60 protein-coding genes and 1 pseudogene are annotated in these 57,671 nt (G+C 46.2%); 15 read left to right on the plus strand and 46 right to left on the minus strand.

Annotated features, from left to right (window positions below; all coding sequences use genetic code 11):
• The 37 genes and pseudogenes from NDJ01_RS05740 to NDJ01_RS05920 form a co-directional block, all read right to left on the minus strand.
• Positions 1-129 (minus strand): annotated as a pseudogene (locus NDJ01_RS05740) (chemotaxis protein CheW); the annotation flags it as partial.
• Entirely contained in the window at positions 119-898 is a 780-nt protein-coding gene (locus tag NDJ01_RS05745) for a ParA family protein (protein WP_258586423.1), read from the minus strand. The gene NDJ01_RS05745 and the pseudogene NDJ01_RS05740, both read right to left, overlap by 11 nt.
• Before the next feature lie 8 nt (positions 899-906).
• Positions 907-2,019, minus strand: a complete 1,113-nt coding sequence (locus tag NDJ01_RS05750) for a chemotaxis response regulator protein-glutamate methylesterase (RefSeq protein WP_258586424.1) — start codon at positions 2,017-2,019, stop codon at positions 907-909.
• A gap of 29 nt (positions 2,020-2,048) precedes the next feature.
• Positions 2,049-4,283, minus strand: a complete 2,235-nt coding sequence (locus NDJ01_RS05755; protein WP_258586425.1) for a chemotaxis protein CheA — start codon at positions 4,281-4,283, stop codon at positions 2,049-2,051.
• A gap of 9 nt (positions 4,284-4,292) precedes the next feature.
• Complete coding sequence (locus tag NDJ01_RS05760) at positions 4,293-5,033, minus strand: protein phosphatase CheZ (RefSeq protein ID WP_006741709.1); 741 nt, start codon at positions 5,031-5,033, stop codon at positions 4,293-4,295.
• Positions 5,034-5,153: 120 nt separating this feature from the next.
• Entirely contained in the window at positions 5,154-5,522 is a 369-nt protein-coding gene (gene cheY / locus NDJ01_RS05765) for a chemotaxis response regulator CheY (RefSeq protein WP_017635949.1), read from the minus strand.
• 45 nt (positions 5,523-5,567) lie between these two features.
• A complete protein-coding gene (locus NDJ01_RS05770) occupies positions 5,568-6,302 on the minus strand; it encodes an RNA polymerase sigma factor FliA (RefSeq protein WP_048625854.1) in 735 nt (244 codons plus the stop codon).
• Positions 6,295-7,182, minus strand: coding sequence for a MinD/ParA family protein (locus NDJ01_RS05775; protein ID WP_005380498.1), 888 nt, complete (start codon positions 7,180-7,182; stop codon positions 6,295-6,297). The genes NDJ01_RS05770 and NDJ01_RS05775 overlap by 8 nt, the downstream gene beginning before the upstream one ends.
• A gap of 14 nt (positions 7,183-7,196) precedes the next feature.
• A complete protein-coding gene (flhF, locus tag NDJ01_RS05780) occupies positions 7,197-8,714 on the minus strand; it encodes a flagellar biosynthesis protein FlhF (protein ID WP_012841533.1) in 1,518 nt (505 codons plus the stop codon).
• A gap of 28 nt (positions 8,715-8,742) precedes the next feature.
• On the minus strand, positions 8,743-10,842 hold the full coding sequence (flhA, locus tag NDJ01_RS05785) for a flagellar biosynthesis protein FlhA (protein ID WP_053808936.1): 2,100 nt from the start codon (positions 10,840-10,842) through the stop codon (positions 8,743-8,745).
• Positions 10,843-11,052: 210 nt separating this feature from the next.
• Positions 11,053-12,183, minus strand: coding sequence for a flagellar biosynthesis protein FlhB (flhB, locus tag NDJ01_RS05790; RefSeq protein ID WP_006741705.1), 1,131 nt, complete (start codon positions 12,181-12,183; stop codon positions 11,053-11,055).
• Between the two features lie 3 nt (positions 12,184-12,186).
• A complete protein-coding gene (gene fliR, locus NDJ01_RS05795; protein WP_005384463.1) occupies positions 12,187-12,969 on the minus strand; it encodes a flagellar biosynthetic protein FliR in 783 nt (260 codons plus the stop codon).
• A gap of 8 nt (positions 12,970-12,977) precedes the next feature.
• Complete coding sequence (gene fliQ / locus NDJ01_RS05800) at positions 12,978-13,247, minus strand: flagellar biosynthesis protein FliQ (protein WP_012841532.1); 270 nt, start codon at positions 13,245-13,247, stop codon at positions 12,978-12,980.
• A gap of 24 nt (positions 13,248-13,271) precedes the next feature.
• On the minus strand, positions 13,272-14,141 hold the full coding sequence (gene fliP / locus NDJ01_RS05805; RefSeq protein ID WP_258586426.1) for a flagellar type III secretion system pore protein FliP: 870 nt from the start codon (positions 14,139-14,141) through the stop codon (positions 13,272-13,274).
• On the minus strand, positions 14,128-14,541 hold the full coding sequence (gene fliO, locus NDJ01_RS05810; protein WP_012841531.1) for a flagellar biosynthetic protein FliO: 414 nt from the start codon (positions 14,539-14,541) through the stop codon (positions 14,128-14,130). The genes fliP and fliO overlap by 14 nt, the downstream gene beginning before the upstream one ends.
• Before the next feature lies 1 nt (position 14,542).
• Complete coding sequence (gene fliN, locus NDJ01_RS05815; RefSeq protein ID WP_012841530.1) at positions 14,543-14,953, minus strand: flagellar motor switch protein FliN; 411 nt, start codon at positions 14,951-14,953, stop codon at positions 14,543-14,545.
• Between the two features lie 59 nt (positions 14,954-15,012).
• Entirely contained in the window at positions 15,013-16,059 is a 1,047-nt protein-coding gene (gene fliM / locus NDJ01_RS05820; protein ID WP_006741703.1) for a flagellar motor switch protein FliM, read from the minus strand.
• Positions 16,060-16,066: 7 nt separating this feature from the next.
• Complete coding sequence (fliL, locus tag NDJ01_RS05825; protein ID WP_012841529.1) at positions 16,067-16,570, minus strand: flagellar basal body-associated protein FliL; 504 nt, start codon at positions 16,568-16,570, stop codon at positions 16,067-16,069.
• Positions 16,571-16,655: 85 nt separating this feature from the next.
• The gene (locus NDJ01_RS05830) at positions 16,656-18,539 is read right to left on the minus strand and encodes a flagellar hook-length control protein FliK (RefSeq protein ID WP_258586427.1); all 1,884 of its coding nucleotides are present in this window, start codon (positions 18,537-18,539) and stop codon (positions 16,656-16,658) included.
• Positions 18,540-18,722: 183 nt separating this feature from the next.
• Positions 18,723-19,166, minus strand: coding sequence for a flagellar export protein FliJ (fliJ, locus tag NDJ01_RS05835; protein WP_012841527.1), 444 nt, complete (start codon positions 19,164-19,166; stop codon positions 18,723-18,725).
• Positions 19,167-19,172: 6 nt separating this feature from the next.
• A complete protein-coding gene (gene fliI / locus NDJ01_RS05840; protein ID WP_006741701.1) occupies positions 19,173-20,492 on the minus strand; it encodes a flagellar protein export ATPase FliI in 1,320 nt (439 codons plus the stop codon).
• A 3-nt stretch (positions 20,493-20,495) separates the two neighbouring features.
• Positions 20,496-21,296 (minus strand): flagellar assembly protein FliH, encoded by an 801-nt coding sequence (gene fliH, locus NDJ01_RS05845; protein WP_258586428.1) that lies wholly within the window; start codon positions 21,294-21,296, stop codon positions 20,496-20,498.
• Positions 21,297-21,367: 71 nt separating this feature from the next.
• Positions 21,368-22,423, minus strand: a complete 1,056-nt coding sequence (fliG, locus tag NDJ01_RS05850) for a flagellar motor switch protein FliG (protein WP_257888758.1) — start codon at positions 22,421-22,423, stop codon at positions 21,368-21,370.
• The gene (fliF, locus tag NDJ01_RS05855; protein WP_258586429.1) at positions 22,416-24,158 is read right to left on the minus strand and encodes a flagellar basal-body MS-ring/collar protein FliF; all 1,743 of its coding nucleotides are present in this window, start codon (positions 24,156-24,158) and stop codon (positions 22,416-22,418) included. The genes fliG and fliF overlap by 8 nt, the downstream gene beginning before the upstream one ends.
• Before the next feature lie 14 nt (positions 24,159-24,172).
• Complete coding sequence (gene fliE / locus NDJ01_RS05860; protein ID WP_012841525.1) at positions 24,173-24,484, minus strand: flagellar hook-basal body complex protein FliE; 312 nt, start codon at positions 24,482-24,484, stop codon at positions 24,173-24,175.
• Between the two features lie 122 nt (positions 24,485-24,606).
• Positions 24,607-26,016: a sigma-54 dependent transcriptional regulator gene (locus tag NDJ01_RS05865; protein ID WP_258586430.1), complete on the minus strand. Its 1,410-nt coding sequence runs from the start codon at positions 26,014-26,016 to the stop codon at positions 24,607-24,609.
• Positions 26,017-26,052: 36 nt separating this feature from the next.
• Positions 26,053-27,084 carry a PAS domain-containing sensor histidine kinase gene (locus NDJ01_RS05870; protein ID WP_046875535.1) on the minus strand — a complete coding sequence of 344 codons (1,032 nt, stop codon included), beginning with the start codon at positions 27,082-27,084 and terminating at the stop codon, positions 26,053-26,055.
• A gap of 196 nt (positions 27,085-27,280) precedes the next feature.
• Positions 27,281-28,747, minus strand: coding sequence for a sigma-54 dependent transcriptional regulator (locus NDJ01_RS05875; RefSeq protein WP_006741695.1), 1,467 nt, complete (start codon positions 28,745-28,747; stop codon positions 27,281-27,283).
• Between the two features lie 289 nt (positions 28,748-29,036).
• The gene (fliS, locus tag NDJ01_RS05880) at positions 29,037-29,447 is read right to left on the minus strand and encodes a flagellar export chaperone FliS (RefSeq protein ID WP_012841524.1); all 411 of its coding nucleotides are present in this window, start codon (positions 29,445-29,447) and stop codon (positions 29,037-29,039) included.
• Positions 29,448-29,459: 12 nt separating this feature from the next.
• Positions 29,460-29,765 (minus strand): flagellar protein FliT, encoded by a 306-nt coding sequence (locus NDJ01_RS05885; RefSeq protein WP_152811792.1) that lies wholly within the window; start codon positions 29,763-29,765, stop codon positions 29,460-29,462.
• Between the two features lie 3 nt (positions 29,766-29,768).
• Complete coding sequence (gene fliD, locus NDJ01_RS05890) at positions 29,769-31,760, minus strand: flagellar filament capping protein FliD (RefSeq protein ID WP_258586431.1); 1,992 nt, start codon at positions 31,758-31,760, stop codon at positions 29,769-29,771.
• Between the two features lie 21 nt (positions 31,761-31,781).
• Positions 31,782-32,216: a flagellar protein FlaG gene (gene flaG, locus NDJ01_RS05895; protein ID WP_054868346.1), complete on the minus strand. Its 435-nt coding sequence runs from the start codon at positions 32,214-32,216 to the stop codon at positions 31,782-31,784.
• A 92-nt stretch (positions 32,217-32,308) separates the two neighbouring features.
• Positions 32,309-33,439, minus strand: coding sequence for a flagellin (locus NDJ01_RS05900; RefSeq protein ID WP_006741693.1), 1,131 nt, complete (start codon positions 33,437-33,439; stop codon positions 32,309-32,311).
• A gap of 288 nt (positions 33,440-33,727) precedes the next feature.
• On the minus strand, positions 33,728-34,861 hold the full coding sequence (locus NDJ01_RS05905; protein ID WP_005393103.1) for a flagellin: 1,134 nt from the start codon (positions 34,859-34,861) through the stop codon (positions 33,728-33,730).
• Positions 34,862-35,124: 263 nt separating this feature from the next.
• Positions 35,125-36,258 (minus strand): flagellin, encoded by a 1,134-nt coding sequence (locus NDJ01_RS05910; RefSeq protein ID WP_046875529.1) that lies wholly within the window; start codon positions 36,256-36,258, stop codon positions 35,125-35,127.
• Positions 36,259-36,407: 149 nt separating this feature from the next.
• On the minus strand, positions 36,408-37,310 hold the full coding sequence (locus tag NDJ01_RS05915) for a Dyp-type peroxidase (protein ID WP_104970834.1): 903 nt from the start codon (positions 37,308-37,310) through the stop codon (positions 36,408-36,410).
• 45 nt (positions 37,311-37,355) lie between these two features.
• Positions 37,356-37,841: a DUF2919 domain-containing protein gene (locus NDJ01_RS05920; protein WP_012841521.1), complete on the minus strand. Its 486-nt coding sequence runs from the start codon at positions 37,839-37,841 to the stop codon at positions 37,356-37,358.
• Positions 37,842-37,984: 143 nt separating this feature from the next.
• Between NDJ01_RS05920 and NDJ01_RS05925 the strand changes: the two genes are divergently transcribed.
• Positions 37,985-38,338, plus strand: coding sequence for a DUF2956 domain-containing protein (locus NDJ01_RS05925; RefSeq protein WP_258586432.1), 354 nt, complete (start codon positions 37,985-37,987; stop codon positions 38,336-38,338).
• A gap of 3 nt (positions 38,339-38,341) precedes the next feature.
• A complete protein-coding gene (locus tag NDJ01_RS05930; protein ID WP_082244950.1) occupies positions 38,342-38,674 on the plus strand; it encodes a DUF4156 domain-containing protein in 333 nt (110 codons plus the stop codon).
• Between the two features lie 34 nt (positions 38,675-38,708).
• Here the strand turns inward: NDJ01_RS05930 and NDJ01_RS05935 are convergent, their stop codons facing one another.
• Complete coding sequence (locus NDJ01_RS05935; RefSeq protein WP_005380433.1) at positions 38,709-38,996, minus strand: helix-turn-helix domain-containing protein; 288 nt, start codon at positions 38,994-38,996, stop codon at positions 38,709-38,711.
• A gap of 291 nt (positions 38,997-39,287) precedes the next feature.
• Between NDJ01_RS05935 and NDJ01_RS05940 the strand changes: the two genes are divergently transcribed.
• Genes NDJ01_RS05940 through NDJ01_RS05955 form a run of 4 tightly spaced genes read left to right on the plus strand, consistent with a single transcriptional unit; the run spans position 39,288 to position 41,706 of the window.
• Positions 39,288-39,638: an ArsC family reductase gene (locus tag NDJ01_RS05940; protein ID WP_005380431.1), complete on the plus strand. Its 351-nt coding sequence runs from the start codon at positions 39,288-39,290 to the stop codon at positions 39,636-39,638.
• An 18-nt stretch (positions 39,639-39,656) separates the two neighbouring features.
• A complete protein-coding gene (gene dapE, locus NDJ01_RS05945) occupies positions 39,657-40,793 on the plus strand; it encodes a succinyl-diaminopimelate desuccinylase (RefSeq protein WP_193446995.1) in 1,137 nt (378 codons plus the stop codon).
• A gap of 14 nt (positions 40,794-40,807) precedes the next feature.
• A complete protein-coding gene (locus NDJ01_RS05950) occupies positions 40,808-41,506 on the plus strand; it encodes a M15 family metallopeptidase (protein WP_258586433.1) in 699 nt (232 codons plus the stop codon).
• On the plus strand, positions 41,503-41,706 hold the full coding sequence (locus tag NDJ01_RS05955; RefSeq protein WP_012841517.1) for a DUF2897 family protein: 204 nt from the start codon (positions 41,503-41,505) through the stop codon (positions 41,704-41,706). The genes NDJ01_RS05950 and NDJ01_RS05955 overlap by 4 nt, the downstream gene beginning before the upstream one ends.
• A 106-nt stretch (positions 41,707-41,812) precedes the next feature.
• Here NDJ01_RS05955 and bamC read toward each other — a convergent pair whose 3' ends face one another.
• A complete protein-coding gene (gene bamC / locus NDJ01_RS05960) occupies positions 41,813-42,832 on the minus strand; it encodes an outer membrane protein assembly factor BamC (protein ID WP_006741687.1) in 1,020 nt (339 codons plus the stop codon).
• Positions 42,833-42,912: 80 nt separating this feature from the next.
• A complete protein-coding gene (dapA, locus tag NDJ01_RS05965; protein WP_054867202.1) occupies positions 42,913-43,791 on the minus strand; it encodes a 4-hydroxy-tetrahydrodipicolinate synthase in 879 nt (292 codons plus the stop codon).
• Positions 43,792-44,269: 478 nt separating this feature from the next.
• Here dapA and NDJ01_RS05970 point away from each other — a divergent pair, with 478 nt between their 5' ends.
• On the plus strand, positions 44,270-44,812 hold the full coding sequence (locus NDJ01_RS05970) for a glycine cleavage system protein R (protein ID WP_012841515.1): 543 nt from the start codon (positions 44,270-44,272) through the stop codon (positions 44,810-44,812).
• A 16-nt stretch (positions 44,813-44,828) separates the two neighbouring features.
• A complete protein-coding gene (gene bcp / locus NDJ01_RS05975) occupies positions 44,829-45,299 on the plus strand; it encodes a thioredoxin-dependent thiol peroxidase (RefSeq protein ID WP_005380418.1) in 471 nt (156 codons plus the stop codon).
• Between the two features lie 77 nt (positions 45,300-45,376).
• On the opposite strand, the gene NDJ01_RS05980 is transcribed toward bcp, so the two are convergent.
• Together NDJ01_RS05980 and NDJ01_RS05985 are read right to left on the minus strand one after the other, a co-directional pair.
• Positions 45,377-46,450: an AI-2E family transporter gene (locus tag NDJ01_RS05980; protein ID WP_006741685.1), complete on the minus strand. Its 1,074-nt coding sequence runs from the start codon at positions 46,448-46,450 to the stop codon at positions 45,377-45,379.
• Position 46,451: 1 nt separating this feature from the next.
• Positions 46,452-46,688 carry a sulfurtransferase TusA family protein gene (locus NDJ01_RS05985; RefSeq protein ID WP_046875522.1) on the minus strand — a complete coding sequence of 79 codons (237 nt, stop codon included), beginning with the start codon at positions 46,686-46,688 and terminating at the stop codon, positions 46,452-46,454.
• Positions 46,689-46,945: 257 nt separating this feature from the next.
• Between NDJ01_RS05985 and NDJ01_RS05990 the strand changes: the two genes are divergently transcribed.
• The 4 genes from NDJ01_RS05990 to NDJ01_RS06005 are packed head-to-tail and all read left to right on the plus strand — an operon-like array spanning position 46,946 to position 49,797.
• Entirely contained in the window at positions 46,946-48,397 is a 1,452-nt protein-coding gene (locus tag NDJ01_RS05990; RefSeq protein WP_046875521.1) for a M48 family metallopeptidase, read from the plus strand.
• 16 nt (positions 48,398-48,413) lie between these two features.
• Positions 48,414-48,764: an arsenate reductase (glutaredoxin) gene (arsC, locus tag NDJ01_RS05995; RefSeq protein ID WP_005380410.1), complete on the plus strand. Its 351-nt coding sequence runs from the start codon at positions 48,414-48,416 to the stop codon at positions 48,762-48,764.
• On the plus strand, positions 48,765-49,334 hold the full coding sequence (gene wrbA / locus NDJ01_RS06000; RefSeq protein WP_012841512.1) for an NAD(P)H:quinone oxidoreductase: 570 nt from the start codon (positions 48,765-48,767) through the stop codon (positions 49,332-49,334).
• A gap of 22 nt (positions 49,335-49,356) precedes the next feature.
• A complete protein-coding gene (locus NDJ01_RS06005; RefSeq protein ID WP_012841511.1) occupies positions 49,357-49,797 on the plus strand; it encodes a DUF2069 domain-containing protein in 441 nt (146 codons plus the stop codon).
• Between the two features lie 140 nt (positions 49,798-49,937).
• Here NDJ01_RS06005 and NDJ01_RS06010 read toward each other — a convergent pair whose 3' ends face one another.
• On the minus strand, positions 49,938-51,146 hold the full coding sequence (locus tag NDJ01_RS06010) for a DUF2066 domain-containing protein (RefSeq protein ID WP_065645522.1): 1,209 nt from the start codon (positions 51,144-51,146) through the stop codon (positions 49,938-49,940).
• 365 nt (positions 51,147-51,511) lie between these two features.
• On the opposite strand from NDJ01_RS06010, the gene NDJ01_RS06015 reads away from it, so the two are divergent.
• The gene (locus tag NDJ01_RS06015) at positions 51,512-52,765 is read left to right on the plus strand and encodes a uracil-xanthine permease family protein (RefSeq protein WP_258586434.1); all 1,254 of its coding nucleotides are present in this window, start codon (positions 51,512-51,514) and stop codon (positions 52,763-52,765) included.
• Positions 52,766-52,886: 121 nt separating this feature from the next.
• On the opposite strand, the gene upp is transcribed toward NDJ01_RS06015, so the two are convergent.
• A complete protein-coding gene (gene upp / locus NDJ01_RS06020; protein ID WP_041852906.1) occupies positions 52,887-53,513 on the minus strand; it encodes a uracil phosphoribosyltransferase in 627 nt (208 codons plus the stop codon).
• A 179-nt stretch (positions 53,514-53,692) separates the two neighbouring features.
• On the opposite strand from upp, the gene purM reads away from it, so the two are divergent.
• Together purM and purN are read left to right on the plus strand one after the other, a co-directional pair.
• On the plus strand, positions 53,693-54,733 hold the full coding sequence (gene purM, locus NDJ01_RS06025) for a phosphoribosylformylglycinamidine cyclo-ligase (protein ID WP_145532721.1): 1,041 nt from the start codon (positions 53,693-53,695) through the stop codon (positions 54,731-54,733).
• Between the two features lie 151 nt (positions 54,734-54,884).
• Positions 54,885-55,547 carry a phosphoribosylglycinamide formyltransferase gene (gene purN / locus NDJ01_RS06030; RefSeq protein ID WP_145532719.1) on the plus strand — a complete coding sequence of 221 codons (663 nt, stop codon included), beginning with the start codon at positions 54,885-54,887 and terminating at the stop codon, positions 55,545-55,547.
• A 365-nt stretch (positions 55,548-55,912) separates the two neighbouring features.
• Here purN and NDJ01_RS06035 read toward each other — a convergent pair whose 3' ends face one another.
• Both NDJ01_RS06035 and lpcA read right to left on the minus strand, forming a co-directional pair.
• Positions 55,913-56,758 (minus strand): class II glutamine amidotransferase, encoded by an 846-nt coding sequence (locus NDJ01_RS06035; RefSeq protein ID WP_006741678.1) that lies wholly within the window; start codon positions 56,756-56,758, stop codon positions 55,913-55,915.
• 51 nt (positions 56,759-56,809) lie between these two features.
• Positions 56,810-57,385, minus strand: coding sequence for a D-sedoheptulose 7-phosphate isomerase (gene lpcA, locus NDJ01_RS06040; protein ID WP_005380392.1), 576 nt, complete (start codon positions 57,383-57,385; stop codon positions 56,810-56,812).
• Positions 57,386-57,671: the final 286 nt, after the last annotated feature.

Consider the following 57,671-nt stretch of genomic DNA (forward strand, 5'->3'; position numbering starts at 1 on the left):
AGATGATATTTCTTGAGCCAGCAAGTCAAGCTCATCCTCAAGAGTCGTTGCTTCAGCCTCATCACCCAGTAGCGCATTAAAGTAGTCATCAAGCGCTTGTTCACTGGAAAGCACGTCGTTACTGCTCATCGAACGCTAACCTCTCCAGGTAAATCAGTAACTGTTTATACGCAAACACACCACGACTACCAGATGCAAAATGTGATGCTGGCAAATGCTTTAAACTAGCATCACGGAACTTGGTATCAATCGGCACCGCAGAGGTCCATACTTGATTTGGGTAATCTTTCTTCAGTTGTATCAATGTCTGCAAAGACGCTTTGGTGCGCTTGTCATACATCGTTGGAACGATAGTCACTTTGAAACCACCCGGACGAGACTTTTGCATAATGGTTAACGTGCGCATCATGCGTTCCAAGCCTTTCATCGCCAAAAACTCGGTTTGAACGGGAATCAAAATTCGGTCACTGGCGGCCAGTGCGTTCACCATCATCACACCAAGAATTGGCGGGCAGTCAATCAACACATAATCATAGTCTTGTGAGACCGCTTGTAGAGCTCGTTTTAAGATCAGCCCCATCCCACTGCGATTCCCCATGACACGATCAAGCGTCGCAAGGGACATATGCGCGGGAATGATATCCATCCCTTCCAGTTTTGTCTCTAGGATTAACGGCCTCACCGTTTCACGAGAGAATGTCTTCAACTGGAATAAATCAAACAGGCTCGAAGTTACTGCGTCAGGATCATAACCAAGATAGGTAGTCAGTGATGCGTGAGGGTCAGTATCGACCATCAGTACGCGATGACCTTTTTGACTCAGCAAACCCGCTAATGTCACTGTTGAGGTGGTTTTACCCACGCCACCTTTCTGGTTAGCTACACTCCAAACAATCATGATGAATCCTACGCTAGGCCAACTTCCACCAACATGCGTTCTGCAATGCGGTCAAGCGGTAAATCTTCTGAAGAAATGCCTGCTTTAGCAACAGCTTGGGGCATACCATAAACAACACAACTTTCTTCATCTTGAGCCCAAATAGTTGAGCCTGAAGACTTCAACATACGAGCGCCTTCACGACCGTCTGCACCCATGCCAGTCAGCACTAAAGAGAGTACTTTGTCACCGTATACTTTGGCTGCAGAACCAAAAGTCACATCCACACATGGTTTGTAGTTCATGCGGTCGCCGCCATCAATGATACGAAGACGAGCAGCCCCCGCTCGACCATCCACCATCATTTGCTTACCACCTGGAGCAAGGTATGCCACACCAGGCTGTAAGACGTCGCCATCTTGTGCTTCTTTCACTTGAATCTTACACAAGGTATTCAAACGGCTGGCAAATGCAGCAGTAAAGGTTGCTGGCATATGTTGGATCAATACGATCGGATGCGGGTAGTTCATCGGTAAACGCGTCAGAATTTTTTGCAAAGCAACCGGACCACCAGTCGACGTGCCAATTGCGGTCAGTTGATACTTCTTACCGGAGGCTCGGAACTTTGCCGCAGCCGGTCGAGCTGGAGCTGGAGTCGCTGGCGAAGCCGTTCTTGAACCTAGTGGACGAGATGCCGCATTGGTACTCGCAGCAACGCGAGTGATTGGTCGACGCATAAAAGCGCGCTTCGAAGCAATCTGAATAACTCGTTGCTGAAGCAGTGACACCGCTTCTTCGCGGTTACGTGCGATGTCTTCAAACTTTTTCGGTAAGAAATCCAATGCGCCCGCATCAAGCGCATCAAGCGTGGCTTTCGCCCCGTCATGAGTCAGGGACGAAAACATTAGGATTGGCGTTGGAGCCGCTGCCATGATTTCACGTACAGCGGTAATGCCATCCATCACTGGCATTTCAATATCCATCGTGATGACGTCCGGTTTAAGAGATTTGGCTTTCTCAACCGCCTCTCTGCCATTTACCGCAACGTCAATCACTTCTAGGCGCGATTCTGAGTTGATGATTTCGCTCACGCGACGTCGAAAAAAACTCGAATCATCAACGACTAGTACTTTAATCGCCATCTTATTCCTTTTAATAACGTCAGCTTTGCTTAAAGGCGTGAAGCCGCAGCATATCGCTTAAGTAAATCAGGCACATCTAGAATTAATGCAATATGGCCATCGCTAGTGATTGTTGCACCAGCCATGCCCGGAGTGCCTTGCAATAGATTATCGAGTGGCTTAATAACCACTTCTTCTTGACCAATAAGCGTATCCACAACAAAACCAACGCGCTGGTTACCGATCTGTACAATAACCACATGACCGTGACCAGTACGCTCTTCGACGTTTTGTGATTTGGATGCTAACCAGTTCTGTAAGTAAAATAGCGGGATAGATTTTTCACGCACAATGATCGTCAACTGACCATCTACCACGTTTGTGCGACTCAGATCCAAGTGGAAAATTTCGCTCACAGATGCCAGTGGCAGCGCAAACGGATGACCGCCAACACCAACCATCAGTGTTGGTAGGATCGCAAGCGTCAGTGGTACTTTGATGGTGATCTTAGTGCCTTTCCCTAGCTCAGAATCGATATCGATTGAACCATTTAAGGTGTTGATCGCCGTCTTAACCACATCCATGCCAACGCCACGGCCAGAGATGTCAGAAATTTTATCTTTACTTGAGAAACCTGGCGCAAAGATAAGGTTGAAGCACTCTTTGTCTGTTAAACGGGCCGCCGCATCTTCGTCCATCATGCCGCGCTTAACCGCGATACCACGCAGTTTGTTCGGGTCCATACCGCCGCCATCATCTACGATGGATAGCTCAATGTGATCCCCTTCTTGTGATGCAGACAAAATCACTTTACCTGTGCGTGATTTACCTGCTTTCGCGCGATCGTCTGGCATTTCAATACCGTGGTCAACCGAGTTACGAACCAAGTGAATCAATGGATCGGCCAATGCTTCTACAAGGTTTTTATCGAGATCGGTTTCTTCACCGCGCATTTCCAACACGATGTCTTTATTTAGATTGCGCGCCAAGTCACGGACAACTCGTGGGAAACGGCCAAATACTTTCTTGATTGGCTGCATACGCGTTTTCATTACCGCGCCTTGCAGATCCGCCGTTACGACATCAAGGTTGGCGACCGCTTTGGACATTTCTTCATTGTCGCTGTTCAAACCAAGGCTTAATAGACGGTTTCGGACCAATACAAGCTCACCTACCATGTTCATGATGGTATCAAGCGTTGAGGTATCGACACGAACGGTTGCCTCTGCCTGAGGTTTTTTAACCGCTGGCGCTTTCGCCTCTTCTTTCACCGCGACAGGTTTAGATTCTGGCTTTGGTGCTGGAGCCGGAGTTGGAGCTGCTGGTGCTGGCTTAACCGCAGGCTCAGGTTTCGCAGGGCTTTCCTCTACGTTTGCTGATGCCGGCTTCGTTGCCATATCCAGTTCTTCTAGCGTAGGACCTTTGCCCGCACCATGTAGCTCATCGAGTAACTTTTCGAACTCTTCGTCCGTCATTAAGTCACTATCTTGATTTGCTGACGATGCAACTGGCGCAGCTGGTTCTGCCGCTTTAGGAGGTTCTGCTGGTGCAGATGCTGCAGCCTCTGCCGCTGATGGACTTTTGCCAACGCCGTGAAGTTCGTCAAGTAGACGTTCAAATTCATCGTCAGTGATATCGCCACTTTCAACTGATGGCGCACTTGATTGAGGGGGCTCTGATGGCGTTGTTGGTGTCGCAGGTTCTGAAGCGCCTGGAGCTGAGCCTTTACCATGAAGCTCATCCAGCAGCTTTTCGAATTCGTCTTGGGTAATTTCATCAACAGAGCCGACACTTGACGCTGGCGCGGCTGGTTCTTCAATAACAGGCTCAGGAATGACAGGTTCAGGAGTAACCACTGGTTCTCCAACCACGGTTGCAGCGACTTCATCTTCTGATTCAGGTTTACATAGACGATGAAGTTCTTCAAGAAGGGCAGGATCCGCAGCTTCCAATGGTTCACGATCTTGAACAGCTTGGAACTGGGTATTGACCGTATCCAACGCTTTTAGCATCGTATCCATTAAGTTTTGCGTGACCGTGCGTTGGCCGTTTCGTAAAACGTCGAACACGTTCTCCGCACCATGACAAGTATCGACTAGCTCTGCCAAAGACAGGAAGCCAGCACCGCCTTTTACGGTGTGAAACCCGCGGAAAATTGCATTAAGTAAGTCTTTGTCTTCTGGGTTATTTTCCAATTCAACCAACTGCTCAGAAAGCAGTTCGAGAATTTCCCCAGCCTCAATGAGAAAGTCCTGAAGAATATCTTCGTCTAAATCGTAGCTCATACGTTACCTTTAAAATCCAAGACTGGACAACAAGTCATCGACTTCGTCCTGCGATGAAACCGCATCTTCTCTCAGTTCTGGATGAAGAATCGGGCCTTCGGCTTCGCTTGTTTGTGTATTCTTTTTATCTGCCGGTTCTGACAAAACTTGAATGTGTTCTTCAGGTTTATTTCCAGAGAATACGGTTAGGATTTCCACTAAGCGGCCTTCTACTTCATTTACCAACGTAATTACGCGGCGAATAATTTGGCCAGTTAGGTCTTGGAAGTCTTGCGCCATGAGAATTTCGGTCAATTGACCACGCAACTCAGTGCTGTCACCTTCGACTTGAACTAATAGCTCGTCGATTCGGTGACAAAGTGCTTTGAATTCGCTTAATTCGATGCGCCCGTGCATGAGTTCATTCCATTGAGGACGAACTTTCTGAAGGCAATCATGCAGGTTGTCAGCGATAGGAAGGCAGCAGTCGACTGCATCCATCGTTTTGTTGGCTGCTAGCTCTGTCTTCTCGATCACATAATTAAGACGATCCCTTGCGTTAGGGATTTCGTCTTTCGCAATTTCGGTCATGCGCTGATCGAGACTGAACTGCTTGAGTGATTCGTGAAGGTCTCGAGTTAAGGCTCCAATTTCTTGCAGCATTGGATTCTCGGCACCTTCGTAGATCGAGGCAACAAGCATATTGGCTTGGTCTTGTTCCCCGTTTTCTAGCATTTGAACGAGTGACTTCGCCTGCTCTAGTGAGATCATTCTGAATAGACCCTTTTACGTTTAGTTCTTCTTATCACTTTAAAAACGCTAAACGAGTCATTTAATAGGTATTTAATAATTGGTATGAATGACTCGAATAACAAAGAGAAAAAGAGAGAGTTATAAACGCTCGAAAATTTTATCTAATTTTTCTTTTAATGTTGCAGCAGTAAATGGCTTAACAATGTAGCCGTTTACGCCTGCTTGAGCAGCTTCAATGATCTGCTCACGCTTCGCTTCAGCCGTGATCATTAGAACTGGCAAATGCTTAAGTTCTGCATCCGCGCGGATGTGTTTAAGCAAATCGATGCCTTGCATACCTGGCATGTTCCAGTCAGTTACAACAAAATCGAAGTCACCTTTTTTCAGCATTGGTAATGCGGTTAAACCATCGTCCGCTTCTTGAGTGTTATTGAAACCCAAGTCACGAAGCAGGTTTTTAACAATACGGCGCATTGTTGAGAAATCATCAACAATAAGGATCTTCATGTTTTTATTCAAAATTGCCTCCACTGAATCGTAAAATCAGTGTTTTTAGTCATTTTGTGTCCACGCACTGAGCTTGGTGCGCAAACGTTGCATCGCTTGACTCAGTATTTGACTTACGCGAGATTCGCTTACGCCTAACACATCGCCAATTTCTTTCAAATTGAGTTCTTCATCATAATAAAGCGAAAGTACCAAAGCTTCACGCTCTGGAAGCTGTTTTATTGATTCAACCAGTGCTTTTCGAAATGATTCATCGGCAACCCCTTTGAACGGGTTACTGTCATCAGTTTCATCTGCAGGTGAAATCACATCATCAGAAACGCCTAAATCTTCAATACCGACTAATTTTGAGCAGTTGATATCGGTCAGAGCACTATGATATTGATCCAGTGTCATACCGAGATGCGTGGCTACTTCAGAATCAGTAGGATCTCGATTTAATTCGCCTTCCAGTTCCGCAATCGCTTGGTTAATCTCTCGATTATTTTTATGAACAGAACGCGGTACCCAATCGCCTTTGCGCATGTCATCTAACATTGCACCGCGAATACGGATACCTGCATAAGTTTCAAAGCTCGCACCTTTAGAACCATCATAATTCTGCTGAGCTTCGATAAGACCGATCATGCCGGCCTGAATTAAATCCTCTACCTGAACACTCGGCGGTAAACGGCCTAATAGGTGGTGAGCAATGCGCTTAACCAACACTGAGTAGCGCTCTATAAACGCTTGCTGGCTATTAAACTTGCCATGTTGGTCATAGGTTATCGCTTTATTCACCAAAAGGGTCCTCTGCGAATTCGGTACGATTTAGCAACCTTTCCACAAAAAATTCCAAGTGTCCACTTGGTGTTTTCGGTAGTGGCCACGTTAACGCTTTGTTTGCTAGTGAGCTAATAGCTAAAGCGGCAGGTGAGCGAGGGAACGCATCAACGACAATTTTTTGTCTTTTTACAGCCTGTCGTACTTTATCATCTAATGGAATACATGCTACGAGTTCAAGGCTGACATTCAAGAATCGCTCTGTGACTAGCGTCAACTTTGCAAACAATTCTCGCCCTTCTCGGTAGCTTCTGACCATATTTGCTACAACTTTAAAGCGTTGGACCTGGTGTTCTTTACTTAACAGCTTAATTAACGCATATGCATCTGTGATTGAAGTTGGTTCATCACACACAACCACAACGACATCTTGAGCTGCTCGCGAAAAACTGATTACCATGTCAGAAATGCCTGCGGCGGTATCTATCAGCAGGACATCCATTTCGTCTTCAAGACTACCAAATGCTCGAATGAGTCCAGCATGTTGAGCGTGAGAAAGCTCAGTCATGCTCTGCGTGCCAGAAGTTGCAGGGATTATCTTTATACCATAAGGCCCTTCGACAATCGCATCTTTTAGCTCACATTCACCCGCTAAGACATGTCCTAGATTGCGTTTTGCACGAATTCCGAGCATCACGTCCACATTGGCCAGACCTAAATCAGCGTCGAGAACCATCACCTTCTTGCCTTGGCGAGCCATACAAATCGCCAGACCCAGTGTTACGTTTGATTTCCCCACACCACCTTTGCCGCCAGTAACAGCAATCACTTTGGTCAACGATGGTTGTGTTAAGCGACGGAGGCCGCTTGCTTGATCGTGTATCATATTCTCAGTCATAGTAGTCCGCCGCCTTAGAGTCCTTCACTGTCACTGTTCCAAAAGTGAGGTTCGTTCTCTGTCGACTTCTCTAACAGTTCATTTGCTTTCGCAAGCATATATTTTGGTTGCGCTATCACAATGTCTTCTGGCACGCGCTGACCATTAGCGATGTAAGCCACTGGCATTGCGTTTTGAATCACTACACTGATGAATTCGCCTAGACTTAATGACTCATCAAGCTTCGTCATAATACAACCCGAAAGTGGTATGCGTCGGAAGTGATCCAGCGTTTCTTGTAGAACGCGACGTTGTGCGGTAGCTGGCAAAACAAGGTAGCTGTGAATCACTTCTCCGCTCTCTTGCATTAGAGTATCGAGCTGCTCAGAAAGCCTGACATCTCGTTGCCCCATCCCTGCCGTATCGACCAAAATCAGTCTTCTGTTTCTTAGCTGATATATAACATCGGCTAACTCGTTAGAATCTTTAGCAACTCTTACGGGACAACCCATGATTCTTCCGTAAATTGAGAGCTGCTCATGTGCACCTATGCGATATGTGTCAGTTGTCACAAGGGCTACATTGTCGGCACCGTATTCCATGGCGGCACGTGCTGCGAGCTTCGCAACGGTGGTTGTTTTTCCCACCCCCGTCGGACCTAACAGTGCGACCACACCACCACGTTTTAAAATGTCCTGTTTAGGAATATTGATTTGATCCGCCACCAGCGACAACAACGCTTTCCACGCTCGCGCTGGTTTTGTATCTTCCGGGATATAGCAAGCCATTTGGTCTGCTAACTCCGGAGAAACGCCCATACGCTCTAAGCGCTTAATCAGCATTGCTCTGAGCGGCTCACGACGTTCCACTTCCTGCCACATTAGGCCAGAGACTTGATGCTCTAGAAGACGACGAATTGACGTCATCTCTTCGCGCATACTCTCCAGCTCATCGGCAGACTCTTCTCGTTCATCACTTGGACGGCGGCGATCATAGCGTGTCGGATCCAACTTCGGCGTTGGACGCTCAAATCGATTATCTTGTGCGATTAACTTCGCCAAAGGTGAATCTGGTTGATATGGCGCTGGCTTTTCTTGGTTGTAGCCGTCGCGATGCTTATTCTGGCGTTGCAATAAAGCAGAGAGCGAATCTTCATTTTCCGCTACATGATCGTCAGCATCTGCTGCACCACCACTATATTGCTTAAGCATGTTAGCGAATCGCTGCGTCATCGAGCCTGTTTTTTCGTTGTTACTGTTATTACTGTTCAGGCTAATTTTATCTTCATCTAAATGACGATCTTGATAACGATCTGCAGAAGACGATGACATTTGACGATGTTCGTTATAGCGATTCGATTGAGAAGCACCGCGATTTTGTTGTGATGCAGCGCTTGCTTGAGACGGGTTAGATTCACTATCTATCGCCGCAACAATCGCCACCCCACCAGCCACTTTCTTGTTTGACATGATCACCGCTTCCGCGCCTAACTCCTCTTTCACTTGGAGCAGCGCCGTTCTCATGTCTTTGGCAAAAAATCGCTTTATTTTCAAACTATGAATCCATTAATGATGCGTGAGATCAGTTACCCACGGCTTGCACAATTCTGATCTGTTTTTCATCCGGGATTTCTTGGTAAGACAGTACCCGGAGATTAGGTATTGTGTTCTTCACAAATTTCGCCAACGTCGAGCGTAATACACCGGAAGTAAGCAGAACGGCTGGCTCGCCTTTCAATTCTTGTTCCTGTGTCGCTTGGCTTAGTGAAGACTGCAATCGTTCAGCGAGCCCCGGTTCAATCCCCGCAGATTCGCCTCCTGATGCTTGCATAGTTTGATGCAATATTTGTTCCAGTTCAGGTATCAAAGTAATCACTGGCAGCTCAGGCTCTATACCATTGATTTCTTGAACAATTAGACGTTTCAGACTAATTCGAACTGCTGCCGTCAATATGTCAGCTTCTTGACTCTTACTTGAGTACTCAGCCAAAGTTTGAACAATCGTGCGAATATCGCGGATTGGAATGGCCTCGTTTAACAAGTTTTGTAGGACTTTCACCACCACACCTAATGGTAATTGGTCAGGAACAAAGTTCTCAACCAACTTAGGCGCGCTGCGTCCTAACATTTCTAATAAATTCTCTACTTCTTCATGACCAATCAACTGCGATGCGTTATTGGTCAGTAACTGGCTCAGGTGCGTCGCTAATACTGTCGATGAGTCAACAACCGTATAACCTAACGCCTGAGCATGCTCACGCTGATCTTCGCGAATCCATACGGCTTCCAGTCCAAATGCAGGGTCAATGGTTGGCTCGCCATCAATCATGCCATACACCTGACCTGGGTTAATCGCTAGCTCTTGATCCGGACGAATCTCAGCTTCGCCCACCGCAACCCCCATTAACGTAATTCGGTAACTGTTTGGGGTCAGCTCAAGATTGTCACGAATATGAACCGCTGGGATTAGGAACCCAAAATCTTGCGATAACTTTTTACGCACACCTTTTACGCGCTCTAACAGTTCTCCACCTTGGTCTCGGTCCACTAACGGAATCAAGCGGTAACCCACTTCTAGGCCAATAATATCGACTGGCTGGACGTCGTCCCAAGACAGTTCGCGTTGTGATGAAGGCTCTGCACCTTCGTCGGCTTTCGCTGGTAAAGCCGGTTCTTTCGCTTTCTGCTTTTGGCGTTTATCGATGAAATACGCCGCCGCGCCAGCCGCGACCGCCAGACTCAAAAACGCAAAGTGTGGCATGCCCGGTACGATGCCCATCACACCGAGAATAGCAGCGGTAATCATCAGTGCTTTTGGGTTGTCGAACATCTGGAAGACCAGCTGTTCACCCATGTCTTCATCAGTGTTTTGACGTGTCACCATCATCGCCGCTGCAATCGACAGCAATAGCGATGGAATCTGTGCAACTAGGCCGTCACCAATCGTCAGCAAAGTATAGATTTCAATTGCCTCACCGAAACCCAATCCATACTGCGCCATACCGATCGACAGACCGCCGACGATGTTGATAAACAGAATCAAAATACCGGCAATCGCGTCACCTTTTACGAACTTCGAGGCACCATCCATTGAACCATAGAAATCCGCTTCTTTTGTCACTTCAAAACGACGAACTCTTGCTTGTTCTTGGTCTATCAATCCGGCATTTAAGTCCGCATCAATCGCCATCTGCTTACCTGGCAACGCATCAAGGGTGAAGCGAGCACTTACCTCAGAGATACGACCCGCACCTTTGGTCACCACCATAAAGTTGATGATCATTAAGATGAGGAAAACCACTAAGCCGACCGCGTAGTTACCACCAATAACGACATTACCAAACGCTTCAATTACGTTACCTGCCGCGTTGCCGCCTTCATGACCATGCAGTAAGACGACACGTGTCGAGGCAACGTTCAGCGCCAAACGCAACAAGGTCGCGATCAGCAGTACCGTCGGAAAAGCGGCGAAGTCCAACGGACGACGTGTGTAAACGGTCACTAACAACACCACCATCGACAACGCGATGTTAAAGGTGAAGAACATATCCAGCAAAAAGGCTGGAATAGGCAGCACCACCATCGCTAAGGTGGCCAAAACCATCACCGGCGCGCCAATAGCTGGCATTTCACGCTGAGGGATTCGTGGCAATTTATCTGCAAATGGCAGGCTTAACTTCATACTACGAGAGATCTCAATCGATTGAAGCGTCACGTTAGCTCTTACTATTAATACGCGACCGCTTTGGCCTAAAAGTTTAGGTATGGTTGATAATTAAGGCGTTTTAAGCAAGCTATGTACCATAATTAACGCCAAAATAATGACTAAACACTCAAGTAGAGCTTAATATCTGATTAAATTAGCCTTTTTAGAATTAGGCTTCTTTTAGTATTAGTGCCGGTGTTCTGGCGGGATTGGCAAATCGTAATCCTGAATTTTGGGGCGCTGTCCACCTCGTTTTCGGTATTGCTTCAACTGGAATACAAATGCCAAAACCTGAGCCACCGCAGTAAATAATCCATCGGGGATCTCTTGTTCTAGCTCGGTAGTATGGTACAGCGCACGAGCAAGTGGCGGAGCAGGTACAATTGTGATGTCATGCTCTCGGGCAACTTCTCGAATCTTCATTGCCATGTGATCGGTGCCTTTAGCGATCACTACCGGCGCACGGTCTGTCTTCTGTTTATAACGAAGCGCAACCGAAAAGTGCTCTGGGTTGGTAACAATAACATCAGCCTGAGGAACATCTGCCATCATACGGCGTTGAGCCGCTTCTCTTTGCAGCATACGAATGCGTCCTTTGACCTCTGGCTTACCCTCGGTTTCTTTATATTCGTCTTTGACTTCTTGCTTGGTCATTTTTAACTGATCAGCGTGCTGCCAGATTTGAAATGGAATATCGATGGCAACCACGATCAACAGCGAACAGCTGATCAACAAGATAAAGTTCAGCAGAATATCTAAAGCATGGAAGATGTTTTGCGGATACACATCCATACTTAATTGAATCAGATCCGCCTGCGATGCTTGGATCAAATAGATCGCGACACCAGTAACCAAAACCACTTTAAGAATTGATTTGATCAACTCTACCCAGCTTTGCATTCCGACCATCCGCTTTAAACCGCTAAGCGGATTCATTTTTGACAGCTTTGGCATAGCCGCTTGAGCAGAAAAACTGATTCCTCCCACACCCGCAGCACCAATCATGGCGGCAGTAAACAACGTAGCTAGCACCAAAAATAGAGGGAACAACAAATCGGTCATCGCCCCTAAAGCAATGTCAAATAGCTTTGCCGTATCGAAAATCTCTTCTCGTTGAAGATCAAATAAACGGCTCATGATGGAAAACAGTGAGCGTGCTAACGCCTCGCCAAACCACATTAGTGAAATGGCGCCAACGATCAGTACAGATGCTGATGCAAGTTCTTTAGACCGAGCAACCTGCCCCTTTTCTCTGGCTTGTTGTAACCGCCGGGGCGTGGCTTCTTCGGTGCGTTCCTGACCGTCTGATTCTGCCAATTCTTAGCACTCCAAGCGAATGAGTCGACAAATCTGCGCCTCACCCACCGTCCAGAACATTTCATAATGACTGTAAAGGCCAGCCAGTATGTACCAACACAGTAATAGACCCACCATCAACGCAAACGCAAAACCAAGCGAAAAGATATTCAGCTGTGGTGCAGCACGGGTCATTACACCAAACGACAAGTTAATGGTAAGTAGCGCAATAATGCCAGATAGCGACATACTCAGTGCCGTTTGGAACATAATACCAAGCCAGCCTGCCATTTCACGGAAATCAACCGCGTTGAGCGAGCCGGAACCAATCGGCAAGGTTTTAAAGCTGAACACGACCAGTTGCAGCATTTTCAAGTGCCCATCGGTGGCAAGGAAAAACATTGTCGTCAAAAACATGAATAGCTGACCAAGCAATGGCGTGTTCTGACCATTTGCGGGATCAACCATAGAAGCGAAACCCAAACTTGATTGCATACCCAATATTTGCCCCAACAAGACAAAGGTTTGAATCATAAATTGAGTGACCATCCCCATCGCAATACCGATGATCATTTGCTCGGCAATGGTCATAAAACCCCGAAACGAGAGCAACTCAATGTCTTGAGGCACTGCAGGGATCGCAGGCATGACGGCAAAAGTGATGGCTAACCCGAGGTAAAGGCGGATTCGTGGTGAGACAAATCGAGCCCCAGTTACCGTCATCACCATCAGCATGGAAGAGATACGAACGTAGGGCCAGAAATAGTTTGCGATCCAATCTAAGACAACGCTAGTGGGGTACTCCATAGGCGCCTCTAATAAAGCACCTGAGGTAAGCGCTCAATCAAGCCATAGAAATATTCCATCAACATTTGCGTCATCCAGTGACCAAATAGCATTAGAGCCAAAAGAGTGACTATCAAACGCGGCAAGAAGCTCAATGTTTGCTCGTTGATGGAAGTCGCAGCTTGGAAAATCGCAACAATAAGGCCGATAAGCAAACTTGGGATGATAATGGCGCAGACCATGATAAGCACCATCCAAAGTGCTTCACGGAAAAGCTCGACAAACATTTCTGGTGTCATGTCTTATCCTCTATCTGCGCTTATCTAAAGGGCAAAACTGCCCGCGAGTGTCGAAAGTATCAAGTTCCAGCCATCGACCAATACAAACAGCATCAACTTGAACGGCAACGAAACAATCATTGGTGACAACATCATCATACCCATTGCCATCAGTACCGACGCTACCACGAGGTCAATAATCAAAAACGGCAAGAAGAGCATAAAGCCAATCTGGAATGCAGTTTTTAGCTCCGAGGTGATGAAAGCCGGAATCAATACCGCCATCGACACATCTTCTGGATTATCGACTTGCTCTCCTGACATGGTTACAAACGTCTCCAAATCTTTGATTCGGGTCTGTTTAAGCATGAACGCTTTCATTGGTGCTTGTGCAGCATCAAACGCTTCTCTCGCAGTGGCTTGCTCGTTCAAATAAGGCTGAACGGCTTTATCGTTGATTTCGTTCAGGACGGGAGACATAACAAAGAAGGTCAAAAACAGCGCTATACCAATGATGACCTGATTAGACGGCGTTTGTTGCAAACCCATTGCCTGACGCAATATCGACATCACCACAACAATTCGAGTAAACGACGTCATTAGAATGACCATGGCAGGCAAGAAGCCAAGCATGGTCATTAACGCTAGGATTTGTAGCGTAACCGAGTAATCTTCACTGCCATCTGGGTTTGTGGTCATGGTAAACGCAGGGATGCCACCACCACTAGAAACGGACATAGCACGACTGGCGCCAGTATCACTTTGCATCGCCTGAACAGTGACGCTACTTCCATCAGCCAAGTTGTCAGGCAGAGCAGACTCCTCTGCCTCAGCAAACGAAAATGAAGAAAACAGCACGCCGACGAAAAGCAACAACGTGCTCAGGAGCAAACGAATCGGGTTACCCTTTATCATGTTTTTTGATCAGTTGGCTAAATTGAGTCGCAAAAGCATTGGTCGCCAACTCTTCCTCTTTCAGTGGCTTATCTAACTTGGCTAACGTTTGGATTGATTGGCTGGTAATTCCAACCAAAAACTGCTCTTCACCCACTTGAACTACGGCGATTCTTTCTTTGGTGCCCACTGGCAACTGACTCACAATACGCAAGCCTTTTTGTTGTCCCATCGCCGGCACTTGCATACGTTTAAGTAGCCAAGCCAACAAAAGAATCACGCCGATCACAAGCACAAGCGAGCCCAGTGTCGTCGCAAGATCCAGGTTATTTGGTGCGGCAGCAAATGCATAAGGAGCACTCAGCATTAAGCTCAGTGCTCCGGTGATTTGCTTCAATCGCGTTTTGATTGAGCGGCTCATCTTAACGTAGCTTCTTAATTCGTTCAGTTTGGCTGATCACATCCGTCAAACGGATACCAAACTTATCGTTCACGACCACGACTTCGCCATGCGCAATCAGTGTACCGTTGACTAATACGTCCAATGACTCGCCCGCTAGACGATCCAACTCAACAACCGAACCTTGGTTCAACTGCAATAAGTTCCGAATGCTGATTTGTGAACGACCGACTTCCATCGAAATCGTCACCGGAATATCCATGATGGTGTCGAGTTTACGACGCTCATCTTCGGTAATTGGGCTTGAAGTGTCTTTTAGCTCTTCCAGTGGCGCGGCCAATACTTCATCTACGTCAACAGAAGGTGCAGACGGGTCTTCGCCAAGAGCGGCTGCCCATTCATCTGCTAGCTTTTGATCGTCACTTGGTTCCATTTTTCTATCCTGTGTTAAGCCTTATTTAATGCCAAAGCATGTCTGTTCAATAAGGTATCTTAATCGTCTATATCGTCTTCATTCTCAAGCTCAGACATGATGTCTTTGCCCAAGAAAGCTAAATCTGTTTTGACTACATGTGGGCGCTCAATTTCCTCAGAAATTTGCACCGCTAATTTGTCTTCCGAACGGCCCATTTTTACGCGATAGGTCGGCAGGTCTTCCACAAACATTGTCGCATGTTCTGGCATTTCAATCGGGATGATGTCACCCGGTTGCAATTCCATGAGGTCACGCAAAGAGATGTCTTTTTCAAGCAAGTTAACGCGGAAGTTAACCGGACAATCCATAATCTCTTCACGTAATGCTGAGCTCCAACGGACGTCTGTCTCCATCTTGTCGGACTGAACACCTGCATCCAACAGTTCACGAATCGGCTCAACCATGGAGTAAGGCATAACGACATGAAAATCACCGCCGCCACCATCGACCTCAATGTGGAAAGAACTCACGACAATCACTTCTGTCGGGCTGACAATGTTAGCCATACTTGGGTTTACTTCAGAGTCGAGATATTCGAACTCCACCCCCATCACTGGCGACCACGCTTCTTTGTAGTCTTCAAATACAATCTTCAGCAGCAGCTGAATGATGCGGCGTTCCGTTGGGGTAAATTCGCGCCCTTCGATTTTGGCATGGAATCGACCATCCCCACCAAAGAAGTTTTCTACCAGAATAAAGACTAAGCGAGCCTCCATGGTGATCAATGCTGTACCTTTTAACGGACGAAAACGCACCATGTTCAAACTGGTTGGCACGTACAATGTGTTTTGGTATTCGCCAAACTTCATCATCTGCACGCCATTGATCGACACTTCTGCCGTTTTACGCAGCATATTAAACAGACTAATACGCATGTGTCGTGCAAAGCGCTCGTTGATAAGTTCGAGCGTCGGCATTCGACCACGTACAATCCTGTCTTGCGACGAGAAATCAAAATTGACGGCACCTTCGTTGTCGTTTTCTATCGGTTCATCGACGTCATCAACATCGTCAACTCCGTGTAATAGCGCATCAATTTCGTCTTGGCTTAATAGATCGGTCACGTTTTACCTATTGAATAACAAAATCTGTAAACAGTACTTTTTCAATCACTGGCTTACCGACCGCAGCGTTTAGCGCTGCTTTGATATCTTCGGAAGCACGATCGCGCAATTCCACTCGTCCCGTTGGAGAACGCAACTGATCAACCGTCGCCGAAGCAAACGTTGATAACAAAGAGCTCTCAATCAGTGGCGAATGGTACCGCGCCAACTCTTCATTCTCTGCGCCGCGAACCATTAACTGCGCTTTAATTTGTACCAGTCTGTCGCGACGGTCCCCAGTAACGTTAAATACAAATGCCTGAGGAAGATTCACGTAGGCAATGGGCGAGGCATCAGATGCCTTCGCTTGAACCTGTTGAGACGCTTCAGCCTGAGCTGGTTCATCAGAGCCCATGAGAAAGAATGCTGCTGCACCACCGCCAAGTAGCAATACCACAACAGCGATTATGATGATAAGTAACTTACCTTTTCCTTTCGGCGCATCGGCCCCTTGTAACTGTTCTTCTGCCATTGTTGTCTCTTATTGTTCTTTTAGGTTACCGAGATGCTTAAGGAAGTCGTTTGGTAACCTTGTATTATTGCCTTTAAACGGCCTGTTAAGCGTAAAAGCTAATTCCATCACGCTTTGAAGCCACATTCAAATCCAGATTGACGTCAGCATCAAAGCTCTCTTCTGATTGTCCAGAAAAACCGCTGCCTTGAGCGCTTTGACCATGTTGCTCAGCAGTATACCTACCTTGCTGCTGCCCGCTGTTTTGTTGCTGAACAGAAGAATCAGCCAATTGCATGCCCTGCTGCGCCAACATCTCTCTCAAGCGAGGAAGCGTCTGTTCAATGATGTCACGCGCTTGCGTGTTGTTCACCGTAAAATGCACATTAGCTACATCGTTGTTCATCGTCATACGAATTTGCATACGACCTAATTCTGGTGGATCAAGACGAATATCGAGGTTTTTTAGGTTCTTCGACATCATCATTTGCACTTTTTCCGCCACTTGCTCATTGGCTAGCTCTTTGGTCAGTTGCAACGGAAGCTGAGCTTGCTGCGCGGCATCAATACGCGCTTGTTGCTGCACGTTTGTTCCTTGTTGACCCGCCATCGCCTGAAGCTGCCCTGCTAAACCATGTTGAAGTTCTGGTTTATCTTGCTTATCCGCATTCGCTTTAAGTGCACCAGCAGCCAATGCGGCGTTCACAACTTTCTGGTTAATCTCTCCATCCTTCACGCCTTGAAGCGCAGTCGGCAAATGAGCTGCGGCCAACACATCTGGCATCGGAGATAATGCGACTTTATCTGTACTCTGAACAGCTTGTGGCTGAGCTGATTGAGGCGCAAAACTAAGGGCTTGCTGAGACATCCCCATAGGTGTAGCCTGGCGAGCCAAATGATGTTGTACTTGCTGCTCGGCGAGAACCTGTTTAACGTCAGTAGGAAGCGCAACAAACTGGGCAAGATCTTGCTCTGGAATATCGGCAATGACCGTCCCTTTTTTCAACCCTTCTATGATCTCTGTTTCTTGCTGAGTCAGTGGTTTTCCCTGCGCCAGTTTGGTATCTATGAGTTCGAGTTCATCCAAAGAAACACGCTGAAGCCCATCAATTTTAGAGCCATCCAAACCCATCTCCAGTGGCGATAGTTCATTGGCAACGTCACCACTGACCATGCCCTTCTCGGTTGGGTGACTGACTTGTTTAACCAGACCTTGCCAAGTAGCAAACTCAGACGAGAGCTTATCGACATCGATAGGTTGACCATGCTTATCTAAAATTGGCTCTAAGCCTTGACCGGCCATTGCCTGCACTTGTTCAAGCGATTGAGCTGATGGCATGTCATTCAAAGCAAGTTCATCAATGTCTGTTGTTTGCCCGTTGAACAAGTGTTCTAAACCCGCTCGTTGAGGCAAAACTTTGCCACTATCGATGGATGCATTATTCGCTTTCAAGGTTTGATTCGCTTGTTCAATACGGCCAAGCAGCTGTTGTCCTTCACCCATCGCGCTTTTTGCGCCATTAGCAGCTGGAGGTATGTTAGAGAGTGAACCTACTTTCTCAGTGACATCAGCATCATTTTGCGAGTACGCGCCTTGTTTGGCTTCCAGTAGGCTTGCTTCATCACTTTGAATGGTGTTCGCATGCTCTGTCAGAGTGTCGCCAGAGCGGCTTTGCTCTTGAATAGCAGTGTCTTGGCTTTCTTGCGCCAGCAACTCTTCGGTATCGTTACTGCTCGCTTGAGCCACATCTGTGACCGCTTCTTGGCTATCAGCTTCGCCAGACGAAAGCTTGTTAACCTCGGCACTGTTTTGTTCTTCACCGTTTAGTGATTTCGTTGCTACTTTTTCTGACTTTTGTGAACCTGAAAACGCATCCGTCAAGGTTTCTAAAAATCCCTTGTTCTCCGCGTTTTCTGTAGGTGCTTGTGCGGCAGAGTCAGACACTGACGTCTTGCTCGTCGCAGAAACATTGGACAAATTCACATTCATATAGAAATTCTCATTATCAGCAGCTTCGAGCGCTAGGCCGCTGCTAAATTGCACACGGTGGCAAATTTAGGTTATTGGGGTGATCATCTACAAAGATATCTGCAAAAATTACGCCAATAACAAGCTCATTGCTGCAGTGACAAAACGAGTGTCATAAGTGGAAGCAACATCAACTTTTAAACATTAAAAAGGCTTCGCTCGACGGCTGTAAAGCAACGTTGAAAACTCGTCCATTTGCTTTTGTTCTCGTTTGGCTTCAGCAAGCTGTTTCTCTTTCTCACGCTTTTCGATCATCCACTCATAGGATTTGCGTTCTTTGCGTACTGTTAACCAGTATTCTTGACAGTTTTCTACCTGTTCTTTGAAATGACTTTCTGCTTGTTTCTGCTTAGATAACGTTTCGTCTAGCTGAGTGAGAAAGCGATTTAAATGCCCATATTCGCTTGCCGTTAAGCCAGCCTGCCCACGGTCGATAAGCTGTTGGCAATAATCAAGGCGATACTTTTCGATTTGCTCAACCTGACGGTAATAATCTTCAAGTTCAGAGCGCGCTTTGTTCAGCGCAAGTACGGCTTGATCTTCACGCTCTTTAGTCTGCTCAAGTAGGAACTCCATCGCATTGTTCATGCGCTATCACCCGCCTAAAATGTTTCTAAGCATGTTGACGCACATATCGTATGGCACCGATTCTTTCATGCTCTGCTGTAAGTATTCGTCTAACTTCGGCTTCAATGTAAACGCACCATCGATAGCAGGATCGGTGCCCGGCTTGTACGCCCCAATCGAGACCAAATCTTGGTTCTTGCGGCAAATCGACAAGACCTGACGTACGGCTTTCGACATCAGAACATGTTCTTCAGTGGTGATTTGCGGCATAACACGGCTCACCGACTTTTCGACGTCAATCGCAGGATAATGACCTGCATCCGCCATTTCACGGGACAGCACAATGTGACCATCAAGAATTGCCCGCGATGCATCCGCAATCGGGTCTTGTAAATCATCGCCCTCGGTCAACACGGTAAAGAACGCCGTAATTGAGCCTTGTTCGGCGCTTCCGTTACCCGCACGCTCAACCAAAGCAGGTAGCTTGGCGAACACAGATGGCGGATAGCCTTTTGTCGCTGGCGGCTCACCAACAGAAAGGGCGATTTCACGCTGTGCTTGCGCAAAACGCGTCAAGGAATCCATCAATAACAGAACGTCCAAACCTTGATCGCGAAAGTACTCGGCAATGGTTAAGGCGGTTTGACAGCCTTTCAAACGCATCAATGGTGAAGCATCGGCAGGCGCAGCCACCACGACCGAGCGACGTCGTCCATCCTCACCTAAAATCTCTTCGATAAACTCTTTAACTTCGCGTCCACGCTCACCTATCAGACCAACCACAACAACTTGTGCGGTTGTACCTCGCGTCATCATGCCAAGCGTGACCGATTTACCCACACCAGAGCCGGCAAACAGGCCGATACGCTGACCTTTACCTACCGTCAATAATCCGTTAATCGCTTTCAAGCCCACATCAAGTGGCTCTGAAATTGGCTTTCGAGCCAGCGGGTTGATTGGCTCAGCATTAAAAGAGGCGCGATGATCGGTATACAACGGGCCAAGTCCATCAAGCGGATTACCAACCCCGTCAATCACGCGACCAAGCAACTCCATGCCAACAGGCAAGCCAGCGTCACTGGTTAATGGCGTCACTCTAGCGCCAGGCAAAATGCCCGTAATTTGCTCGCTTGGCATCAAAAATAGGTTATCACCTGAAAAACCGACGACCTCGGCTTCCATCTGACCGGACATGGTTTCCACTAAGCATAAACTGCCAATTGGCGCGCGACAGCCTGTCGCTTCCAACGTTAACCCAACCACTCGAACCAGTTTGCCAGAGGCAACTGGGCGCGTCGTTAAGCCTTCAACTTTGTAGTTTCTTAAACGGTCAGCCAATGCTTGCATGGATTATTCACCCTCTTGATGACGGTTTGCACCACAAAAACTGTGCAACACGCTTTTGACGCGCTCTTCCATACGGTAGTTAATGCTTGATTCACCCGCTTCAATTTGGACGTCGCCTCGATTGAGTGATGGCTCAGCAACCAACGTCCAGTTGCGGCAATCAAGGTCTTCTTCGCCGTAAGCTGAGCGAATAATCGCAACGTCTTCTGGATTCAGGTGCAAGGTAATGGGATGACCTGATATTGGCAGCGCTTCAACCGACTGCTTAACCGTGTCCAAAATAATCTGAGGGTTGGTTTGTACTTCGACATGCACGACTTCTTTAACTAAACAGAGCACCATGTCCACCAGTTGCTTTTCAACCTGAGCATTCATTAGCTCTAACGGCTGAGCAAACTGATTCGCTAAGTTCATAAAGGTTTCGACTTGCTGCTGAATATATTCTTGACCCTCGGTCACGCCTTCGGCTTTTCCAAGCTCCAGCCCTTCAGCATGGCCCGCTTGCAGGCCTTCTTCTTTGCCTTTGTCGTAACCTTGCTTAAAGCCTGCTTCTTGACCTTGATACAAACCTTCCTGATAAGCGCCTTGCTTGAGCAGCTCTATCTGCTCTTCGGTTAGCTCAAGTGCTTGCTCTTCTTCTGGCTCTTCAAGATTCGGTACCCAACCCGGGTCATAGTTAAACGCGGTTTGTTTTGCTTGCTTGGCTTTGGGCTCGCCGTAATCAGGCAACCCCCAACGTTGTGGTTCGATCATCGAATCATCTTCATCAGGACGGATAAATCCACGTTTTCTTTCGCCAGCCATGGGTTACCTATTATGTATTCGATTAAGAAGTGAGGGCGCTCCGCAATAGGATAATCGCGGAGCAATAGAGATTATAAGAATTCGTCCGCACCGCCAGACAACATGAGTTCGCCTGCATCGGCCATGCGACGAGCGATCGCCAGGATTTCTTTCTGTGCCGCTTCGACATCCGCCACGCGAACTGGTGGCATCGCTTCGATGTCATCACGCATCATCTCAGCCGCTCGTTTCGACATGTTCTTAAATACTTTTTCACGCAGAGAATCGTCGGCACCTTTAAGTGCTTTTTGCAACACGTCTTGTGGTACATCACGCAGCAATTTCTGAATACCTTGATCGTCCACTTCGACTAAGTTTTCGAAGACAAACATCAAGTCTTGAATTTGCGTCGCCATGTCTTCGTCTTGATCGCGAATCTGTTCCATCAACAAACCTTCGACGTTGTTGTCTAGATAGTTCATGATCTCCGCTGCCGCTTTCAGGCCGCCAATCTTGGCTGCTTGAGCGCCAGCTTGACCCGCGAACTGTTTCTCCATGATTTCGTTCAGCTCTGCCAGTGCCGATGGCTGAACTTCTTCAAGGTTGGCAATACGCATCATCAGGTCCAAACGCACGCGCTCAGGGAACTGAGACAAAATCTCCGCGGATTGGTCTGCTTCTAAATAAGACAATACGATGGTTTGGATCTGCGGGTGTTCGTTGATAATGATGCTCGCCACTTGTCGTGGGTCCATCCATTTCAGGGAATCCAAGCCTTTTGAACCCGTACCAAGCAGGATCTGGTCAACCAAGTTGTTGGCTTTGTCTTCACCAAGAGCCGCTACCAGTGCATTACGCATGAAGTCTTCGCTGCCCATGCCGATGTTGGTGTATTTCTGGATGTCCTCCAAAAACGCACGGTGAACGGCTGACACCTTGTCTTGGCTGAGATCTTTCGCCTTAGCCATCGCACTACCGACACGCTGGACCTGTTTTGGCTCTAGGTGACGAATAATGCCAGCGGCATCTTGTTCATTGAGGCTCAGTAGCAAAATTGCTGCTTTTTCTTCGCCAGTAATGGTTGAGACATCCAGCTCAACTGGCATTCCCGCGGCGTTGTCATCTTGAGGTACGATATCGTTAGCCATTGTCATTCATCCAGTTTTTCACTACTTGAGCAGCCAGTTCAGGTTCATTCGCGACCAGAGCGCGAACCGCTTTCAATACATCTTCATCTTTATGAAGGTTTGGCAAATCAATACTTGAACCAAACTCAAACAGTTCGCTGCTTTCAATGTCGCTGCCAATCAGGCTAGTTTCACCATCCGCGCCAATCGGCAAGCCGTCTGGTCCGTACATTTCGTCTTCGTCATCACTGGCAGGGTTAAGCAATTTCTTCATTGCTGGGCGAACCAGAACCAACACAACAACGATGATCACTAATGCACTTGCGAACCAACGAACCCAGTCACTGAAGTTAGGGTGCTCCCAAATTGGTGGTTCTTCCAGCTGTTCAGCCTCAGGCTCTGCAAACTTCACACTCAGTACATTCAACAAATCACCACGGCCTTGGTCAAAACCGACCGTACCAATTAAGACTTGGCGAATAGCATTAATTTCCGATTCGGACATAGGGGTATAGGTCACTTCTCCCGTATCTGGGTTGACCTGACGACGGTCCTTAATCGCAACAGAAACTGTCTGACGAGCAACCGTCCCCGTCTGCTTACGCTCATGGCTGATGGTGGTATCAAGCTCAAAGTTACGCGTGGATTCTTTACGCACCGAACCCTGCCCCATGACAGAACCGTCTTTCATCTGAGCCACATCTTGCGGAATAGAGGCATCCGCTGGAGGCTGATTACTTAACGCCCCCGGAATACCCGCTACCATATTGCCGTTATTGTAATCTTCTAATGCGTACTCACTGCGGGTTGCAGGGGTATTGGGATCAAAGCGTTTGCGAGTTTGTTCAACCGCGCTGAAATCCATTTGGATATCGACCTGCGCCGTGTAGTTGCCATAACCTAAAATAGGTAATAGCACTGAATCAATTTTTTCACGCAGCGCTTGTTCCTGGCTACGCTCTAATTCTTGCTCTTTGCGTCGCGCAGCAGAAGCAGGGTCTTGAGAGCCTGAACTAAGCAAACGACCATGCTGATCTGTGACGGTAATGCGGGAAGTTTTCATTCCCGGAACGGCACTCGCCACCATGTCTACGATAGAATCAACTTCTTGCTGTTTGAGGTTCGTACCAGTCGACAGTGTCAAAAATACGGACGCTGATGCTTCTTGGTTATGACGCACAAAAACACTGTGCTTTGGTAGCGCCAATAAGACTCGCGCTTTACGAACTTGCTTCATTTCCTCAATCGCTTGAGCCAATTGACGTTCTCGACTGAGTTTAAGGCGCTCTTGCTCTAAACGTTGTGATACGCCAAAGCCCATATCTTGCAGCAAAATATCATCGCCCGCCTCTGTGGCTTGGTTTACGCCCGAGCGAACCATGCCAAGTTTGATCGAGTTGTATTCGCTCGATTCAACAGAAACAGTATTGCCATCAAGCTTATAATTGATTTTCTGCTGGTCCAGGTAATCCAGAACGGGGATCAATTCTTCGGTCTCATACGCACCAAGTGGGCGCATCTCCGGTTCTTTGACCCAAAAGAACAGCATCACGATCAATGCAACACAGATGGAGATTGACAGCACAAGTACAACTTGACGAAGTAAATCAAGGTCACCCACTGCCATATCAAATTTTGACGCACTGCGCTCCTCTAGATCTGGATTTTGACTCTCCACATCTACGTCGGAACTTGCTACCAGTGCACCATCTGAGCCGCCTTCAGTGACGGTTAAATCTGTAGACTTGTCTGCCACACTTATTACCTAAATTACACTGGCATGTTCATGAGGTCTTTATACGCCTCAACGAGTTTATTGCGAATTTGAACCGTCGCATCAAAAGCGACACTAGACTTGTTACGAGCAATCATAACGTCAGAAAGGGAAACATCGGCATCACCACGATCAAAACGGGTTTGTAAATCACCGGATGCTTTTTGAAGTGTGTTCACGTTATTGATGGCTTTAGTTAGGAGATCATTAAAATCTGCTCCAACTTTCGCCCCACTTGCAGTAGGAGCAGTATTGGTTGCTTCTACCATCATGGCGCGCATTTCTGCCTGAATACCATCAACTTTCATTAGCACCTCTGAGCCAAAAGATTGACTATTAACAAAACTGATTATTAACACAGCAATTAACGTGCCATAAGACATTAGTTAGCGGTTTGCTTACACTTTTTGTCTTATGGCGATTGCACATGTTAATTTGGGATATCTATACCAGCATCACGCATTTTGGCAAGTTTGTAGCGCAAGGTTCGTGGGCTTATGCCCAGTTTCTCCGCCATTTCTTTGCGTCGGCCGTTACACTCCACCAAGGTTTCCAAAATAATGGCGTATTCTTGGTCACGCAGCTCGCTGCCCAAGCCCTCCCCGCCAGATACCGGACGGTTCACACTCTCAGGTTGAGCGACTGGCTTAACATTAGGTACCACCATCTCTGCATTTTGCACCACATGCTGCAAGCTGTTGGCATCTTGCCAATCCACCCCTTCTAGTAAGATGTGCTCAGCGTCGATATCACCATTCTCACTTAAGATAAGAGCTCGTTGCACCACGTTATCCAGCTCACGAACGTTACCTGGCCAAGGGTATTGCAGCAGTTTTTCTACCGCAACGGCTGAAAATTGAGGCACTGGCATCCCCATCTTGCTGCAATGACGCTCAGCAAGATGCTTGGCAAGTGGCGCAATATCGCCTTTGCGTTCGTTCAGTGCTGGCCACGCAATTGGGAACACATTCAGGCGGTAGTATAAATCTTCACGGAAGTTGCCTTCTGAGACGTACTGCTTGAGATCACGGTTACTGGTCGCGAGCACGCGTACATCCAGCTTGATGCTCTTACGACTGCCAAGGCGCTCCACTTCACGCTCTTGCAAAACACGTAATAGTTTCGCTTGCAGGTTTAAGTCCATTTCGCTGATTTCATCCAGCAAGATTGTGCCGCCTTGCGCTTGTTCAAACTTACCCGGACACGCTTGAACAGCGCCAGTGAACGCGCCTTTCTCATAACCAAATAGTGTCGCTTCCAGCATGTTGTCTGGAATCGCCGCACAGTTGATCGCAACGAATGGACCATCTTTACGGTTTGATGCGTTGTGAATATAACGCGACATCACTTCTTTACCTGAGCCACTCGGACCTAGCACCATAACATTCGCATCTGTACGTGCCACTTTATCGGCCAATGCAAGTAGGCGCAGACTTTTTTCATCTGCCACGACCGCGTCACCATTGTCATCGCTTTTGATCGGTGCATATCGACTGACCATGTTCAGCAATACTTCTGGTGCAAATGGTTTCGCCATGTAGTCAATCGCGCCGTCTTTCATTGCCGAAACGGCATCCTCAATGTTGGCGTACGCCGTCATTAACAGTACTGGTAAGTTAGGCCAATTCTGCTTGATGTTTTTGAGCAGAGCCAATCCGCCCATACCTGCCATTTGCACGTCAGAAACGACGATATCGACAATATTCGATTTGAGTTTTAGTAGTGCGTCTTCCGCACAATCAGCTTCTAACCACTCATACCCTGCCAGAGCCAGAGTATCCACTAGGGCTTCACGAAGACCTTCATCGTCTTCTACGATCAGCACTTTGCTTTGCGCCATTCTGATTCTCCAGTAATTGTTATTACCAGAAGCTGCTTACTGCGCTTCTGGTTGCACTCGCTCTAGCGGAATGCACATGGTAAAGCAGGCTCCATCACCCTGCTCTGAAATAAGTTCCAATCGACCGTCATGGGCACGGCAAACCATTTGAACGACAGCCAGCCCTAACCCGGTTCCTTGAGAACGCGTGGTAAAAAATGGCTCCATAATTTTGGCTTGTAGTTCTTCAGGTACACCCGGTCCGCTGTCTTGCACTGAAATGCGCAACTCGCCATTTACCGGGCGGAAAAAAATATCGACTTGCGACTCTTTACCAGACATCTGAATCGCATTCATGACAAGGTTACTCAACGCGGATGCAATCGCATTCGCATTGCCTAGCAACTCAGTTTGTTCTTCTTCCACTTCTAGGCAGTAATCAATACCATTATTTTTTAGCGCGGTTTCGACCATCGGCTGATATTCCGCCACCAACTGAGCAATCGTAAATGGCTTAATGACTTTATTATCACCACCTTTAGCAAAAAGCAGCATATCATTAACCTGCTTTTCCAAATCGTGCAGTCGATCCATTAATTTGGTTTGAAAGCGATCCCTTGTCGCTGGTGGAAGGTTTGGCGCTCCCAAATTGGATGCATATAGCATGGCGCTCGATAGCGGCGTTCTTACTTGATGAGCAAGCGACGCTACCATACGCCCTAACGACGACAAGCGTTGTAAATCACTCACACGAGCTTGAAGTAAGCGAGTTTCGGTTAAATCGGTAATCAGGATCAATTGACCTGTCGTAGAAGCCGAAATGGCTAATCGAACTTTACGACCATTCCTCAGGGAAACTTCGTGACCATCATCCTCACGAGGATCAAACACCGCCTGAATAATGTTGAACCATTTTTCATTAACCAGTGGAATCTCAAGAATTCGGTGCGCCTCTGGGTTTGCTTCACGCACTATGCCGTACGTGTCGAGCAGAATCACTCCGGCAGGCATCACATCAAGCACCTGCTTATAGCGCTCAACCTGATTTTCTACGGAATCTAAATGGGATTGGTTGGTGTTGTTATCCATTACTGCCTGTCGAAATATCGCCGCTAAAACTAAAATAGCTTGGTAAGCAATTAGCGTACCAAGCTATTTTTTATATTTATCATGACGTTAAGTCATCGACAATAAGTTGACACCCTCAGATAACGGTTTTTGGTGTCAGAAAAACGATGCTAAATAGCCCAAATGATTTAGATATCGTCTTAAATCTCAACGTTGCCTAGCGTTGTAAGTTGTACTTACGCATTTTTTCCACCAACGTTGTGCGTCTCATACCCAGCATATCAGCGGCTCGTGCCACGACCCCACCTTGTGCTTCTAACGCTTGGCTGATCATATTAACTTCTAAATCAGCCAACAGCTCTTTCAGATTTACACCTTCAGGCGGCAGCGCTTGCGGAGCGTTCATGCTGTGGTCAAGATCGTCTTGATCATCAAAGCTAAAGTCTTCTGAGAAGATGTCTTGGAACACATCACGCTCTTGTTCTTCAACCGAAATAAACGGATTACTTTCTGGTTGGAACTCCGGGATATCACTGTAGCGATATTTGGTTGGTAAGTGGTTTACATCGACCAAGCTATTTGGGTACAGAATGATCATTCGCTCAACAAGGTTCGCTAACTCACGCACGTTACCCGGCCAGTTGTGCTCCATCAATGAATTGATCGCACGAGGGGTAAAACAGATAGGCTGGCCACCCTCCGCTTCCAGACGCGTCATCAACTCTTGCAGCAGCAATGGAATATCTTGTTTGCGCTCTTTCAGCGCAGGCATCTCGATTGGAAACACGTTCAAACGATAGAACAAGTCTTCTCGGAACGTGCCTTCTTCAATCATACTTTCTAGATTACGGTGTGTTGCCGCGACAACTCGAACATTGACCTTGATGGTGCTATTGCCACCCACACGTTCGAAACAGCGCTCTTGCAATACGCGAAGCAACTTTACTTGCATCGACATCGGCATATCGCCAATCTCATCAAGAAAGATCGTGCCACCGTCTGCGAGCTCAAATCGACCTTTACGTGCCGTTAACGCACCAGTAAACGCGCCTTTTTCGTGGCCAAACAATTCACTTTCTAGAAGCTCCGGTGGAATGGCACCACAGTTAATGGGCACAAAGGCACCACTGCTGTACGACGAATGATAGTGAATGTTACGCGCAACGACTTCTTTACCGGTACCAGATTCACCCAAGATCAACACGTTTGCCTCAGTGTCTGAGACTTGCTCGATCAGGTGACGAACTTCTTGAATACCTCTGCTTTGACCAACTAAGCTGCGAAAAAGCGTGTTTTTTCGTGCACTGGCAACGACATTGACCCCTTTTCGACCCAGAAAATCTTTGCAGTGGCGTAATGCCTCACTAAGCTGTGGGTAATTAAGAGGTAGTTCTAGCTCACCTACAAAATTTGGAAGATCATCCACGGGCAACGGAAATCGGCCCATGACTAAAAGTGGGATGTGGTAGGCGCTGTTTAAATGAGAGATAACCGTATTCGCCGCTTGACCTGCTGGAATGTTACCAACAATACAGCACGACCATACGCTAGACCAATCAACATCGCTGAGCTGATCAGAACTGACCGCTTCGCAATTTTCTCCAACAAATTCCAATATATTGCTTAAATTTAAACGACTTGATGCGTCATCATCAATTACAAGCAGCTTTGCCAAACCTTGCATAAGTAAGAATGATTGCCTTTATTTTAGGTGCGTTGCGGCCAAACCTTGATTTGCGCAATTGGGTGCTAAAAGAAGGCAGAACCACCACACTCAATTTACGATAGACAAAATAGGAAAATCAGCAACAAAAAAAGCCATTAGGGCTACTAATGGCTTCTATTTTATTTGAATATAAAAATAAGGCAACCAAGCAATAAAGAGGTGTGAGCTTGATAGAAACTTTGCTACACAACTCGTTGCGCAATTGACAAATATATTCCTCTAATATCTTAACGCGTTGTTTTGGTTATTAAATACCGACTTCAGCTGCTGTAAGATTATGAAACTCTGTAGGGATTTGGTCCCAAGCGGATTTGATCTCACGGATAATGTCGATAACGTCGTCGATCAGTTGAGGATCATTTTGATGGTTAGCAGCTGAAATTTGCGTGATCATAAACTCATAGAGTGAATCTAAGTTTGAAGCAATATCACCACCGTCATCCATCGATAGACAGCTACGTAGCGCAATGATGATGTCTAGCGCTTTACCTAAACGCTCACCTTTTGCTGGAATATTGCCTGCTTGCATGGCCGCTTTACCTTGAATAAGGCGCTCAATCGCACCAGCCATAAGCATTTGAATGACTTTGTGCGGAGAAGCCGCGCTTAGCTGGCTGTCGACTGATACCTTTTTGTATGCTTGCAAAGAACCGCGCATAGTAATCCTCTTTTAAATAAATTTTTTGTACTGCTGAAGCGAACGCTGGCCATAACGAAACTTATGAAGTTCTTTTCCGACCTTTGACGTTTCCGATTGCATCAGCTCGACAATTCTTTTGGTACGAGTAAGCAACGCTTGCCACTCTGCATCCTGCTTAACCAAAGGATTTTGATGAATAATTGGTAACAGGTTTTGCAATAACCGTTCCCTGATATCGACCAAGCGAAGAATTTCTTCAGTATTAAAGTCGACTTTTTCCAATTCTTGCGTAATTAGTTGATCTATATCACTAATATCTATGAGTTCTTTTTGCATTTATTAACCCAGCGCACTCATTAAGGCACCTAACTGACCTTGCATTTTGCCAGTCGCATCTTGCATGGCGGTAAACTTCGCGTGAGTGCGCTTTTCTAGGCTTTCCATGCGGCGATCTAATGCCGCTTGATCATCACTCAAACGATAATTTTGTTCTGTGAGACTTTTTTCTCGAGTACGAATGCTGCCTGTAATGCCTGTAATACCATGAATCGCGTCTTCGACTCGTTTAGCAAAACCTGTGTTGCCACCGAAGAACTTTTCTAGCTCGTTGAAGTTGTTGTTCAACTGACGATCCAACATGTCATAGTTGATTTCTAGGGTGCCTTGACGCGTGGTAGTAATGCCAAATTCAGTTAATGACTTTAGGTTTTCAGGCGCTTTATCAATTTGAGTGGAAAATACCGATTTTAATCGTGAGTCTGCGCTGCGTACGGTACTGTCACCCGACAACGGGCCTTTTTGACCAGTAACCGGATCCACACTCGCCAACGCTTGAGACGTTTGATAAAACGAGTTGTACGCCGCAACAAAGTTTTCGATGTCGTTACGCACACTCTGACGGTCGTATTCGACGCCAATTTCAGCAGGTGGCTTGTTCGGTTCTGATTTGCCTTTAAGTGTTAAATCAACACCTTCTATGGCATCTTCAATCACATTGTTGTGACTAGAAAGCTTTGCTACTCCATCAAGCAGAACTTCTGAATCTTGCCCTGCTTGTACCTCTGTCATACCAAGGTATTCTTCAAAAGCAGATTGCGCTTTTGCGATTTTCGCTTCTGCTTCATCAATTTTTTCTAAACGTTCGCGTTCTTGAGGATCCAGCTTAGCGCGATGAATTTGTTTCGCTTGCTCTTCGGTCAATTCACCACGTTCAACTTTTGCGTCTAGCGCTTGTTTTTCACTCGCAATTTTTTGCTCAATTTCAGCTTTTTCTTGCTCAAGAAGCTGCTTGGCCTCTTTCGTCGTAACGTAAGAGTCGGTTAATGTGCCTGATGCCGCATTGCTCCAACCCGGAACATCTGGTGCCTTCTCTATTGCTTTCTCGTCGAGTTCTAGCTCTGGCTCTTCATAAGAATCCAGCAAAGTGCCTGACGCAGTTTCTGTCCACCCTGGAATTCGGTCTTCAGGGCGCAAACTTGCGCGTCGGTTGGCTTCATCAATCGCTTCCTGCCCAGCTTTAGCGGCTTCTGCACCCGCAGCAGAGATTGGCTCTTGGGAGCCATCACCTTGTCCATTTTCTGCCGCTTTTTGCTCTTCTGGAGGTAGAGGATTGCCGTTTGCATCCAGTTCTACTGGTTGCTCTGGGAATTGAAGAGGACCTAACACTTCTTCCGCCGCTGAACGAGCTTCTTCAAGCGCGTTAACACGGTCTTCAAGTGTTTGATATTCGAAATACTTTAGAGGGTTGCCTTTGTCGGCCTCCACACTGACTCTGATTTGATGATCCTTACCAGAGAGATTTGAGGCAAGGATAAGGCGTGGTCCTTCAACGTCGTTAATGAGAGATGCTCGAACACCGGGGTTGTCTTTTGAGCCATTGATGCCGCGTACGACATCTGCGAGCTTGGAGCTCGAACGAACGTTCACGTTGAAGGTGTCATCACCAAGCGAAATCTGCAGCTTACCAGGGCCAAACTTTGCGTCTTCTGGCAGTACGTCAGAAGCGACTTTGTGGCTCTGGGCAAGCTGCAACACATCGATAGCATATTTGCCAGCGATAGCATCTGTAGTTGCAGTAGCAGATACGATATTGTCGTCTGTCGTTTCAACAGTACGAACGGCAAACGCTTTCTCTTGACGAAAGTTCGCCATGAGATTTTTCATCGTATCCAGTGATTCTCTGAGTCGCCCGTAGGCACTGATACTGGCATTAATTGTCGTGCGCTCGTTGTCAATGCGTTGCTGCTTTGGTACGCGTTCGGCATCCACAATTTTGCTGACCATGGAATTGATATCCATGCCGCCAGACATCCCCAAAGGGCCTAAACTCATCAAATCACCTCTAAAAACGACTTACACTTTTTCAGTCAACAACCCGCTGTTGGCTGTGTGCTCAGCTAGGCGACGCAATACCACTAGCATTTCTTCATCAGGAATTTGACGAATCACGTCGCCCGTTTTGGCTTCGTAAATCGTCACCACATCTCTCCCGGATTCCTCATCCACTCGAAACGCGACTCCTTTGTTTATGGACATCACAAACTCATTCATTTGCGCGACCAATTTTTCACGTTCTTCTTTGTTCAGCTCTTGACGGCTTTCTGCCATCTCGATCGCTGCTTGAACAGAGAAGTCGTATTCGGTGTCTTTCGCTTTTTGCTGCGAAACCTCACCATTTGAATTTGCTGGGCTAGACGTGCCTATATCATTGCCATTTTTATTTGCAAACTTTGTGCCACTTGGCGTGCCGTAAGGCTGGATGTTCGATGCGTAGGAGGATATATCCATTACAATCTCCCTTCCACCTTATGGGCTAACGATAGAACCTATCGCTTTGGTGCCCCAGCACTAAGGTGTTTACCTCAGGCTGGGTCAACCACTTAGCCCAACAAGCTTAGCGCTGCAGATGGAGACTGCTTCGCTTGAGCCAGGATTGAAGTACTTGCTTGCTGAAGAATTTGCGACTTAGTCATCGCAGTGGTTTCTTTCGCGTAATCAGTATCTTTAATACGGCTGTTAGACGCATTAACGTTCTCGTTAATGTTGTCTAGGTTGCTGATTGCGTGGTTGAAGCGGTTTTGGAAAGCACCAAGTGACGCACGTTGGCTGTCTACTGACTTAAGCGCACCGTCGATAACAGCCACGGCTTCTTGAGAGCCTGCTACTGTTGTTACGTCGATGTCTTTCACTGTTACGTCTTTCGGGCCGCCAAAGCCGATCTCGTCCGCTAGGTTGCCAGAGAACTCAACATCACCTTGAACTTTTTGAGAAGAAGCAAATACTTGTAGCTTGCCATCTTCACCAACAGACGCTTTTACATCATCGTTTTGACCGTTGATGTACGTTGCTAGCTGCTCAATGTCGTCGCCTTGTTTTGCGCTGATCGATAGCTCTTTCTCTTCACCTTGTTTGTTGGTGTAGCTCATTTTGAACTCAGTTTTCTCACCAACAGTCCAAGATGCATCTTTACCCTCTTCTGCTGCGTAGCTTTTGCCACCCATTGCAGAAGTGTCTGAGCGCAAGCTACCCATAGAAAGCATAACTGCTTCACCTGAGTCTGCACCAATTTGGAAAGATTGCGTACCGTATGTACCGTTCAGCAACTTGTTACCACCGAAAGAGGTAGTTTCAGCAATACGGTTTAGCTCGTCATTTAGCGCTGTTACTTCTTCTTGGATCGCAACACGTTCTGCTTTTGAGTTAGAACCGTTCGCAGATTGAAGCGATAGGTCACGCATACGTTGTAGGATGTTGGTAGATTCATTCATTGCACCTTCAGCAACCTGTGCAATAGAAATACCGTCGTTTGCGTTTTTCACCGCCATGTCTAGGCCACGGCTTTGTGCATTCAAGCGGTTTGAAATCTGTAGACCTGCAGCATCGTCTTTCGCGCTATTGATTTTATAACCCGAAGACAAACGCTCCATTGATTTTTGTTGACCGTCAGCTGCCTGGTTTAGGTAACGCTGTGCAGTCATCGCAGAAACGTTAGTATTAACGTTAATCGCCATAATTGATCTCCTTAAGGCTTTAGTGAATGTACCGTCGTGTCTCTCACCTCACTTAGGTACATCTCATTTCTCTCAGTCCCTTTAACGGCGACCGATGAATATCCTTTAGAAGAAATTTTCAATTTTTTGCGATTATTTTCTTTGGCTTACTGAAATGTGATGAAGCTCTAATGTCGTGATTCGCAGAAATCCTGAGTCCCCAAAAGACAGAAAAAAACCCAGCCGAAGCTGGGTTTACTCGCTCATCTCTCACCACGAGCCAATGAGGTTCTCGTCTTAGGTTTGAAATTAACCTAGCAGACTTAGCGCTGAGTTTGGCGCTTGTTTCGCTTGCGCAAGGATTGAGCTTGACGCTTGCGATAGAATTTGTGACTTGGTCATTTGAGTCGTTTCTTTCGCGAAGTCAGTATCTTTGATACGGCTCTTCGACGCGTTCACGTTCTCGTTGATGTTATCCAAGTTGCTGATTGCATGATTGAAACGGTTCTGGAATGCACCCAGCTCTGCGCGGTGGCTGTCTACGTATTTCAGTGCAGCATCGATGATAGCCACAGATTCTTGTGCGCCACCAACTGAGGTTACGTCGATAGTATCTACTGTTACTTTTTTACCTTCGCCCAAACCTAGCTCGCCAGATAGGCCGCCTGAAAACTCGACTTCGCCTTCGACTTTGTTGTTGCCAGCAAAGATTTGCAGTTTACCGTCTTGGTCTACTGAGGCTTTCACTAGGTCAGTTTGACCGTTAATGTAAGTCGCAAGCTCTTCGATATCGTCACCTGCTTTTGCGCTGATGTTGATTTCTTGCTCTTGACCGTAGCTGTCCGTTAGGTTGATTTTTAGGTCGTTCTTACCTTCAGCAACGTTCCAGTCTTTACCTTTACCACTTTCAGCTTGGTAGCTCACACCGCCCATCATTTTGTTGTCTGAACGCATGTCTTTTAGCTCAAGCATTACGGCTTCACCGTTATCCGCACCAATTTGGAACGATTTCGCACCGTGCGTGCCGTTTAGTAGCTTATTACCACCGAAAGACGTGGTTTCTGCGATACGGTTTAGTTCGTCGTTTAGCGCGGTCACTTCTTCTTGAATCGCCACACGCTCTGATTTCGAGTTTGAACCGTTTGCTGATTGCAGAGACAAATCACGCATACGTTGAAGAATGTTAGTGGTCTCGTTCATTGCACCTTCAGCGGTTTGTGCAATTGAGATACCGTCGTTCGCGTTGCGAACCGCCACATCCAGGCCACGGCTTTGTACGTTCAAACGGTTCGAGATTTGTAGACCCGCAGCGTCATCTTTTGCGCTGTTGATTTTGAAACCCGAAGACAAACGCTCCATAGAAGTTTGTTGAGCTGAGTTTGCGTTGTTTAGGTAACGCTGAGCGGTCATCGCTGATACGTTAGTGTTTACATTCACTGCCATGGTGATTTCTCCAATTGATTTTCCGGTATAGCGGTTTCCGACGTCTCGGAAAACCAAGTAGTTCTCTCAAAGTTACTTTTATTAACGGCGCTCAAACTGATTTCTTTAGGGAATTCTTTGGATTTTTTTGAAAAAAGTTCATTTGGAGAAGGAATCGTGATGAAGCAGATAAAAAAGCAAAAAAACGTCAAACTTTCGCTAAAGCTTCTTTTCGAGCTGTCGATACAGGCAGGTTTTGCGTTAAATTCGAGCGAGGTCGATCATTAGCCAAGTAAGGTTAATGCTAGGTTTGGCGCTTGTTTTGCTTGTGCAAGAATAGAAGTACTGACCTGCTGCAAGATCTGCTGCTTCACCATTTGCGTGGTTTCTTTCGCGTAGTCAGTGTCTTGGATACGACTGTTGGAAGCGGCTAAGTTTTCGTGGATGTTATCCAGATTATTGATCGCGTGATTAAAGCGGTTTTGATACGCGCCTAACTCAGCACGATGGCTATCAACGTACTTCATCGCAGTATCTAGGACGGCCACGGCTTGTTGCGCACCACCGACAGACGTAATGTCGATGTTATCAACCGCATCGTAACCTTTTAGCTGTAACCCCAGTTCACTCGCTAAGTCACCTGAAAACGATAAAGTGCCTGAAGTTTCTTCTCCTGCCATAAATAGCTGTAACTGACCTTCTTCATTCACCGATGCCGTGACTTTGTCAGTTTGACCATTGATATAAGTCGCAAGCTCTTCGATATCATCGCCAGCTTTGGCATTAATTTGAATGGTTTCCGTCTCACCAAAACGATTCGTAAATGACATACTAAGATCATTCGCACCGTCTTTTACTTTCCAATCAGAGCTTGCACGTCCGTTTGCAATGTAACTAAAGCCGCCCATATCAATGCCATCACTGCGCATCGACTTTAATTCAACTTGCACAGCTTCACCTGACGCTGCACCGATTTGAAATGCCGACTTACCAAAGCTGCCATTGAGCAGTTTACGCCCACCAAAGGAGGTCGTTTCAGCAATGCGGTTTAGCTCATCGTTAAGTGCCGTCACTTCTTCTTGCAGTGCAGTGCGTTCCGCTTTGCTGTTTGAACCATTGGCTGACTGTAGCGACAAATCACGCATACGTTGCATGATATTAGTCACCTCATTCATCGCGCCTTCCGCAGTTTGCATAATGGAAATGCCGTCATTCGCGTTGCGAACCGCAACATCTAAACCACGCATTTGTGATTGCAAGCGGTTGGAGATTTGCAGACCCGCAGCGTCATCCTTTGCGCTGTTAATACGCTTCCCTGAAGACAAACGCTCCATGGATTGATTCAGCATATCCGTTGCACTGGTCAAATGACGTTGTGCGACAAGTGCTGCAACATTGGTATTAACGGTGATAGCCAAGAGACACAGACTCCAAATAAATTAAGGCTTTGGATACTTATCGACCAAATAATCGAAAGGTTTAGTCTTTTTTGAAAAAGTCTGTGGAATAGAAAAGAAGAAAATAAAAGCCCTCCAATTAGAGGGCTTAAGAAATGAAGTCTGAGAACTTACTTGATGGCTAGCTCTGCGAGCATTTCTTGCGAAGGCGCGAAGAAGTACGCACCAGTTACCGCTGTTGTGAAACGAAGCATTTGGTCTGTTTTACCATCTGTCACGCCGTACATACTTTCTAGCATCACTTTAATGTTATGAAGTGTATTGCAGTAAGAAATAAACAGCAGGCCATGAGGCCCTGTCACCGTCCCGTATGGCAAGCTATGACGAACAATCTTGAGACCTTTTCCTTCTTCTTTAATATCAACGCGACCAACGTGTGATGCAGCAGGAACGTCTTCTAGCTCGATAGAATCTGGTTTGGTACGACCAATCACTTTTTCTTGCGCTTTGACATTCAAGCGATTCCAAGCGGCAAGGTTATGTTCAAAGCGTTGAGCCATGACATAACTACCTCCAGCAAATGGGCCCTCTTTTACTAGAGCCACATCAGCGCGAGCCTCCCCTTTCGGGTTTTCTGTCCCATCAATAAAGTCTGTCATATCACGAGCATCAAGGTAACGGTACCCATACGTTTCGTCCACAATGGTGACATCTTGTGCCGTCTCTTCTAGAAACTTACGCAGAACATAAAAGTGCAAGTCGTGACGAGTAGAGTGACAGTGAATCAGCACATCAACATCCGTTGCAGGCGCTACGATGTCTCCTTCGCCAAGTTGAGTAAAATCAATAAGCTCTTCTGGCGCGTCTACATTGAGGTGTTGCCAAAACGATTTTGTGAATGCGATAGAAAGGGTCAGCGCCGCGCCTGGCTGAGTAATATTTAACTCTTCCACTAACTTTGGTAGTGCTTTCAGCTTATCCAATACGTTTTCACGGTTTTGGTTCACTTTAAGTTGAGTGTACAGTGCAAATGGCCCTGCTTCTGGCACGATCGCCGTTTGAGCTTGTGACATTGAGGTTTCCTCTATACTTTGCCCCGGTGTGGGAAGTTATTGTTTTTAATTCTTCGAAGGCTGTTCTTCATTGCGCTCCAATTGTGGCACATGAAAACAGTCTTTTACCCATCTTCCATTTAGAAGATAGATCATAAACCAAGCTAATAAGGTAATGGTAAGGGCGTTTGCCCAGTTGAATACACCATGTTCCAGATACACATGATACATGGTCTGAGCCAGTTGGATACCGCACAAGATCAAAGTGATCTCTCGACCATAGCGAGTAATTCTGTTTACCCATCCTCTATCGGGGTGACGGAGCCCCATCAACCACATGAGAAGCAGGCTTGGAATGCCCATCGCCAAACCCAAATACAGCGTACTTGAGTCTGGATAAACAATAGCGAGTAGCTTACTGCCACTATCACGACTTACGCCTGCCATCGCAAACACAACCCATGAACGCACAAGAAACATCCATCCAAACCATAAAATAATCGGCGCTTTTAAAAATCCATGGGCGTCATATTGGTCAAACGAGTAGCGCACAACATCTTCTTCTTAATGTGATAAAACGCCACTTTAACCTATCATTTCAGAGTTGCAAGCCAGCAAAGATGAGAACTAAAGTTCATTTCATCATCTTACACAGGTAAACTAAACAAAGATTTACAATGACGTTGATGAGAAACATGAAAAAAAGAACTCCAGCTACCCCAGCGCCTTCTCAAGAAACTCAAGCCGAAGCGATGAGAATTGCCAAATCCACGCAGAAACCGGGGCAAACCAAAGAGCAAACCAAGCTTATCGCTCAAGGTATCGAAAAAGGCATCGCTCAATATAAGAAGCAGCAAAAAGAGCGCAATCGTCAAGCCGATAAAGCGAAGAAAAAACAGCAACGTGAAAAACAACGTCAGCATGAAGAAGCTATCGAACAAGACAACATCACCGACGATGCACCAAACCATGCATCAAGCAAACTGCCTTGGATACTGCTCGCTCTGAGCTGGATTGGTTTTACTGCTTACATAGTATTGGGGAAATAGCTGATGAGACACCTATTACTTGGACTTTTTGTCGTACTTCTCTCTGGTTGCACGATGCCTTCTCACCTTACTCATGCTCAAAGCCAAGATGTTCATATTCGCATTGACGCTCAGTTCAACCCTGATCGATGCGAATACAAAGGCGAAGTCACCGGAAGTGAGGGTCACTGGTATAACTACATTTTTATGACTAATGACGCGATGATGCAAGGTGCGATGAATGATTTAAAAAACAATGCCGCGGCTATCGATGCGGACACCGTTTTTATGGTCTCCCCACAAGATTTTATCACTTCATTTAGCGTACTGGGCTCCGCTTACCGCTGTAATGGGTGACGCCTGAATATGAAAAAAGCCAGCAATTGCTGGCTTATGCACGAAATCCAAGACTGCTAGCGATATCTCTCTCCCGCTCTAGAACCCATTGGCTATCAAAAGGCCCCCAATCTGAAAGTTGATAATAGCCGTCATTATGACGTCGGCCATCTTGAACGAATATGAGTTCAATGCCGATCCCAGGTAACGCCTTGAGTACATCTTGAATAGTACGACGAGGCCACCCCGTTTTTTCGATCAACTTTGGCACATTCGGCCTTTCTAGGTTTTCCACCAACAAGGCCAAATATAGCCGCCTTGCAAAAACAGGACTCAATTCCATTGACACCTCCTAAAATTGTGCTGATTCATTATTTCGTTTTTGCTCAGCGAGATGTTGCGTTTGATCAATAACTCGACTTTTCCATTTGATTTAGACGATTTTTTATTCGATTTATAGCGCATTCATCGTAAATAAGTTATGTGACATTAGCTATCTCAATCTATCTGAAAATATTTTCCACCGCATTTTGTCAGTTTGATTGCTTCTTGATAGGATGCTTTAACAGCCCAAATCACTTAAGTGCGTCTTAACCGCGCCAGTGAAAAATAGAACAAAGAAAAAGGAAACACTATGTCGATTACCATGTTTGGTATTCCCAACTGCGATACGATCAAAAAAGCCAAGAAATGGTTAGAAGCCGAGGATATTGCTTACGACTTCCATGACTACCGCAAGCAAGGCATTGATGCAGAAATGGTAAGTGAATTTTGTCGCGCTTTAGGTTGGGAACAGGTGCTCAATAAACGTGGCACAACCTACCGCCAATTAGCGCAAGAGCAGAAAGACACACTTAACGAGGAAAACGCCATCGCTCTTTTGGTAGAAAACCCTGCGATGATTAAACGCCCAATTTTAAAAGTGAATGATCAACTTCATATCGGTTTTAAAGCTGATCAATACGCTAGCATTTTCAACTCTTAAATAAAGGAATACTCAAGGATGACAGACAGTCCAGTATTGGCACTTGCTAAAGATCTGATCAGTAGACAATCTGTAACGCCGGAAGACGCAGGTTGTCAGGATTTGATGATCGAGCGCTTAAAAGCACTCGGGTTTGAAATTGAAGTGATGGTATTTGAAGACACCACGAACTTCTGGGCTCGCCGTGGTTCAGAAGCGCCACTATTTGCGTTCGCTGGCCACACCGATGTGGTACCTGCTGGCAAACTGGAGCACTGGGATACACATCCGTTTGAACCAACTATTATTGATGGTTACCTACACGGTCGCGGTGCAGCGGATATGAAAGGGTCGCTAGCTGCTATGGTCGTTGCTGTCGAACGCTTCATTGAAGAAAACCCAGACCACAAAGGCTCAATCGGCTTTCTAATTACGTCGGATGAAGAAGGACCATTTATCAATGGTACCGTTCGTGTTGTAGAAACGTTGATGGCACGTGGCGAAAATATCGACATGTGTATCGTCGGTGAACCATCCAGTACCGAAGTAGTTGGCGATGTGGTGAAAAATGGACGTCGCGGCTCTATTACGGGCGATTTGACGGTAAAAGGAACACAAGGCCACGTGGCCTATCCTCATCTAGCCAATAACCCAGTGCACGAGTCTCTACTCGCGATTCATGAACTCGCAACAACAGAGTGGGACAAAGGAAATGATTATTTTCCACCAACCAGCTTCCAGATCCCGAACGTATCGGCTGGCACTGGTGCGTCTAACGTCATTCCTGGCGAGTTCCATGTTCAGTTCAACCTACGTTTTAGTACTGAGCTTAACAATGACGCAATTGTTCAGCGTGTTACCGAAACATTGGACAAGCATGAGCTGGACTACGATCTAAAATGGACATTCAACGGCGACCCATTCCTGACCGATACAGGCGCGCTGCTAGATGCGGTTGTTGCTGCTGTTGCCGACGTGAATGATACGAAGCCAGCCCTACTTACAACTGGCGGTACGTCTGATGGTCGCTTTATCGCTCGAATGGGTGGTCAAGTCGTAGAGTTAGGCCCTGTTAATGCTACGATTCATAAAGTGAACGAATGCGTGAAAGTGGACGATCTAGAAAAGTTGACTGACATGTACGAGAACACGTTGAAACACCTGTTAGCGAAGTAATCAGCGAGAACACCATGACACCAGAGCAACTCACCGGCACCACAGATTCTCATCTGCAATCCACTTTAGTGGGTCAAAAAGCGTTTCTACTCCACCCTGAAGTAGCTGACGATCTGCTAAAGATGATTGAAGCGGCAACAGAAGCAGGTTTTAAAATGGAAATCGCCAGTGGTTTTCGTGACTTCAACCGCCAAAAAGCGATCTGGAACGGGAAGTTTTCTGGTGAGTTGCCAATTCTCGACGTCAACTCCCGCCCTTTAAACAAAGCAGAGTTAAATGACGAAGAGAAGTTGATGGCCATTTTGCGCTGGTCGGCACTGCCTGGAGGAAGTCGTCATCATTGGGGTTGTGATTTTGATGTCTATGCGCGCAATTTATTGCCTACTGACACCAAACTCAAGCTGGAACCTTGGGAGTACCTTGATGGCCACCAGCAAGCGTTCTACCAATGGTTAAAAGCCAACCTTGGTCGATTCGGCTTCTTCTTCCCTTATCAGCAAGATTTAGGTGGCGTTTCGATTGAGCCTTGGCACATTAGCCACCGCACTGTCGGGCAACAGTGCCTCGCGCAATTGACGCCTGATGTGCTCAGAAACCAGCTGATTCAGCAAAATCAGACCGACAACATTGCAGGGATTGACGTCATACTGAATAATTTGGATAACGTCGTTGCCAAATTTATTCACAATATCACGCCGCCGGAGGCTCTATGATAGAAATACTCACCAATCCTTGGGTCATTATCATTGTAGTGTTGAGCGTGGTCATTGGTAACATTGCCGCACTCAAATACACCGCAAAAATGAAGTTTGGTCAGATGGATAAAAGCCGTAAGAACGATTTAGATAAGCTGAACACGTTGGATAAACAGCGCTCCGCTGACGAGGAGAGCAACAAAGACGAGCCTCGTTAGTTAAACACCTACTTTATCCCGACACGCCGAATATAAGCATCAAAAAAGGGACCACTGGGTCCCTTTTCAATTATTGTGTAAACGTATCGCGTTAAGTTCGCTTTGGTTACTGCTTCACCGTCGCAGCCAATACAGGCGCTAGTGATTTCAAAAACTCTTCTTCTACTGGCTTACCAGAGGAATCCGTAATATTGATAGACGTACGGTTGCCTAAATCGCCAAGTAAGAATGTGTACTTACCAGCGTCTAACTCCACTGGTTTAACGCCGATATCGTTCCAGAATTCATCATCCGGAGACGCATATTTCGCAGTGATTGTGCCCTGAGACTGGCTACGCTCTTCAATCTTAAAGCCCATCTTAGGTAGAATATTAGGCAGACGTTGCCAAAGCATGTTGTATTGCGCGCGCGCGACAATCACAGGAAGCCCGCTGCGGTCTTTACCCATTGTAATTGGGATCTGTTTAACCAACTCTTGCGCTTTACGTTGTGCTTCTTCACGTACTTCTTGATCGTAGCGAGCGGTTACCAAGTTCGTCATGAACACATTGTAGCGCTCACGGTTGGTCGCCGTTACTTCTTTCACTTGATTGCCTTCACGCCAGTCAATAAGACTCACTTTAAAGCCGTGTCGACCATTTGCTTCAGCACGTACGATCTCATATCGGCTACCAATTTCCAGCTCTTCGTCTGGCGAATCCCACGTCACCCAACCTGTCTCGATACGAGAATCCGTTTGGCTTTCAACTGGAATCTCGTTGGCCGCGACCATGTTTTGTACGGTTTGCCAAACCTTGTCTAGTTCATCTTTACGAAGTAGCCAAAGTGTCACTTCACCATCACTACTGCGGTCCAGACGTGCACCAGGAATAAGCTCTAGGACTTGTTGAGGTGGACGAATGTCGACATCTTTACCTACACCACCAGCGTAGTTACCCTGAGGGATCTCATAGTTCGGGTAAAACTGTGGCTGTGCGCCTTGCGGGACATTCCACTCACCCAAATTGGGGGAGTTCAAATACTCGAAGTCATCTTTTGCTTGACGACGTTGATTGGCACCACCTGAACAGGCAGTCAATACGAATACAGCTAATGAACTTAACACTAACTGGCTTGAAAGCTTCATCTATACTCCTAAAACACCGAGGGCGCTTTGGCCCCCAGTATGAACTTCAATCCTAGTAACTCAATCTTAATAGCTCAATCTTAATAAATATGGGCATCGGTTAACGCCTGTTCGACGATCGGCTGCGATTTTTCAGAAAGTGTGGTTAAAGGAAGACGCAAACCACCTTCTTCAATCAAACCAAGCTTTTGCGCTGCCCATTTTACTGGGATAGGGCTTGCTTCAATGAAAAGGTTTTTGTGTAGAGTCATCAAGCGTTGGTTAATCGCTTCTGCTTCTTCATACTTACCTTCACTTGCCAAATGGAACATGTCTGCCATGTCTTTAGCTGCAATATTGTTTGTTACCGAGATAACACCATTGCCGCCAAGTTTCACAAAATCGAGCCCCGTCGCATCATCGCCACTTAGTAAGATAAAATCTTCGCCACAAAGTTCACGGTGAATTGCAATTCGGTCCAAATCGCCCGTTGCATCTTTTAAAGCCACGATATTATCAAGCTTTGACAAGCGTGCCACTGTTTCTGGCTGCATATCAACAGCAGTACGGCCTGGTACGTTGTATAAAATTAGAGGCACATCACTCGCTTCAGCAATTGCTTTGTAGTGCAAGAACAAACCTTCTTGAGTTGGTTTGTTGTAATACGGTGTCACACTCAGGAAGCCAGCAATACCAGAATCAGCCAGTAATTTGCTAAATGTTACTGCCTCGTGGGTTGCATTTGCACCCGTGCCAGCAATCACAGGGATGCGACCGTCGGCAAACTCAACAGTTTTATTAACGACCTTTACATGCTCTTCAATGGTCAGTGTCGCTGACTCACCTGTTGTGCCTACTGCCACAATACCGTCTGTACCCGCTTCAACGTGGTACTCTACTAGCTTTTGCAGACTGTCAAAGTCTACTTCGCCATCTGCTTTGAATGGCGTAATCAGCGCTACGATACTTCCTGAAAACATGTTTATCTCCCTCATTTAACTCTTTCTGCATGGTACTGTAATGCGATTGAAAAACACAAGAGCGTAAACTCGCTTACAAAGTACAAATGAATGAATAATTATCAGTTGTTAGAGGTCTAGCAACTTAATTGCTCTATTTGGTTTGATTAGCGGCAATATTGATAATCGTGTTGGGCTTTCGAGTGACTTTAGAATCTATCAGTGATTTGGAAAATACTGAAGTGCACAAGCCAGGAAAATATACTCTTTGGTCGTGCTCACCAAGTCAGACCTGAGTGAATAAAAAGACCAAACAATACGCAAGCACATCATGCAAACGTTTTATTCCCCCAACTCACTCGTTTACTGCTTGCCTCCGATCGTTCACCTCAAGAGCCAACCTACTTTTTTGTAAACTAAAAAAAGAACTGACTCGATATTTCTCCGCAATATCTGTGCTAACATCTTCTCTATTGAAGAAAGGACAAGAAGCTCATTTATGAAGCAACATCTGGTACTTACAGCAGTTGGAACGGACCGTCCAGGCATTTGTAACCAAGTCGTACACCTCGTTACTCAAGCCGGTTGTAACATAGTCGATAGCCGTATCGCTATCTTTGGAAGTGAATTTACGCTGATCATGCTCCTAACTGGGAACGCCAGCAGTGTGACTCGAGTAGAGACGCAATTGCCCCTACTTGGCCAAGAGCATGACCTGATTACGATTATGAAGCGTACGTCGGCGCACGAATTGCTCGACAACAGCTACACAATGGAAGTGTTTATTGAGTCTGAAGACCGCCCAGGTCTGACTGAAAAGTTTACTAAGTTCTTCGCGGATCAACAGATTGGTTTGGACTCTCTTAGCGCCCAAACTATCAGTAAGTCGAAAATTCAACTTGATGCCGACCAATTCCACATTGCGATTACCGCATCAGTAAGTGCGGATTGTAACTTAATGCAATTACAAGAAGATTTCGATGAACTTTGTCAGTCGCTCAACGTACAAGGTTCTCTGAATTTCATTAAAAACACACTATAAAGTAAAGGAAATCACCATGAATACGCTGACAGCAGGCTCGCCAGCGCCAGCCTTCTCTTTGCTCGACCAAGACGGAAATACCGTTTCTCTTGAAGACTTTAAAGGCAAGAAAGTACTTTTCTACTTTTACCCTAAGGCGATGACTCCGGGTTGTACTACACAAGCAAAAGGTCTTCGTGACATCAAAGCTGAACTCGATGCACACAACGTGGTGGTACTTGGCGTAAGCATCGACCCTGTAAAACGCCTAGGCAAATTCATCGAGCGTGATGATTTAAACTTTACCCTGCTTTCTGACGAAGATCATGCCGTTGCAGACCAATTTGGCGTTTGGGGCGAAAAGAAATTCATGGGTAAAGTATACGATGGTCTTCACCGCATTAGCTTCCTAATCAATGAAGAAGGCGTGATCGAACACGTGTTCAACAAGTTCAAAACCAAAGATCACCACGAAGTCGTATTAAATTACCTCAACGAAAACGCATAAGCGCGATCCGTTCTTCAAATAACAAAAAGCCCAGCAAACTGCTGGGCTTTCTTTTGAGCATTGTACTTTGGTAACGCCTACTCTTGTTCGACTGGTTCGTTTTCTTCCGTACTTGGTAAGGCATGCCATACGGCTTTAACTAGTGTCGCCAACGGAATGGCGAAGAATACGCCCCAAAAACCCCACAAGCCACCGAAGACTAACACTGCCACAATGATGGCAACTGGGTGTAGATTTACCGCCTCAGAAAACAGAACAGGAACCAACACATTGCCATCCAGCGCTTGGATAATACCGTAAGCAAGCAGCAACCAATAAAACGGAGGCGCAAGACCCCATTGGAACAGACCAACGATGGCGACAGGCACGGTTACAGCTGCTGCGCCGATATATGGAATTAACACAGATAGACCGACAGCTACGGCAAGCAGCGCCGAATAGCGAAGATCTAAAATGGCAAAAGTCACGTAACTCACGCCACCCACTATTAAAATCTCGAGCACTTTACCGCGAATGTAATTGGAGATCTGCTCGTTCATTTCATGCCAAACTTTATTCGCGAGTTTACGGTTTTTCGGCAAAACACCACTCGCGATTCTTAGCATCTCTTCTTTGTCTTTCAGTAAGAAGAAGATAAGTAGTGGCACTAAAATCAGGTATACCGCTAGCGTCGCAATACTGACTAATGACGCAAGTGAGCCTTTTACTACACTCTCACCAAGTCCCAACGCTTGGTTTTTGGCATTTGTCACCACGGTTTCTACAATTTCTAAGTTTGCTAACTCAGGATGACGTTCTGGTAGCGTGACAATAAACTTTTGTAACCCGTTGTACATGTTTGGAATATCGTTAATTAGATTACCGACCTGAGTCCAAATCGTCGGAACCAAACCAAACAAAGCGATCAACATCAATCCGACGAACATTAAGATCACGATGATGACCGACAAAGTGCGCGGCACGCCCATGCGACACATTTTTACGACTGGCCATTCAAGTAAATAAGCCAAAACGATCGCGACAAGCAATGGCGCAATCAAATGCCCAAAGAAGTAAATGGTGATAAAACCAAACAGCAAGATCGCGACGAGACTTACTGCATGAGGGTCTGAGAAACGTCGTTTATACCAACGACTAACCATTTCAAACATCTTATGCGGATTCCTTATTGAATACAGTCAATGTGTAGTGCTCTGATGTAGATTGGCAATCAACTGAGTACCCTTGGGCACTGAGATAGTTCACAATGTCTCGTTTAGAGCTGTTATCCACCACTTGAATAACAAGTTGATGATACTGCTGCGTTTCTCCTTGAAAGACTTCAGCAGCGTGACGCTTTGCAAGTAATAGTGCCATAGGGCAACGTTGTTCACGCAAATCAAGTAACATGGATTCCATTGTATTGCTCTGCACTTATGATAGGGTTGTATTGTAACGGCTTTTTGAGCTGGTGCTAGCACTTCTGACATGATTTAACCACATGCTGAAATGACTCGGATATAAAATAATTTACGAAACCAATTCATTTATTTCCGGTCTTATTGCTAGCTTATATCCTCGCGGATAACCAAAACGCATGTGGCGCTGTTAAGAGGTTCTCAGCCTCTAACCACATGCTTATGTATTTTGGAGAACCTTTTAAACGTATGTTAAAACGCACTCGCTCGCTAGTTTGCTTATGTCTTGCAGCTGCAATCAGTTCGCCGACAACCTATGCCAATAGCATTGACTTGCCAGACATTGGTACGGCTGCTGGTGGTACGCTCTCAATAGACCAAGAGTTGATTTACGGCGACGCCTATATGCGTATGCTCAGAGCCAGTAAACCTATCGTTAATGATCCTGTTATCAATGAATATATTGACGCTCTCGGGCACAGACTAGTAGCCAATGCGAACGATGTAAAAACGCCGTTTCACTTCTTTATGATTCGCGACCGCAATATTAACGCGTTCGCGTTTTTTGGTGGTTACGTAGCGTTGCACTCTGGGTTGTTTCTTCATGCACGTTCAGAAAGCGAGTTGGCCTCTGTTGTTGCTCACGAGATTGCGCACGTCACACAACGCCACCTTGCGCGCAGCATGGAAGAGCAAGCACGTCGCTCTCCGGCCACATTGGCTGCACTCGCTGGCGCATTACTGCTTTCGATAGCCTCACCAGAAGCGGGGATGGCTGCAATTACGGCGGCAACCGCAGGTAACATGCAAAGCCAAATCAACTACACTCGCGCGAATGAAAAAGAAGCGGACCGCTTTGGTATTTCGACACTGGCAAAAGCTGGTTTTGATGTTCAAGCAATGCCACGTTTTTTTGGCCGTCTTGCAGATGAATATCGTTATGCGAGTAAACCGCCGCCAATGCTACTGACTCACCCACTACCTGAAGATCGAATTACTGATAGCCGTGCACGAGCAAGGACCTATCCACCAATGCGAGTTGTGCCTTCGATAGACTATCACCTAGCGCGTGCGCGCATTGTGGCTCGTTACGCTGGCATTGATGGACAAGCTGCTTTGGGCTGGTTTGAGCGAACTCAAAAGAAAGCCTCTGCGGACATCACACCTGCTTTTGACTATGGGCGAGCACTCGTACATTTAGACAGCAAACGCTTGTCTCAAGCGGAACCTATTTTGAAAAAGTTGCTGGAGCAGGACCCAAGTAACCCGTTCTACCTGGATGCTATGACGGATTTATATATCGAGAAGAAGCAGCCAGAAAAAGCAACCGATATGCTCCGTAAAGCGTTATCTCGGAACCCTCAAAATAAAGTATTGACCATTAACTATGCCAATGCGCTACTTGAGGACAATAAAAACGATCAAGCCACGCGAGTTCTTCAAAGATACACTCATGATTATCCTGAAGATACAAATGGCTGGCACCTAATATCGAAGAGCTACCACGCGCTAGGACGTAGTGATGAAGAGTTGGCTGCGCGAGCGGAAATTTTGGCGTTGCGAGCAAACTGGAATAAAGCGATTCAATATTATAGTGAAGCAAGTAAAATGGCCAAGTTGGGCAGCTTAGAGCAAGCTCGATACGATGCCCGTATTGACCAACTCATGATCCAAAGAGATCGATTCATGGCATTACAATAACGAAATGGAGAAAACCATGTCAGTCGTGATTTATCACAACCCTCGTTGCTCAAAAAGCCGTCAAACACTTGAACTGCTTGAGCAAAATGGTGTTACACCGGAAGTCGTCAAATACCTAGACACACCACTTAACGTAGATGAGCTAAAAGCGCTGTACGCACAACTTGGCTTTTCATCTGTACGTGAAATGATGCGCACCAAAGAAAGCGAATACAAAGAACTTGGCCTAGGCGAAGACTCTGTTAGCGATGAGCAATTGTTCGAAGCAATGGCGAAAAATCCAAAATTATTTGAGCGTCCGGTGGTAGTTGCCAACGGCAAAGCGAAAATTGGTCGACCACCAGAGCAAGTGTTGGATATTCTATAAATGGATTGCCAGATCCTTATTTTGTATTTCAGCCGTCACGGCTCGACAAAACAACTGGCAAGACAGATAGCAAGAGGAGTCGAATCGACTCCTCAATGCCAAGCAATTTTGCGTACAGTTGAAGAATTGTCACCTCACTCACACTCCCCTTCTGATCCAATTGTTACTCTAGAGGAACTGAAAACGTGCGACGGTCTAGCGTTTGGCAGTCCCGTCTGGTTTGGCAACATGGCTGCGCCTTTAAAGCACTTCTGGGATCAGACTACATCTTTATGGGTCAGTGGTGACTTAATCGATAAGCCAGCTTGTGTCTTTACCTCTTCCTCTTCGATGCATGGTGGTCAAGAAACAACGTTACAAAGCATGATGACCCCTTTATTGCATCACGGGATGATGGTTTTGGGCATTCCTTATGCCGAACCAGAGCTACACACTACGCAGTCCGGAGGCACTCCGTATGGCGCCAGCAGTGTAGGCCATGAGGCAACCCTCAGCAGTGAAGAGATTCGTCTGGCACAACAATTAGGCAAAAGGCTGGCAACTGCAGCGTTAAAACTAAAAGTCTGTTAGTAAAATCAAGGATAGTTAATCGATGTCTGACTCTTTAGACCAAACACCACTCGGTACACAGGCTAAAACCTATCGTTACCTAGCTTTATTTGGCAACTTAGCCTTATTAGCCTGGGTCGCAATTTGGCAGCTTGCGTTGTCCCCTCACCCTCACCTTAGCAGCACAACACTTGCTATTGCTTGGTGTATTCCGCTATTACTTCCATTGCCTGGTATTTTGGCTGGTAAGCCTTACACTCATGCTTGGGCTAACTTTGTTCTTATGCTGTATTTCTTGCATGCGCTGACCATCCTTTATGTGGATGGTGGAGAACGTTGGCTTGCGGCAGTAGAGTTGCTCCTGACTTCACTCGGTTTCGCTGGCAATATTTTGTTTGCTAGAGCGAGAGGCAAAGAGCTAGGTCTCAAGTTGAAGCGCCTCTCTCAAGTAGAAAAAGAAGAAAAAGCGAAATTCAATAAATAACGCCAATCGCAGTCAATCACTGAGCATTGGTTCGAATACGAATTTAGAAAACAAAAAGAGTCGCTATTGCGACTCTTTTTTACGCTTACCACATTGGTGTTTGATCCTTGCGCTTTACGCCTGGAAAGCTATCAATGCGATTACGATGCCGAGCGCCACTCGTAGATCAAGTCATACTGTTCTCGGACAGGCTCCACAATCATAGGCTGAGTTGGTTGCGTTTCGTCCTTTGCTTCCGCCGCGATATCCGCAGGCACTTCAGACTGCACTTTTTCTACCATAGCTGTATCTTTAGCTTCATTCATCGGAGCAATTGGCTCTGCTTCTTGAGTTAAAGCTGGGGCATCAACTTCACCCAAAGGATCTTCAAAAACCATTAATTGAGAAATAGAAGAAGCTTCTTTCTCAAAAGCTTGTTGAGATGCCAAAAGATGGATGTTGAGCGTCAGCTCATCACCTTGGACACGCTTAATTTCCGTACCCGCAACCGAATTAAGTTGTTTTAACGCATTCTCTAAACGGAAGAAGTCCGTGGCAGACGTTACATTAAGGACTTTCACCGCCAACGCTTTTGAAGATTTTCCAGATACTACCACTGCGCTCTTACTCGCGTAGTAGTCAGCGATGCCATCAACCATCTCAGCAATGGCATTGGCGCCTGATGCGGAACCGTTACGTGGAGAGCGTTGTGCTTCAACAATTCTCATTGGTGATTGATCGTATAACGTCCAGCGAATTTGTTCACCTTGAGCGCGCACAACTAAAACGGCATCCGCTGGGTAGCGCTGGCTCGCTTGGCCAATTGGCTCAATAAAGCCGCCCCAAAGATCAGAAACATTAACACCAGTTACATCATCAAAATCACCAACCGGGATCGTGATCGGCAAGCCTCTCGATTTCGCAGCACTGCGAAGTGCTACAGCGTTTGAAGAGTCGGAATGCTCCCAAGCAATATTACGATCGTATCCCTGTTCTTCCACCATCCAAACCAAAATATTGGCACGATTTGGCGACCAAGATGGCAATTGAGCTTGTGTTAAAAGAGAGCTGATTTGGTCGCTGTTAAACAACATTTTTAAGCTCGCTTTTCCATCAACCTGCCCATAGCTCAGTTGGGAAATGTAACGCGCACTTGAACCAAGTGCCTTTTTAATCACTGGATTGCTTAAAGAGGATTGAGAACCGGTCGCTCGAACAATCACATCCTGCATACCTTGTTGACGAGCCAGAGACTCACCGTCGTTCTGCTCACTGTCGATAACCACTTCGGCACGATAGATATCCACCTGAGTTAATGCATATACTGGTAGGGACAACCAACCTATCAGTAAGAGAGCTAAATAGCGCATAGTTTTTATAATCCTCTGAACAAGAACCCGAATAATAAGCAACTATCAAATCTTGAGCAAGGTAAGTACTGAGTAAATTGTCTGTATTATGACCAGCTTTGTTAACTCGGGTCTCAACGAGCACTCTAGCGTTGTTTTTCATAATAAACTCATTGCTTATCCAGCTATCTCAACAAGTTAGACAGTTCATTTTTCATCGTCACGCAAGACTCGTAAAAGAGGCCAATTTGCAAGCAACTAACTCTCAAAAACGCTATTTATGGGAAAGATTCAATCGAAAGTTTGATCCATGCAACGTTGCAAACGATTGCAGGATGATAGTATTCGCCGGATTTGTCTGCGTATCTTGAAAATAGGGAATTATTATGAAAAACGCGTTACAAGGCGCTCAAATGCTCTTTGTCGCTTTTGGTGCTTTGGTGCTTGTGCCGCTGTTAACTGGCCTTGATCCAAATGTCGCCCTCTTTGGTGCCGGTGTCGGTACTCTCCTCTTCCAATTAATGACTAGACGTTCTGTTCCCATCTTCCTTGCCTCTTCTTTTGCGTTTATTGCTCCTATTATGTTCGGTATCCAAACTTGGGGTATCGGCGCAACGATGGGCGGCTTAATGGCAGCGGGCCTGGTTTATGTGGCTCTAGGGGCGATGATCAAAGTGCGTGGTGTTGGATTTATCCATAAAATTCTCCCGCCTGTTGTCGTTGGCCCTGTGATCATGGTGATTGGTCTTGGCCTTGCTCCAACAGCAGTGAACATGGCGGTAGGTAAAACCGGTGATGGTGCTGCACAGCTTGTTAATGGTGATGCTGCGATCATCATCTCGGCGGTCTCACTGCTCACAACCATTGTACTAAGCGTGTTTGCAAAAGGCTTTTTGAAGCTCGTTCCTATTGTTGGTGGTATTCTTGCTGGTTACTCTGTTTCTCTATTCTATGGGGTGGTTGATTTCACTCCAGTAACACAAGCGGCTTGGCTAGCTATGCCAAACTTCACCGCGCCAGAGTTCAACATAAACGCAATCTTGTTCATGATTCCTGTCGCTATCGCACCTGCGGTAGAGCACGTAGGTGACATGCTTGCTATCTCAAACGTTACAGGTAAAAACTACCTGAAAAAACCTGGCCTTCATCGCACAATCGCAGGTGACGGGGTGGCAACTATCGCAGCCTCGATGGTGGGTGCTCCACCAAACACCACTTACAGTGAAGTAACAGGAGCGGTAATGCTAACCAAAGCATTTAACCCTGTGATCATGACTTGGGCTGCGATCACTGCAATCGTACTTGCATTGGTAGGTAAGCTAGGCGCGGTTCTTCAAACGATTCCAGTACCTGTCATGGGCGGTATCATGATTCTGCTGTTCGGCTCTATCGCCACGGTAGGCCTCAACACACTGATCAAGAATAACGTTGATTTACATAAGTCTCGTAACCTAGTGATCGTTGCCGTAACACTTGTATTTGGTATTGGCGGTATGGCTTTCGGTATTGGTGAGTTCAGCCTACAAGGTGTGAGCCTATGCGGTATCGTGGCAATTATTCTTAACCTTGTGCTACCAAACGATTTAGGTGAAAACCACGTTGTAGATAACGCACAAATGGAAGAAGAGAACGCGAAATAGTGCGTCTGCGCTGCTTTACTGAGTGGCGCATTTTATTCTTCTCGTATTATAGATATAAAAAAGGCTTGGTTTTCACCAAGCCTTTGTTTTTTCTGTTCAGTCGTAGTAATACATTAAAGAATTACTTAGTACCGAAGATCTTATCACCTGCATCACCTAGACCCGGTACGATGTAGCCTTTGTCATTTAGCTTCTCATCGATGGCCGCAGTGTATAGCTCCACATCTGGGTGTGCTTTTTCTAGCGCTTCAATACCTTCTGGTGCAGCAACAAGTACCAACACTTTGATTTGGTTACAACCTTTCTCTTTTAGAAGATCAATCGTAGCAATCATAGAACCACCCGTTGCAAGCATTGGGTCAACAACAAGCGCAATACGCTCATCGATGTTAGAAGCAAGCTTGTTGAAGTAAGGAACTGGCTCAAGTGTTTCTTCATCACGGTAAATACCAACAACACTGATACGTGCGCTTGGCATGTGCTCAAGAACACCGTCCATCATGCCTAGACCTGCACGTAGGATTGGTACTACGGTTACTTTTTTACCTTTAATTTGGTCTACTTCTACCGGACCGTTCCAACCATCAATGGTCACTTTTTCTGTTTCAAAGTCTGACGTTGCTTCGTAAGTAAGTAGGCTACCGACCTCAGTCGCTAACTCACGAAAACGTTTTGTGCTGATGTCACCTTCTCTCATTAGACCAATTTTATGTTTTACTAGAGGGTGCTTTACTTCAACAACTTTCATGTCCATCTCCGGCTATAGTTGGCAATATTTAAACAAACCTTCAGATTATACATGATTTTTGCAGGGATATCAGGATAAATCACTAAAGAAAAAAACAGACGCAAACGTTTGCTATCTATGTTTAAGCACTGTTAGAATAGCGCCGTTTTCATATCCAACTTAATACCGAGGACTTCCCTGTGAGTGGTAACAACTCTTCTCTTAGCTATAAAGACGCTGGTGTAGATATTGATGCAGGCAACGCGCTTGTGGATCGTATTAAGGGTGCGGTAAAACGTACTCGTCGCCCTGAAGTTATGGGTGGTATCGGTGGTTTTGGCGCGCTATGCGAATTGCCAACCAAATACAAACAACCTGTACTGGTTTCTGGTACTGATGGCGTAGGTACTAAGCTTCGCCTAGCACTGGATATGAACAAGCACGACACTATCGGCATCGACCTTGTTGCGATGTGTGTAAATGATCTTATCGTGCAAGGCGCAGAGCCACTGTTCTTCCTAGATTATTACGCAACAGGCAAGCTAGACGTTGATACCGCAGCGGATGTTGTTTCAGGTATCGCGGAAGGCTGTATTCAAGCAGGTTGCGCCCTAATTGGTGGCGAAACTGCCGAGATGCCTGGCATGTATGAAGGCGAAGACTACGACGTAGCTGGTTTCTGTGTTGGCGTAGTCGAAAAAGAAGACGTGATCGACGGCACGAAAGTCGCTGCTGGTGATGCACTTATCGCTGTTGGCTCAAGCGGTCCACACTCAAACGGTTACTCCCTTATCCGTAAAATCCTAGAAGTATCTGGCGCAGATAAGAACGAAGAACTAGCAGGTCGCACTATCGGTGAGCACCTACTAGAACCAACGAAGATTTACATCAAATCAGCACTTAAGATGATTGAGAAATACGACATCCATGCGATTTCTCATATCACTGGTGGTGGTTTCTGGGAAAACATCCCACGTGTGCTGCCTGAAGGCACAAAAGCAGTTATCGATGGTAACAGCTGGGAATGGCCAGTGATCTTCAAGTGGCTACAAGAGAAAGGCAACGTCGACACACACGAAATGTACCGTACGTTCAACTGTGGTGTGGGTCTAATCGTTGCACTACCTAAAGACCAAGCGGAAGCCGCGGTTGCTCTTCTTCAAGAAGAAGGTGAAAACGCATGGGTGATTGGTCAAATCGCGCAAGCAGAAGCGAACGAAGAGCAAGTTGAAATCCAATAATTTGCAAATCGAGCTCACAAGATAAAAAGAATGAGGACACTAGATGACTAGGTCCTCATTTTGCTATCTAGAACAATAAAAACCATTCTATTAGTAGGTATTTTAGAAGCTATCTAACTCCAACCTACAATACCAAGGCACTCTCGACATCATGAAAAACCATACCCTAAAAAACATTGTGGTCCTCATCTCGGGTAACGGAAGTAACCTGCAAGCTATCTTGGAAGCTTGCGAAGACAGCATGCCAAACGCACGAGTGGCAGCCGTGTTCTCTAACAAAGCCGATGCTTTTGGTTTAGAACGTGCAAAAAAGTTTGATGTAGACGGTCACTTTGTCGACCCTAAAGCATTCGACTCGCGTGAAAGCTTTGATGCAGAGCTAATGAGTCAAATCGATGAATACCAACCAGACGTGATTATTCTGGCGGGCTACATGCGTATTCTGAGCAGCGAGTTTGTTTCTCATTACATGGGTAAGATGATCAATATCCACCCTTCTCTTCTACCAAAATATCCTGGGCTACACACACACCAGAGAGCAATAGATGCTGGCGACAAAGAACATGGTACGAGTGTGCACTTTGTAACTGAAGAGCTTGATGGTGGCCCTGTCATACTGCAAGCAAAAGTTCCGGTCTTCGAAGACGATGATGCTAGTGTACTTGCAGCGCGTGTTCAGGCTCAGGAACACCGAATCTACCCTATGGTGGCGAAGTGGTTAGTAGATGAGCGCTTAATCATGAAGGATGGTAAAGCCTATTTAGATGGCGCAGAGCTTGGCACACACGGCTACGCCTCCGATGAGTCGTCCTGAATACCAAACTCCAAACACAAAAGAGCAGCCTGAGAGCTGCCTTTTGTTATTTTGAAACATATAAACTTGATTCAAGAAAGCCGTAGTGAGACTAGAAACCTAAAACCCAACATTCTAAAAAATCCCATAACCACTTGAGTAACACGACACTCGGAAAGTAGATTCTGAATCTGGTTCGTTCCTCACCGTTCAGAATGACGTGGTGTTTTATGAGAAATTTCTATCAGTTACGTCTTTCCGGCAAGCCTTAGCGAGACTAGGAGGCTAGAAAGTATGAGAGTTCACCAGTATCCGCATTCGGTTAAAAACGTATAAAAATAAAGCTCGCGATTAAGCGAGCTTTACGAGTTGTTCCGAATTAACCGCTATTCTAACGGCTCAGTTGGCGCCTGATTGCCCGGTTTCGCCGCTGCAAACGGCACATTCACCAGTTCAGAGGCATTGTTTTTCACTAGTTCACCTAGGTGAAACAAGCCGTACTCGCCAGGTTTCATCCGCTGCCAAGCTTCGTTACCCGTTAAAGGTTGAGTCGCGATCACAGAAACAATGTCATGTGGCGTTGTTTCTTCTTGGAAGTTAATTTCCACATCTTCATCAAGCAAAGCGGCTTTACCAAACGGTGCGCGTCTCGTGATCCAATACAAGTGATTGGTGCAATACGTCATTACATACTCACCATCACTCAGAAGCATGTTAAATACACCCTTCTCTCTTAGCTCATCACAACATTTAGCAACATATAAGAATACCGATTCCATATCCTTTGGCGGCTCAGGATATCGATCTTCCATTTGCTTCAGTAACCAACAAAAGGCCAGTTCGCTATCTGTCTCGCCGACAGGTCGGTGTCGACCCGTATGTAAGTCTTGATAGCCTGAGAGCTGACCGTTGTGCGCAAACGTCCAATACCTACCCCATAACTCACGTGTAAAGGGATGAGTATTTTCTAAATTAACACCACCACGATTCGCCTGTCGGATATGACTAACGACAGCACGACTCTTGATAGGATAATTTTGCACTAACTCTGCAATTTGCGACTCACAACTTGGCTTGGGATCTTTGAAAGTTCGAAAACCTTTCCCTTCGTAGAAGGTAATTCCCCATCCGTCACGGTGTGGGCCAGTTCGACCTCCACGCTGCATGAGCCCGGTAAAACTGAAACAAATATCCGTCGGAACATTAGCGCTCATACCGAGCAATTCACACATGATTTAAAAAACTCCCTAACAACACAGCTCGAAAAGGTGGCTGTGAAACGACTATTCCATCTCTTTTTCAATCAACTGAATGATGATATGAATAATCTTAATATGAATTTCCTGAATACGGTCCGCATAACCAAAGTGTGGCACGCGGATTTCAATATCGGCAAGCCCTGCCATTTTGCCGCCATCTTTGCCTGTTAGCGCAATCGTCTTCATGCCTTTCGCTTGCGCCGCTTCAATCGCTTTCAGGATGTTACCTGAGTTACCTGAAGTCGACAGACCAAACAGTACGTCACCTTTTCGGCCAACCGCTTCTACATAACGGGAAAACACGAAGTCATAACCAAAGTCATTACTCACGCAAGAAAGGTGGCTTGGATCTGAAATAGCAATACCAGCATAGCCAGGACGGTTTTCTCGGTAACGGCCTGTTAACTCTTCGGCAAAGTGCATCGAATCACAGTGAGAACCACCGTTACCACATGACAGTACTTTACCATCTTGCTTGAATGAGTCAGCAATCATTTTCGCCGCTGCTTCGATTTGCGCAATGTTATGGTCATCGCTTAAAAATTTGTTGAGCACTTCAGCAGCTTCGTTTAATTCACTTCTAATCAGATCATGGTACATAAGACGTTCTCTTTATTATTTCGGCTTCAGTCAGTCCTAGATTCACTGAGCAAATTGTTCTGATACCAATTTGGTATCGGACATTTCATAAACCTGAACTCGGGTTTGATTACTCTGAGTTTACCCACAAACGAGAATTAGTGTCGATAGTGAACCAACAGATTTAGATTGGTGATGGTAATAAACTTGTCAACTTGCTCATGAAACCATCACTCAAATCGCAACTTTAGAACTTTAACTCTACTTAGATCACTTTTTATCCAATCTTATGTTTTACATTTCCTTA

This window comes from Vibrio sp. HS-50-1 (genome assembly GCF_024747315.1).
GTDB classification, from domain to species: Bacteria; Pseudomonadota; Gammaproteobacteria; order Enterobacterales; family Vibrionaceae; genus Vibrio; species Vibrio diabolicus.

Excerpts from the sequence above, each read along its gene's own strand:
- fliD (WP_258586431.1), bottom strand. The coding sequence starts at position 31,760 with ATGAGTTTAGGCCCTTTGGGGATGTCTGGCGGCATGGATATCAATTCC.
- fliG (WP_257888758.1), bottom strand. The coding sequence starts at position 22,423 with ATGGCTAACGATATCGTACCTCAAGATGACAACGCCGCGGGAATGCCA.
- NDJ01_RS06035 (WP_006741678.1), bottom strand. The coding sequence starts at position 56,758 with ATGTGTGAATTGCTCGGTATGAGCGCTAATGTTCCGACGGATATTTGT.
- NDJ01_RS05775 (WP_005380498.1), bottom strand. The coding sequence starts at position 7,182 with ATGACTGAGAATATGATACACGATCAAGCAAGCGGCCTCCGTCGCTTA.
- NDJ01_RS05990 (WP_046875521.1), top strand. The coding sequence starts at position 46,946 with ATGTTAAAACGCACTCGCTCGCTAGTTTGCTTATGTCTTGCAGCTGCA.
- NDJ01_RS06005 (WP_012841511.1), top strand. The coding sequence starts at position 49,357 with ATGTCTGACTCTTTAGACCAAACACCACTCGGTACACAGGCTAAAACC.
- NDJ01_RS05950 (WP_258586433.1), top strand. The coding sequence starts at position 40,808 with ATGACACCAGAGCAACTCACCGGCACCACAGATTCTCATCTGCAATCC.
- NDJ01_RS05745 (WP_258586423.1), bottom strand. The coding sequence starts at position 898 with ATGATTGTTTGGAGTGTAGCTAACCAGAAAGGTGGCGTGGGTAAAACC.
- wrbA (WP_012841512.1), top strand. The coding sequence starts at position 48,765 with ATGGATTGCCAGATCCTTATTTTGTATTTCAGCCGTCACGGCTCGACA.
- NDJ01_RS06010 (WP_065645522.1), bottom strand. The coding sequence starts at position 51,146 with ATGCGCTATTTAGCTCTCTTACTGATAGGTTGGTTGTCCCTACCAGTA.
- fliP (WP_258586426.1), bottom strand. The coding sequence starts at position 14,141 with ATGATAAAGGGTAACCCGATTCGTTTGCTCCTGAGCACGTTGTTGCTT.
- fliN (WP_012841530.1), bottom strand. The coding sequence starts at position 14,953 with ATGGAACCAAGTGACGATCAAAAGCTAGCAGATGAATGGGCAGCCGCT.
- NDJ01_RS05925 (WP_258586432.1), top strand. The coding sequence starts at position 37,985 with ATGAAAAAAAGAACTCCAGCTACCCCAGCGCCTTCTCAAGAAACTCAA.
- fliR (WP_005384463.1), bottom strand. The coding sequence starts at position 12,969 with ATGGAGTACCCCACTAGCGTTGTCTTAGATTGGATCGCAAACTATTTC.
- NDJ01_RS05865 (WP_258586430.1), bottom strand. The coding sequence starts at position 26,016 with ATGGCGCAAAGCAAAGTGCTGATCGTAGAAGACGATGAAGGTCTTCGT.
- fliS (WP_012841524.1), bottom strand. The coding sequence starts at position 29,447 with ATGCGCGGTTCTTTGCAAGCATACAAAAAGGTATCAGTCGACAGCCAG.
- NDJ01_RS05930 (WP_082244950.1), top strand. The coding sequence starts at position 38,342 with ATGAGACACCTATTACTTGGACTTTTTGTCGTACTTCTCTCTGGTTGC.
- lpcA (WP_005380392.1), bottom strand. The coding sequence starts at position 57,385 with ATGTACCATGATCTGATTAGAAGTGAATTAAACGAAGCTGCTGAAGTG.
- NDJ01_RS05985 (WP_046875522.1), bottom strand. The coding sequence starts at position 46,688 with ATGTTACTTGATTTGCGTGAACAACGTTGCCCTATGGCACTATTACTT.
- fliE (WP_012841525.1), bottom strand. The coding sequence starts at position 24,484 with ATGAAAGTTGATGGTATTCAGGCAGAAATGCGCGCCATGATGGTAGAA.
- NDJ01_RS06015 (WP_258586434.1), top strand. The coding sequence starts at position 51,512 with ATGAAAAACGCGTTACAAGGCGCTCAAATGCTCTTTGTCGCTTTTGGT.
- fliH (WP_258586428.1), bottom strand. The coding sequence starts at position 21,296 with ATGGCTGGCGAAAGAAAACGTGGATTTATCCGTCCTGATGAAGATGAT.
- dapA (WP_054867202.1), bottom strand. The coding sequence starts at position 43,791 with ATGTTTTCAGGAAGTATCGTAGCGCTGATTACGCCATTCAAAGCAGAT.
- fliO (WP_012841531.1), bottom strand. The coding sequence starts at position 14,541 with ATGAGCCGCTCAATCAAAACGCGATTGAAGCAAATCACCGGAGCACTG.
- NDJ01_RS05750 (WP_258586424.1), bottom strand. The coding sequence starts at position 2,019 with ATGGCGATTAAAGTACTAGTCGTTGATGATTCGAGTTTTTTTCGACGT.
- NDJ01_RS05870 (WP_046875535.1), bottom strand. The coding sequence starts at position 27,084 with ATGGATAACAACACCAACCAATCCCATTTAGATTCCGTAGAAAATCAG.
- dapE (WP_193446995.1), top strand. The coding sequence starts at position 39,657 with ATGACAGACAGTCCAGTATTGGCACTTGCTAAAGATCTGATCAGTAGA.
- flhA (WP_053808936.1), bottom strand. The coding sequence starts at position 10,842 with ATGAAGTTAAGCCTGCCATTTGCAGATAAATTGCCACGAATCCCTCAG.
- NDJ01_RS05885 (WP_152811792.1), bottom strand. The coding sequence starts at position 29,765 with ATGCAAAAAGAACTCATAGATATTAGTGATATAGATCAACTAATTACG.
- NDJ01_RS05955 (WP_012841517.1), top strand. The coding sequence starts at position 41,503 with ATGATAGAAATACTCACCAATCCTTGGGTCATTATCATTGTAGTGTTG.
- NDJ01_RS05755 (WP_258586425.1), bottom strand. The coding sequence starts at position 4,283 with ATGAGCTACGATTTAGACGAAGATATTCTTCAGGACTTTCTCATTGAG.
- NDJ01_RS05900 (WP_006741693.1), bottom strand. The coding sequence starts at position 33,439 with ATGGCGATTAACGTTAATACTAACGTTTCTGCGATGACTGCACAGCGT.
- NDJ01_RS05935 (WP_005380433.1), bottom strand. The coding sequence starts at position 38,996 with ATGGAATTGAGTCCTGTTTTTGCAAGGCGGCTATATTTGGCCTTGTTG.
- fliL (WP_012841529.1), bottom strand. The coding sequence starts at position 16,570 with ATGGCAGAAGAACAGTTACAAGGGGCCGATGCGCCGAAAGGAAAAGGT.
- upp (WP_041852906.1), bottom strand. The coding sequence starts at position 53,513 with ATGAAAGTTGTTGAAGTAAAGCACCCTCTAGTAAAACATAAAATTGGT.
- arsC (WP_005380410.1), top strand. The coding sequence starts at position 48,414 with ATGTCAGTCGTGATTTATCACAACCCTCGTTGCTCAAAAAGCCGTCAA.
- flaG (WP_054868346.1), bottom strand. The coding sequence starts at position 32,216 with ATGGATATATCCTCCTACGCATCGAACATCCAGCCTTACGGCACGCCA.
- NDJ01_RS05905 (WP_005393103.1), bottom strand. The coding sequence starts at position 34,861 with ATGGCAGTGAATGTAAACACTAACGTATCAGCGATGACCGCTCAGCGT.
- fliJ (WP_012841527.1), bottom strand. The coding sequence starts at position 19,166 with ATGAACAATGCGATGGAGTTCCTACTTGAGCAGACTAAAGAGCGTGAA.
- NDJ01_RS05760 (WP_006741709.1), bottom strand. The coding sequence starts at position 5,033 with ATGATCTCACTAGAGCAGGCGAAGTCACTCGTTCAAATGCTAGAAAAC.
- NDJ01_RS05980 (WP_006741685.1), bottom strand. The coding sequence starts at position 46,450 with ATGTTTGAAATGGTTAGTCGTTGGTATAAACGACGTTTCTCAGACCCT.
- NDJ01_RS05970 (WP_012841515.1), top strand. The coding sequence starts at position 44,270 with ATGAAGCAACATCTGGTACTTACAGCAGTTGGAACGGACCGTCCAGGC.
- bcp (WP_005380418.1), top strand. The coding sequence starts at position 44,829 with ATGAATACGCTGACAGCAGGCTCGCCAGCGCCAGCCTTCTCTTTGCTC.
- NDJ01_RS05915 (WP_104970834.1), bottom strand. The coding sequence starts at position 37,310 with ATGTCACAAGCTCAAACGGCGATCGTGCCAGAAGCAGGGCCATTTGCA.
- NDJ01_RS05875 (WP_006741695.1), bottom strand. The coding sequence starts at position 28,747 with ATGCAAGGTTTGGCAAAGCTGCTTGTAATTGATGATGACGCATCAAGT.
- NDJ01_RS05940 (WP_005380431.1), top strand. The coding sequence starts at position 39,288 with ATGTCGATTACCATGTTTGGTATTCCCAACTGCGATACGATCAAAAAA.
- fliI (WP_006741701.1), bottom strand. The coding sequence starts at position 20,492 with ATGCAAGCATTGGCTGACCGTTTAAGAAACTACAAAGTTGAAGGCTTA.
- cheY (WP_017635949.1), bottom strand. The coding sequence starts at position 5,522 with ATGAAGATCCTTATTGTTGATGATTTCTCAACAATGCGCCGTATTGTT.
- fliQ (WP_012841532.1), bottom strand. The coding sequence starts at position 13,247 with ATGACACCAGAAATGTTTGTCGAGCTTTTCCGTGAAGCACTTTGGATG.
- bamC (WP_006741687.1), bottom strand. The coding sequence starts at position 42,832 with ATGAAGCTTTCAAGCCAGTTAGTGTTAAGTTCATTAGCTGTATTCGTA.
- purN (WP_145532719.1), top strand. The coding sequence starts at position 54,885 with ATGAAAAACCATACCCTAAAAAACATTGTGGTCCTCATCTCGGGTAAC.
- NDJ01_RS05830 (WP_258586427.1), bottom strand. The coding sequence starts at position 18,539 with ATGAATGTGAATTTGTCCAATGTTTCTGCGACGAGCAAGACGTCAGTG.